Source organism: Bradyrhizobium sp. Arg237L, from assembly GCF_029990105.1.
Classification (GTDB): domain Bacteria; phylum Pseudomonadota; class Alphaproteobacteria; order Rhizobiales; family Xanthobacteraceae; genus Bradyrhizobium.
Map to the genome: position 1 here is coordinate 1 of NZ_JAQMIL010000060.1, position 57671 is coordinate 57671.

General features: G+C 59.6%; 53 protein-coding genes and 2 pseudogenes (1 of these 55 running past the window's edge). 22 read left to right on the forward strand and 33 right to left on the reverse strand.

Going from position 1 to position 57671, the window contains the following annotated elements:
- Positions 1 to 892: 892 nt before the first annotated feature.
- A complete protein-coding gene (locus OZ411_RS30240) occupies positions 893 to 1675 on the reverse strand; it encodes an SDR family oxidoreductase (RefSeq protein WP_282530885.1) in 783 nt (260 codons plus the stop codon).
- A gap of 120 nt (positions 1676 to 1795) precedes the next feature.
- Between OZ411_RS30240 and OZ411_RS30245 the strand changes: the two genes are divergently transcribed.
- From OZ411_RS30245 to OZ411_RS30265, 5 genes are all read left to right on the forward strand, one after another.
- Entirely contained in the window at positions 1796 to 2458 is a 663-nt protein-coding gene (locus tag OZ411_RS30245) for a GntR family transcriptional regulator (protein ID WP_282530886.1), read from the forward strand.
- Positions 2459 to 2473: 15 nt separating this feature from the next.
- The gene (locus OZ411_RS30250; RefSeq protein ID WP_282530887.1) at positions 2474 to 3013 is read left to right on the forward strand and encodes a TRAP transporter small permease; all 540 of its coding nucleotides are present in this window, start codon (positions 2474 to 2476) and stop codon (positions 3011 to 3013) included.
- A gap of 14 nt (positions 3014 to 3027) precedes the next feature.
- Entirely contained in the window at positions 3028 to 4299 is a 1272-nt protein-coding gene (locus tag OZ411_RS30255; protein WP_282530888.1) for a TRAP transporter large permease, read from the forward strand.
- A 74-nt stretch (positions 4300 to 4373) separates the two neighbouring features.
- Positions 4374 to 5357 (forward strand): TRAP transporter substrate-binding protein, encoded by a 984-nt coding sequence (locus OZ411_RS30260; RefSeq protein ID WP_282530889.1) that lies wholly within the window; start codon positions 4374 to 4376, stop codon positions 5355 to 5357.
- 40 nt (positions 5358 to 5397) lie between these two features.
- Complete coding sequence (locus OZ411_RS30265) at positions 5398 to 5778, forward strand: cupin domain-containing protein (protein ID WP_282530890.1); 381 nt, start codon at positions 5398 to 5400, stop codon at positions 5776 to 5778.
- Positions 5779 to 5849: 71 nt separating this feature from the next.
- On the opposite strand, the gene OZ411_RS30270 is transcribed toward OZ411_RS30265, so the two are convergent.
- The gene (locus OZ411_RS30270) at positions 5850 to 6356 is read right to left on the reverse strand and encodes a cupin domain-containing protein (protein WP_282530891.1); all 507 of its coding nucleotides are present in this window, start codon (positions 6354 to 6356) and stop codon (positions 5850 to 5852) included.
- Between the two features lie 83 nt (positions 6357 to 6439).
- A complete protein-coding gene (locus OZ411_RS30275; protein ID WP_282530892.1) occupies positions 6440 to 7012 on the reverse strand; it encodes a MarR family winged helix-turn-helix transcriptional regulator in 573 nt (190 codons plus the stop codon).
- A 236-nt stretch (positions 7013 to 7248) separates the two neighbouring features.
- Between OZ411_RS30275 and OZ411_RS30280 the strand changes: the two genes are divergently transcribed.
- The 8 genes from OZ411_RS30280 to OZ411_RS30315 all read left to right on the forward strand — a co-directional run bounded on the left by OZ411_RS30280 (position 7249) and on the right by OZ411_RS30315 (position 14650).
- Positions 7249 to 8433, forward strand: coding sequence for an ABC transporter substrate-binding protein (locus OZ411_RS30280; RefSeq protein WP_282530893.1), 1185 nt, complete (start codon positions 7249 to 7251; stop codon positions 8431 to 8433).
- Between the two features lie 54 nt (positions 8434 to 8487).
- Positions 8488 to 9318 carry a branched-chain amino acid ABC transporter permease gene (locus OZ411_RS30285; protein ID WP_282530933.1) on the forward strand — a complete coding sequence of 277 codons (831 nt, stop codon included), beginning with the start codon at positions 8488 to 8490 and terminating at the stop codon, positions 9316 to 9318.
- Complete coding sequence (locus OZ411_RS30290; protein WP_282530894.1) at positions 9315 to 10319, forward strand: branched-chain amino acid ABC transporter permease; 1005 nt, start codon at positions 9315 to 9317, stop codon at positions 10317 to 10319. Before OZ411_RS30285 ends, OZ411_RS30290 begins: the two co-directional genes overlap by 4 nt.
- Positions 10316 to 11068, forward strand: a complete 753-nt coding sequence (locus OZ411_RS30295) for an ABC transporter ATP-binding protein (protein WP_282530895.1) — start codon at positions 10316 to 10318, stop codon at positions 11066 to 11068. The genes OZ411_RS30290 and OZ411_RS30295 overlap by 4 nt, the downstream gene beginning before the upstream one ends.
- Positions 11061 to 11792 carry an ABC transporter ATP-binding protein gene (locus OZ411_RS30300; protein WP_282530934.1) on the forward strand — a complete coding sequence of 244 codons (732 nt, stop codon included), beginning with the start codon at positions 11061 to 11063 and terminating at the stop codon, positions 11790 to 11792. The genes OZ411_RS30295 and OZ411_RS30300 overlap by 8 nt, the downstream gene beginning before the upstream one ends.
- 94 nt (positions 11793 to 11886) lie before the next feature.
- Complete coding sequence (locus OZ411_RS30305; protein WP_282530896.1) at positions 11887 to 13353, forward strand: 4-hydroxyphenylacetate 3-hydroxylase N-terminal domain-containing protein; 1467 nt, start codon at positions 11887 to 11889, stop codon at positions 13351 to 13353.
- 2 nt (positions 13354 to 13355) lie between these two features.
- Positions 13356 to 14108, forward strand: a complete 753-nt coding sequence (locus OZ411_RS30310) for an alpha/beta hydrolase (RefSeq protein ID WP_282530935.1) — start codon at positions 13356 to 13358, stop codon at positions 14106 to 14108.
- 62 nt (positions 14109 to 14170) lie between these two features.
- Positions 14171 to 14650, forward strand: a complete 480-nt coding sequence (locus OZ411_RS30315) for a flavin reductase family protein (RefSeq protein ID WP_282530897.1) — start codon at positions 14171 to 14173, stop codon at positions 14648 to 14650.
- Between the two features lie 22 nt (positions 14651 to 14672).
- Here OZ411_RS30315 and OZ411_RS30320 read toward each other — a convergent pair whose 3' ends face one another.
- On the reverse strand, positions 14673 to 14948 hold the full coding sequence (locus tag OZ411_RS30320) for an aspartate dehydrogenase domain-containing protein (protein ID WP_282530898.1): 276 nt from the start codon (positions 14946 to 14948) through the stop codon (positions 14673 to 14675).
- 844 nt (positions 14949 to 15792) lie between these two features.
- Here OZ411_RS30320 and OZ411_RS30325 point away from each other — a divergent pair.
- Positions 15793 to 16542: a FadR/GntR family transcriptional regulator gene (locus OZ411_RS30325; RefSeq protein ID WP_282530899.1), complete on the forward strand. Its 750-nt coding sequence runs from the start codon at positions 15793 to 15795 to the stop codon at positions 16540 to 16542.
- 21 nt (positions 16543 to 16563) lie between these two features.
- Here the strand turns inward: OZ411_RS30325 and OZ411_RS30330 are convergent, their stop codons facing one another.
- The 7 genes and pseudogenes from OZ411_RS30330 to OZ411_RS30360 all read right to left on the reverse strand — a co-directional run.
- Complete coding sequence (locus tag OZ411_RS30330; RefSeq protein WP_282530900.1) at positions 16564 to 18192, reverse strand: GMC family oxidoreductase N-terminal domain-containing protein; 1629 nt, start codon at positions 18190 to 18192, stop codon at positions 16564 to 16566.
- Between the two features lie 90 nt (positions 18193 to 18282).
- On the reverse strand, positions 18283 to 19908 hold the full coding sequence (locus OZ411_RS30335; RefSeq protein WP_282530901.1) for an ABC transporter ATP-binding protein: 1626 nt from the start codon (positions 19906 to 19908) through the stop codon (positions 18283 to 18285).
- Complete coding sequence (locus tag OZ411_RS30340; RefSeq protein ID WP_282530902.1) at positions 19908 to 20750, reverse strand: ABC transporter permease; 843 nt, start codon at positions 20748 to 20750, stop codon at positions 19908 to 19910. Before OZ411_RS30340 ends, OZ411_RS30335 begins: the two co-directional genes overlap by 1 nt.
- Positions 20747 to 21730, reverse strand: a complete 984-nt coding sequence (locus OZ411_RS30345) for an ABC transporter permease (RefSeq protein WP_282530903.1) — start codon at positions 21728 to 21730, stop codon at positions 20747 to 20749. The genes OZ411_RS30340 and OZ411_RS30345 overlap by 4 nt, the downstream gene beginning before the upstream one ends.
- A 78-nt stretch (positions 21731 to 21808) precedes the next feature.
- A complete protein-coding gene (locus OZ411_RS30350) occupies positions 21809 to 22936 on the reverse strand; it encodes an ABC transporter substrate-binding protein (RefSeq protein ID WP_282530904.1) in 1128 nt (375 codons plus the stop codon).
- A complete protein-coding gene (locus OZ411_RS30355; protein ID WP_282530905.1) occupies positions 22927 to 23388 on the reverse strand; it encodes an ABC transporter substrate-binding protein in 462 nt (153 codons plus the stop codon). Before OZ411_RS30355 ends, OZ411_RS30350 begins: the two co-directional genes overlap by 10 nt.
- Positions 23389 to 23942: 554 nt before the next feature.
- A pseudogene (locus OZ411_RS30360) lies at positions 23943 to 24617 on the reverse strand (transposase); the annotation flags it as partial.
- Positions 24618 to 24890: 273 nt separating this feature from the next.
- On the opposite strand from OZ411_RS30360, the gene OZ411_RS30365 reads away from it, so the two are divergent.
- Complete coding sequence (locus OZ411_RS30365) at positions 24891 to 25154, forward strand: hypothetical protein (protein ID WP_282530936.1); 264 nt, start codon at positions 24891 to 24893, stop codon at positions 25152 to 25154.
- On the forward strand, positions 25151 to 25801 hold the full coding sequence (locus OZ411_RS30370) for a nucleotidyl transferase AbiEii/AbiGii toxin family protein (RefSeq protein WP_282530906.1): 651 nt from the start codon (positions 25151 to 25153) through the stop codon (positions 25799 to 25801). Before OZ411_RS30365 ends, OZ411_RS30370 begins: the two co-directional genes overlap by 4 nt.
- A gap of 51 nt (positions 25802 to 25852) precedes the next feature.
- Here the strand turns inward: OZ411_RS30370 and OZ411_RS30375 are convergent, their stop codons facing one another.
- From OZ411_RS30375 to OZ411_RS30390, 4 genes are all read right to left on the reverse strand, one after another.
- Entirely contained in the window at positions 25853 to 26317 is a 465-nt protein-coding gene (locus tag OZ411_RS30375; RefSeq protein WP_282530907.1) for a hypothetical protein, read from the reverse strand.
- Positions 26318 to 26961: 644 nt separating this feature from the next.
- The gene (locus tag OZ411_RS30380) at positions 26962 to 27822 is read right to left on the reverse strand and encodes a cupin domain-containing protein (RefSeq protein WP_282530908.1); all 861 of its coding nucleotides are present in this window, start codon (positions 27820 to 27822) and stop codon (positions 26962 to 26964) included.
- An 849-nt stretch (positions 27823 to 28671) separates the two neighbouring features.
- Positions 28672 to 29907, reverse strand: a complete 1236-nt coding sequence (locus OZ411_RS30385; protein ID WP_282530937.1) for a GTP-binding protein — start codon at positions 29905 to 29907, stop codon at positions 28672 to 28674.
- A 251-nt stretch (positions 29908 to 30158) separates the two neighbouring features.
- Positions 30159 to 30650, reverse strand: a complete 492-nt coding sequence (locus OZ411_RS30390) for an antibiotic biosynthesis monooxygenase (protein WP_282530909.1) — start codon at positions 30648 to 30650, stop codon at positions 30159 to 30161.
- 723 nt (positions 30651 to 31373) lie between these two features.
- Here OZ411_RS30390 and OZ411_RS30395 point away from each other — a divergent pair.
- Positions 31374 to 32879: a PLP-dependent aminotransferase family protein gene (locus OZ411_RS30395; RefSeq protein ID WP_282530910.1), complete on the forward strand. Its 1506-nt coding sequence runs from the start codon at positions 31374 to 31376 to the stop codon at positions 32877 to 32879.
- Between the two features lie 572 nt (positions 32880 to 33451).
- Here the strand turns inward: OZ411_RS30395 and OZ411_RS30400 are convergent.
- The 10 genes from OZ411_RS30400 to OZ411_RS30445 all read right to left on the reverse strand — a co-directional run bounded on the left by OZ411_RS30400 (position 33452) and on the right by OZ411_RS30445 (position 43616).
- The gene (locus OZ411_RS30400; protein WP_282530911.1) at positions 33452 to 34024 is read right to left on the reverse strand and encodes a gamma carbonic anhydrase family protein; all 573 of its coding nucleotides are present in this window, start codon (positions 34022 to 34024) and stop codon (positions 33452 to 33454) included.
- 7 nt (positions 34025 to 34031) lie between these two features.
- A complete protein-coding gene (locus tag OZ411_RS30405; protein WP_282530912.1) occupies positions 34032 to 34412 on the reverse strand; it encodes a nuclear transport factor 2 family protein in 381 nt (126 codons plus the stop codon).
- A 33-nt stretch (positions 34413 to 34445) separates the two neighbouring features.
- Positions 34446 to 35987, reverse strand: a complete 1542-nt coding sequence (locus OZ411_RS30410; protein WP_282530913.1) for an AMP-binding protein — start codon at positions 35985 to 35987, stop codon at positions 34446 to 34448.
- Positions 35974 to 36708, reverse strand: a complete 735-nt coding sequence (locus OZ411_RS30415; RefSeq protein ID WP_282530914.1) for a nitroreductase — start codon at positions 36706 to 36708, stop codon at positions 35974 to 35976. The genes OZ411_RS30410 and OZ411_RS30415 overlap by 14 nt, the downstream gene beginning before the upstream one ends.
- Before the next feature lie 14 nt (positions 36709 to 36722).
- The gene (locus OZ411_RS30420) at positions 36723 to 37433 is read right to left on the reverse strand and encodes an ABC transporter ATP-binding protein (protein ID WP_282530915.1); all 711 of its coding nucleotides are present in this window, start codon (positions 37431 to 37433) and stop codon (positions 36723 to 36725) included.
- The gene (locus OZ411_RS30425; RefSeq protein ID WP_282530916.1) at positions 37430 to 39232 is read right to left on the reverse strand and encodes a branched-chain amino acid ABC transporter ATP-binding protein/permease; all 1803 of its coding nucleotides are present in this window, start codon (positions 39230 to 39232) and stop codon (positions 37430 to 37432) included. Before OZ411_RS30425 ends, OZ411_RS30420 begins: the two co-directional genes overlap by 4 nt.
- Positions 39232 to 40149, reverse strand: a complete 918-nt coding sequence (locus tag OZ411_RS30430) for a branched-chain amino acid ABC transporter permease (protein ID WP_282530917.1) — start codon at positions 40147 to 40149, stop codon at positions 39232 to 39234. Before OZ411_RS30430 ends, OZ411_RS30425 begins: the two co-directional genes overlap by 1 nt.
- Positions 40150 to 40191: 42 nt before the next feature.
- Positions 40192 to 41316, reverse strand: coding sequence for an ABC transporter substrate-binding protein (locus OZ411_RS30435; protein ID WP_282530918.1), 1125 nt, complete (start codon positions 41314 to 41316; stop codon positions 40192 to 40194).
- Positions 41317 to 41534: 218 nt separating this feature from the next.
- Positions 41535 to 42464 (reverse strand): LysR family transcriptional regulator, encoded by a 930-nt coding sequence (locus OZ411_RS30440; protein WP_282530919.1) that lies wholly within the window; start codon positions 42462 to 42464, stop codon positions 41535 to 41537.
- Between the two features lie 126 nt (positions 42465 to 42590).
- A complete protein-coding gene (locus OZ411_RS30445; RefSeq protein WP_282530920.1) occupies positions 42591 to 43616 on the reverse strand; it encodes a carbon-nitrogen hydrolase family protein in 1026 nt (341 codons plus the stop codon).
- A gap of 104 nt (positions 43617 to 43720) precedes the next feature.
- Between OZ411_RS30445 and OZ411_RS30450 the strand changes: the two genes are divergently transcribed.
- On the forward strand, positions 43721 to 44638 hold the full coding sequence (locus OZ411_RS30450) for a LysR family transcriptional regulator (protein ID WP_282530921.1): 918 nt from the start codon (positions 43721 to 43723) through the stop codon (positions 44636 to 44638).
- Here the strand turns inward: OZ411_RS30450 and OZ411_RS30455 are convergent.
- The 7 genes from OZ411_RS30455 to OZ411_RS30485 all read right to left on the reverse strand — a co-directional run bounded on the left by OZ411_RS30455 (position 44632) and on the right by OZ411_RS30485 (position 51705).
- Positions 44632 to 45306: an ATP-binding cassette domain-containing protein gene (locus OZ411_RS30455; RefSeq protein WP_130578916.1), complete on the reverse strand. Its 675-nt coding sequence runs from the start codon at positions 45304 to 45306 to the stop codon at positions 44632 to 44634. The genes OZ411_RS30450 and OZ411_RS30455 overlap by 7 nt on opposite strands.
- Positions 45293 to 46078, reverse strand: coding sequence for an ABC transporter ATP-binding protein (locus tag OZ411_RS30460; RefSeq protein ID WP_282530922.1), 786 nt, complete (start codon positions 46076 to 46078; stop codon positions 45293 to 45295). Before OZ411_RS30460 ends, OZ411_RS30455 begins: the two co-directional genes overlap by 14 nt.
- On the reverse strand, positions 46075 to 47073 hold the full coding sequence (locus tag OZ411_RS30465; protein WP_282530923.1) for a branched-chain amino acid ABC transporter permease: 999 nt from the start codon (positions 47071 to 47073) through the stop codon (positions 46075 to 46077). The genes OZ411_RS30460 and OZ411_RS30465 overlap by 4 nt, the downstream gene beginning before the upstream one ends.
- Positions 47070 to 48005: a branched-chain amino acid ABC transporter permease gene (locus OZ411_RS30470; RefSeq protein WP_282530924.1), complete on the reverse strand. Its 936-nt coding sequence runs from the start codon at positions 48003 to 48005 to the stop codon at positions 47070 to 47072. Before OZ411_RS30470 ends, OZ411_RS30465 begins: the two co-directional genes overlap by 4 nt.
- 22 nt (positions 48006 to 48027) lie before the next feature.
- The gene (locus tag OZ411_RS30475) at positions 48028 to 49359 is read right to left on the reverse strand and encodes an ABC transporter substrate-binding protein (RefSeq protein WP_282530925.1); all 1332 of its coding nucleotides are present in this window, start codon (positions 49357 to 49359) and stop codon (positions 48028 to 48030) included.
- A 52-nt stretch (positions 49360 to 49411) separates the two neighbouring features.
- Positions 49412 to 50545: a phenylacetaldoxime dehydratase family protein gene (locus OZ411_RS30480; protein ID WP_282530926.1), complete on the reverse strand. Its 1134-nt coding sequence runs from the start codon at positions 50543 to 50545 to the stop codon at positions 49412 to 49414.
- A 497-nt stretch (positions 50546 to 51042) separates the two neighbouring features.
- Positions 51043 to 51705: an N-acetyltransferase gene (locus OZ411_RS30485; protein ID WP_282530927.1), complete on the reverse strand. Its 663-nt coding sequence runs from the start codon at positions 51703 to 51705 to the stop codon at positions 51043 to 51045.
- Positions 51706 to 52414: 709 nt separating this feature from the next.
- Between OZ411_RS30485 and OZ411_RS30490 the strand changes: the two genes are divergently transcribed.
- Both OZ411_RS30490 and OZ411_RS30495 read left to right on the forward strand, forming a co-directional pair.
- The gene (locus OZ411_RS30490) at positions 52415 to 52765 is read left to right on the forward strand and encodes a helix-turn-helix domain-containing protein (protein WP_282530928.1); all 351 of its coding nucleotides are present in this window, start codon (positions 52415 to 52417) and stop codon (positions 52763 to 52765) included.
- 1270 nt (positions 52766 to 54035) lie between these two features.
- Entirely contained in the window at positions 54036 to 54932 is an 897-nt protein-coding gene (locus OZ411_RS30495) for a hypothetical protein (RefSeq protein WP_282530929.1), read from the forward strand.
- Between the two features lie 600 nt (positions 54933 to 55532).
- Here the strand turns inward: OZ411_RS30495 and OZ411_RS30505 are convergent.
- Positions 55533 to 55706: pseudogene (locus OZ411_RS30505) on the reverse strand (alkanesulfonate monooxygenase); the annotation flags it as partial.
- Between the two features lie 139 nt (positions 55707 to 55845).
- Here OZ411_RS30505 and OZ411_RS30510 point away from each other — a divergent pair.
- Entirely contained in the window at positions 55846 to 56274 is a 429-nt protein-coding gene (locus OZ411_RS30510; protein ID WP_282530930.1) for a hypothetical protein, read from the forward strand.
- 32 nt (positions 56275 to 56306) lie between these two features.
- Positions 56307 to 57671, forward strand: partial view of a recombinase family protein gene (locus tag OZ411_RS30515; protein ID WP_282530931.1) — the 5' portion only. 456 nt of this gene lie beyond the right edge of the window; only the first 1365 of its 1821 coding nucleotides appear in the window; the start codon lies at positions 56307 to 56309; its stop codon lies beyond the right edge, outside the window.

Genomic DNA, 57671 nt, shown 5'->3' on the forward strand with positions numbered 1-57671 from the left:
TTGTTGGGCATACGTTCTCCGTTAGAGAACTGTCCCTAATTTCCCGTGTCTCACTTTTGGGGGGCACTCCAGGAGCCTTTCATTTCCTGTTCCTCGTTGTTCATCGTCAAGCTCCTCCATTTGCGCAGTACCGTATTGGACAAACAGGTCCATTTGATGAAACGTTTGGGCGGACTAAGCGCCTGAGGCTGGCCTTTCGCAGGTTGCCAGGATATCCGTCGCTATTGCCGTAGATCGCAGAAGAGATCGAAAGAAAATACGAGAAATAGCGTCGCGAGAGTCGACAGCGACGCAATCGAAGCATCGCCACCACGCGCTGGCATCCTTGCGAAGACTGCCGATGGCGCAGCTAATGCAATGCGTTCACTAAAATTTCCCCCCGTGGGGTCTAGATTTTAAAGGGCCAAGGCGGCGAGACGCTCCCGCCCGCCTCGGCCTCCTGTCAGCGGCGTACGAGCTCTTGTTCGACCCATTGGGTCACCGAACGGCGCTTGGGCGTCCAGCCTAGTTCGCGACGAGCCTTGTCAGCGCGAACGCGACTGTTGGAGCCGAGCGCAAAAACGGCAAGCTCACGCCCCCATTTCGCGACGGCTTCCTCGGCCGGCCATGACTGCGCTTCACCGAGACCGAGCGCCCTGCCGATCGCCCGCACGAGCATGATGAAACAGCTCGAATGTGAGGTGGTACGAGCGCGGTACGGCGACCACCCTCACCTCCTTAGCCATTCTCTCGACGATTTGGCTAACATGAAAGTTCTGTTTCCTGAGCACTTCGACGTTTTATCCAGAGCACCCGAACTTGCGCGCAAAGGCCGATATGCATTCGTCCATGCCGGAACAGACTCATCACTTGATGAACGGCTATTCGATAGCTTCGCCGGCCTTATGAACTGCTACCAAGCTATCGCTCCGCCATCGACTACGTACATCGCACCGGTGACGAAGGAAGCCTCGTCGGAAGCCAGCCACAAGATCACGTTGGCAATCTCCGCGGGCGTGCCCATCCGATTCATGGGAGATCTCGCCGATAGACCCGCTACGAAGCCGGCTGGATCGTCGTGCGCAGCGATCATGCGATCGAAGTAGGTCGATCGCGTCGGGCCAGGAGCGATGCTGTTGACCCGGATCTGCTCGGCAGCGTGATCGATCGCCATTGAACGTGTTAACGCAGCCACCGCCCCCTTCGAGGCCACATATGCCGCGCGATCTGCGAGCCCAACCGCGGCGACGTTGGAGGCCGTATTGACGATCGAACCACCACCCTGCGCTGCCATGACCGGAATGGCGTACTTGGAGCACAGATATACGCCCTTCACATTGACGGCCATCACAGCATCCCAGTCTCCCTCCGCAGTTGCGACAACGTTTCCACGAATGCCGAAACCGGCATTGTTCACGAGGATGTCGATCCGACCGAACTCTCCCGACGCGAGATCGACCATAGCCTTCACGTCCTCGGCACGGGAAACATCGGCTCGGACCGCGATCGCGGCCGGCCCGAGATCGGCGGCAACTGCCTTGGCAAGATCGCCGTCACGGTCAGCGACAACGACCTTCGCGCCTTCTCTTACGAGCAGACGCGCAGCAGCCTCACCGATCCCGGCGCCAGCGCCTGTAATAATTGCAATCTTTCCATTCACACGCATAGCGACCTCTAGATTGAATACAATATCCATACTGCCGAACTACGTCAGACGGCTCAAGTAGAATTACGCTCTATTCTTGGGCATTGAGAGGAAGTTTCAGGCTTGTGGCAGTTTTCCATATGAATATTGTATTCAATCTAGGAGATAGAGATGCAAATCGGCAGACAGTCCCTTACTGATCAAATCGTAGAAGTGCTCCGCCAGCGGATCGTATCCGGGGAGCTGCCTGAAGGGACGAAACTTCGTCAGGAGAAGTTGGCAGCCGAACTCGGCGTGTCGCGTGTCCCCCTCCGCGAAGCCATCCGGCAACTCGAGGGTGAAGGTCTCGTTGCGACCGAACTCCACAAGGGTACGGTTGTATCCTCTCTCTCGCCCGGCGAGATCGAAGAACTCTTTGAGATGAGGCAACAGCTCGAGCCGTGGCTGTTTGGTCTCGCAATTCCGGCGATGTCCGAGAGCGATTTCCTGGCCGCCGAGGCGGTGATCGCCGAAGCGGCCGCCGTGACTAATGTCCGCGAATGGGGCGCACTAAATTGGCGTTTCCATCACGCTCTTTGTGCGGCGAGCGGCAGACATCTCGCTCTTCGACTCCTGCGCACTGTTCATGACAATGCCAATCGCTACGTCAATCTAAAGCTGACCGTGGCGGTCGACCCCGATCGCGAACTCGAAGATCACCGGCGCCTGCTCGCATTCGCGCGGCTCCGGGACGTTGACGGCGGCATGGCCATGTTGCGCGAGCACATCGGTTCTGTCGCCGACAGTCTCACGGCCTGGATCGAGCGCGGGCGCACGCGCTCCGACGTCGCCTGAAGAAGGACGCGCCGCATGATGTCTTTTCTGCGCATTGTCGATTGGATGAATGTGGGCATCCGCTACACCGTCGGCGCCATTCTCGGTGTGATGGTTCTAGTGATCGCATTGCAGATCATCGTTCGATTTGTTCTGCCGGGTATGGGCTTAATCGTATCAGTGCCTTGGTCCGAGGAGACCGCTCGCTATCTGATGATCTGGTGCATTTTTCTCGGCGCGGCCGTCGCTGCACGCTCGGGCGCTTTGATTGCCGTCGACACCCTCCCCGATTCACTTCCTCAGCGGACCGGAGACTTAGTTCGCCTGGCAGCACTTCTCATCACGGTCGGCTTCTTCGGCCACCTGATCTGGCTCGGCTGGCGCTGGGTTGAATTCGGGGAGAGTGAGACCTCGACGGTGCTTAATCTGCCAATGGCGTGGGTTTATCTCGCGCTTCCGGTCGGTGCGACAGTTGCAATCATCAACATCTGCGCATTCATCGTCGAACACCGGATCAAGTCGAAAACGTCCCTGGCCGTGGCTGCTGGTGACAATCCTGAAAACACCCTGGTTTAGGTTGGGAGGCGGCCTTGGCCATTCTATTCGGCTCGATGACTATTCTGATCGTGATCGCCGTACCCATTTTCGCGGTTATGGGGATATCATCCATCGTTGCGCTTCGGGCAAAGGGAATTGATCTCATAAGCGTGCCTCAGAATGTATTTGAGGCACTCGATTCCTTCGCACTGCTGGCCGTACCCTTCTATGTGCTTGCGGGCAACATCATGAAGGTCGGAGGGATTTCCAACCGGCTGATCGGGCTGGCAACCGCCCTCCTCGGCTGGATGCGCGGCGGCGTCGGAAGCGCGGCAATCCTGACCTGCATGTTCTTCTCGACGATTTCGGGTTCGTCCTCCGCCACCACCGCCGCAGTCGGCTCGACAATGGTTCCGGCGATGCAGCGTAAGGGATATCCAAAGAACTTTGCGGCCGCCACCGTCGCCGTCGGCGGTGAACTCGGTGCCATCATCCCGCCCTCACTGCCGATGGTGATTTACGGGCTCGTAGCCAATGTCTCCATCGGCGGCCTCTTCATTGCGGGTATCGTTCCCGGCGTCCTGATCGGACTCAGTCTGATCATCACCATCTGCCTCGTCGCGAAGGTGCAAGACTTCGATCAAACGCAAGCCGTCCCGTTTCGCGAATGGGCCCGTAACGTCTTTGTCGTAGGACGCGAGGCGATCGTCGCGCTGATGATGCCCGTGATCATACTTGGCGGCATCTATTCCGGAGCCTTCACCGCAACCGAGGCCTCGGTGGTCGCTGTGATCTACGGCTTTCTCGTCAGTCGCTTCGTCTATCACGAGATGACATTCAAGGATCTCATCACGATCCTGAACGACTCGGCGGTGATGACCGGCATGGTTATGCTTATCGTCGCGTTCGCCGCTCTGTTCGGCTATGCGATGACGATCAACCAGATCCCGCAGTATTTCGGCGAGCTGGTCTCGAAAATTGCCAGCGGTCCTATCGGCTTTCTGTTGCTCGTGAACGTCCTTCTGTTCGTTGTTGGCACATTCATGGAAGCGCTGGCCACGATCCTCATTCTCGCCCCGATCCTGACACCTGTCGCCCAGACCTACGGCATCGATCCAGTCCATTTCGGAATCATCTTCATCGTCAATGTGGCAACGGGCATGGTCACACCACCGGTCGCCGTCAATCTCAACATCGCAAGCGAAATATCCGGCGTGCCGATGGACGCGATGATGAAGCCCGTGCTGATTTTCCTCGCCGTTCTGACGATCGACGTCCTGCTCATCAGCTACGTACCCGCAATCTCTCTAGTGCTGCTGCGATAAGCGCCGACACGCATCGTTAGCCCCCAATCTTTCTAACCTCTCGCGGGATTGGCCCGCACAATCAGGAGCATCCGATGAGAAAATTTCGTCTGTCGTGCTTGGCCGTTGCCGGATATCTCGTTTCAGTGCCCGCGTCGGCTCAGAGCGTTGAGCTGAATGTCGGGCACGTTCTCACGACGTCGAGCCATTATCACGCCGCCGCGGCCAAACTTGCGGAGGTCGCCGCCGCCAAGTCGAACGGTCAGATCAAGATCAACATCTTTCCGGGCGCGCAGCTCGGCGGAGAGGTGAAACAAATCCAGTCGGTCCGCACCGGCACCCAAGATATCGTCGTGACCGGCGAAGCGCCCGTCGAAAATACCGTCAAGGATTTCACGGTGTTTTCGTTCCCTTACATCTTCAAGAGCATAGATCAGGCCAACAGCGTTCTGCAGGGCCCTATCGGACGCGAGATGCTCGATCTTCTACCGCGCTACAACTTGGTGGGTCTGGGCTTCATCTCGGCTTTGGAACGCAACATCTTCACCAACGGCAAGGTGGTCAAGTCTGCAGCAGACATGAAGGGTCTCAAGATCCGCGTCATCCAAGGACCGGGTTATGTGAAGGCTTATGAGGCGCTCGGCGCCCAGCCCACGCCGATGGCCTATACCGAACTCTACGTAGCACTGCAGAATGGAGCGGTCGACGCCGCCGAGAACTCGCCTGACGTATTTCTCCAGGATCGCTTTATCGAAGTATCCAAGACCTATGTTCTCGCAAAGGTCATGTATATGCCGGGTGTCATCATCATGTCGAAGTCAAAGTTAGACTCACTGTCGCCCGAGCACCAAAAGATCATGCAGGAGGCCTCGGCCGAAGCGGTAGTGTTCGCAAACGCGCACTATAAGAAAGACTACGAAGCCAGCCTTGAGACCATGCGGAAGAGCAAGATCGAGATCATCGAGCCGGATCTTGAGAGCTTTCGCGCGACCGCTCCGCAGACACATGTCGCTCTCTTGAAGGAATTTCCCATGGCCAAGCCTTGGCTCGAGAAGATCCAGGCTGCGACCGGCAAGTAGCCTTGGACCAAGTCCGCCAGACCAATAGAAGAGAATATCAATGGAATTGATCGATCACAGCACCCAGGACTTCGAACTCTGGCGTCCTGGGGTGAAGACTTATATGCGGGTCTCCGCCCTGACGAGCTCGCACCAGCTTTGCATTTTCGAGCAGTTTTGCGATCCCGGTCTTGGTGCCCCCATCCACATACATGCCGTCGAAGAAGTTCTCGAAGTTATGGAAGGAAAGGCAGAGATCTATCTCGGCGACGAGACGCGCGTTGTTCTGCCAAATCAGTCTGTCGTAATACCGGCGGGCTGGCGCCACGGCTTCAAGAACATCGGCACCGATATCCTTAAGGTCCGGGCAACCCTCGCGGCTGCTATCTTCGAAGCGGGGTATGATGATGGCCGCGAGTCTTCTCGTCGTTACAATCCTTGAGAGGCGCTCATCGATAGTCAACCGATCAAGCGGCCAATTCGAGCCGCTTGATCGCGCTCGACCCTATCGCTCTATTTCGGAGGAGCGAACGCTGTACGGCGCTCGATCTCAAGAACGTCGTCCGGCCGCGCGAAATTCTCGGGTGTCGGCTCCCCGGCGCGACGTGGTCGTCCAACGAGACGGAAGAATTCCTCCAGCCCGTGCGGGGCGATAAACCAAAGCCAGTGCATGTCCCGCTCGCCGTCGTTGACGAACTTGTGGCGGCGATGCCGGCCGATAAAAATTGTCGTCCCCGGAACGAGCGGATGTTCTTCGCCGTCGATGACCGCCTTCCCGCTCCCGGAGATGAAATGCAGTACTTCATCATGTTCGGGATGCGCATGTTCGCGAACGAACCCGCCGGGTGGAACGGTTTGGGTTCCGAGGCTGAATCGGTTCTGCATCTCAACGAGATGAGGCGCAATGAGCACGTCGATGTGGCCGTTGGCCGGGACGGGCTGCCAATAACTTTCTCCCTTGCCGGGAGCTACTACGAGAACGGCACCGCGATCTGCGTCGAGCGCTAAGGCTTTTGTCATGGTCAGGCTTCCTGGGCTGCGATATAGGTCAAACTTATAGATAAGCTACTTACCTAAGTCCACGCCCTTACCTTTGCGACAGATCAATTTGCGCCGGTCTCTCCGTCAGTCCACCAATGTGGTGCCTCGAGTTCGTGGATGGCTCGGCCGAAATCGGTGATCAGAACCTGTATGAGGTGCTGGAAAACTTTCGCTTCGTCGTTCGTGATGGATCCGAAAATCATATCATTGGCGATAAGGCGCATTTTTGCGACCCGGCGCACGGCTTCTTCTCCTGCCGCGGTCAACGACAAAACAATACTGCGACGATCCTTAGTGTTCGTCCGCTTTTGAAGATATCCGGCGGCAATCAGCTTGTTCACTTCCGCGGTCACGAAAGGGCTGGAGACGTGCATGATTTTGGTCAGATCGCGAACTGTCGCCTCCCCGGCCTCGGCGATAGCGACGATCATGCTGTACTGCGGTGCGGTGACGCCGATATAGGCCCCGTAATATTCGCGCGCCTTCAGCATCATCGACGAGACCTGCAACAGGCCATAGATCATCTTCCGGAAGTCTTGGTCCCGTCCGTTGACCAGAAATGGCTTCAGCGACGTACTCAAGGGCGGAAACGGCTCGCTGTTCTTGGTTTTCCGCGGCTGCTTCTTCACACTCATCTTTCCATCCTGGCACCTGGCTCCAACTCGCTCGCCTGTGTCCGCAGCGGTAAGAGTTTTCACGGGAAATTTCAAGGCAATCAAACACTTTACGGGCAAGTGCTGGAAATAAAGGCCGTCCTTGCCGAGAAAATGCGCATCTAGTATACATAAGTTAGATATATAAAATTTCATCGGAAGAAACGCGTTGGCATCCGGAGACTGGAGTCTCCGGGTATTTTTTGAGGGCAGCTCTAATGAAAAGATTGGTACCCGTTATCGCTTCTCTGGCATTGGCTGCCGGAGCTTTCACTCAAGCCGCGGCAGACGAAGTGGTTAAGGTCGGCACTGTTCTTGCTCTGACAGGGCCGTTTGCGTCCATGGGCGACGCCGTAGACAAAGGCGCAAAACTCTACGTCAAGCTCCATCAGAAAGACCTGCCGAAGGGCGTTTCGGTCGAACTTATCCGCCGCGACAATGCCGGCCCCAACCCCTCCGCAGCCAAGCGACTGGCGCAGGAAATGGTCGTCCGCGACAAGATCTCCTATCTCACGGGCGCCGTCTTCACCCCGGACGCAGCTGCCATTGCTCCTCTGGCAACGGAAGCAAAGCTGCCCTTCATCCTGCCGAATGCGACGACGTCGAGCCTGACGCGGCAGTCGCCCTATATCGTGCGCGTATCGCTGACGCAGTGGCAGGTAGCCTATCCGATGGGCCAGTGGGCCGCGAAACAGGGAAACAAGACCGCCTATGTGGTGGTCGCTGACTACGCAGCGGGTTACGACACACAGGAAGCCTTCACGAAGGGATTTACCGAGAGCGGTGGCGAAGTTACGGGCGTCATTCGCATCCCGCAGAATGTCACCGACTTTGCGCCGTACATGCAGCGCATCAAGGATGGCAAACCGAGCATGGTCTTCATGTTCATCAATTCGCGCATTGCCGCCCTCAAAGCCTATCAGGCTGCGGGGTTGAAGGAGGCAGGAATCCAGTTGATGGGACCCGGCGACCTTCTCAACGACGACGACGTCTCGGCGATGGGTGATGCCGCAAACGGCGTCGTCACTGGCGGCATCTACACGTCGAACCAGGTCGATCCGATTCCTCAGAATGCCGCCTTCATGAAGGCGTGGCAGGACGAATACGGTTCGGACAAGCCCAGCTATCTCGGAGTTACCGGCTGGGACACCATGGATATGATCTATGGGTCGATCAAGACCCTGGGGCCGAAGGCAACGCCTGAAGCGATCCTGAGCTACCTGTCTAATTGGAAAACAGACAAGAGCCCTCGCGGGGATATCTCCATCGATCCGAAGACCCGCGACATCGTGCAGAACGTCGTCGTCAACAAAATGGAGATGATCGACGGCAAGATGGTCAACCGTCGCATCGACACCATCAAGGACGTCTGCGACCCCTGGAAGATTGTAAATCCCGAGTAAGTGCGCATCACGATGGGATTTCTCGATACCCTCCCGAGCATCATATTCCATGGCATGGCCTATGCCGTGGTCCTGTACCTCATATCCGTGGGCCTTTCGGTAACGATGGGCCTCCTCGGAATCGCAAACCTAGCTCATGGCGTTTTCGCCATGGCCGGGGGCTACTTGGCCATGACACTCCTATCGTCCCGCGGCTGGTCCTTCCCGGCCGCGATCGGCGCGTCGTTTCTCGTCGTCGCCCTGGTCGGAGCCTTGCTCGAGCGCACATTGTATTCCAGGCTCTACAAATCGACCGAGCTTGAGCAGGTGCTGTTCTCGATCGGCGCAATCTTCATGGGCGCCGCGATATTCCACTATCTGTACGGCCCTCTCATGCAGCGCGTTGATCTCCCCGCCGCGCTGCGCAGTGCCGTCACGATCGGATCGTTCAGCTTCCCCATTTACCGCCTGATGCTGATCGTCGTTGGACTTCTCGTTTTCGCGGTCCTGTCGCTTTGCATCGAGTTCACGCTGATCGGAGCCAGGATTCGCGCAACCGTCGATAATGCGGTGATGGCTCAAACGATCGGCGTCAACACCCCTGCGCTATACACTGCAATCTTTGCACTCGGGAGCGGCCTCGCTGCCCTTGGCGGCGGTCTCGGCGCCGAGATCATCCCTCTGTTTCCCGACTATGCCGCCACCCATCTGGCGGACTTCCTGATCGTGGTCGCCGTGGGCGGTCTCGGCACAATTCGCGGACCATTCTTCTCGGCGATCCTGCTCGGGATGGCGGACACCGCTTGCAAGATCTTGGCACCGGACTTTGCGGCTTTCTTCACCTACGCCGCCGTCTTCCTGATCCTTAGTATTCGGCCTCACGGTCTATTCGGTCTCAAATCATGACAACCCTGCCTACCGAAGGCGTGGTCCGCGCATTCCTTGCGCGCGATCGACTCCGTCCGATCGAGACCCTCCCCTGGATCGCGCTCGCCGTTACCTATTTCGCCTTTCCGGAAGGACTGCCGCTTGGCTCCCAGATCATCGTGATGATCCTGTTCGCAATGTCGATGGACATTCTGGCCGGATACACCGGGATCGTCACTCTCGGCCACGCCGCGTTCTACGGCGCCGGGGCCTATACGGTCGGCATCCTCTCGGCCACCGGACGTGTACAGGATCCCGTCGCAGGCTTGATCATCGGTGGCATCGTAAGCGCTGCACTGGGGGCCCTCGCCGGCAGTCTGATGCTCCGCACCCGCGGCCTCGCGCTTCTCATCCTGAGCCTGGCACTGCTGTTGATGCTTCAGCAGACCGCCAATCAGCTTTCGTCATGGACCGGTGGTTCCGACGGATTGCAAGGGATGACCCTAAGCGCTGTGCTCGGCTCCTTCTCATTCGGCTTCGACGGCCGTGTGATGTTCGTCTACGCTTCGGGTGTGCTGTTCGTTTGCTGGACGCTCGTCCGAATCTTGGTGATCACCCCATTCGGTCGTTCCCTGGTTGGCATCCGAGAGAACCCTACGCGCATGGCCGCGATCGGCGTAAACGTGCGCGGCCGGGAAATCGCTGCATTCACGATCTCCGCCGGTCTTGCGGGAATCGCCGGCGGCCTATCCGCTCAGGTCGATCAGTTCGTTTCACTGAACGCCTTGAGCTTCGAACTCTCGGGCGGTGTCTTGGTTATCCTGGTGCTCGGAGGTCTCGGCCGACTTTACGGCGCCTTCATCGGTGCGCCGATCTACCTGATCGCGCAGGACGCGCTTGCCAAGGACAATCCGATCTACTGGCATTTCTGGCTTGGCTTGATGCTGATCCTGGTCGTCCTCTTCGCCAAGGGCGGCATCCTTGGCTTGATTGACGCGATCCGCATGCGATGGTGCACCGCCCGAGGGGATCGCACATGACCGTGGTTCTCGAAACACGCGCGCTGCGAAAGGACTTCGGCGCCCTCACCGTAACCAACAACGTCGATTTTGCGCTGGAGCAAGGTGCCCGCCACGCCCTGATCGGCCCAAACGGCGCAGGCAAGACAACATTCATCAATCTGCTGATGGGAAACGTGGCACCGAGCAGTGGCACCGTTGTGCTCGCCGGACAAGAAATTGACGGCCTTCGAACCGACCAGCGTATCAGGCGCGGCTTGGTTCGAACTTTTCAGATCAATCAGTTGCTGACTGGTCTTACCGTTCTTGAGAACGTCCAGCTCGCCACTATCGAAAGAGACGGGCTCGGAAACCGTATCTTGCTTGCACGCCAACAACAGCGTCGCGCCGCTGAGGAAGCATATGCCCTGCTGACCTCGCTCGGTCTCGCCGACGTAGCATTGTCGAAGGTGTCGGATCTGCCATATGGGCGACAGCGGCTCGTCGAAGTCGTCATTGCTTTGGCTCTCAAGCCAAAGGTTTTGCTGCTCGATGAACCGGCAGCGGGCGTTCCGCCAGCCGACTCGCATCGCATGCTTGAGCTCATCGCGACGATGCCGACCGACCTCGCCGTGCTGATCATCGAACATGACATGGAACTGGTGTTCCGTTTTGCCCATCGCATCACCGTCCTCTCCCAAGGCGCCGTGCTTCGCCATGGTACGCCCAAGGAGATCATCGAAGATCCTGACGTTCAGGCGGTTTATCTCGGAGCGCCCAAACATGACTAATCGGAGCGCGACGATCCTTTCCTGCCGAGACGTTCGATCGGGCTGGGGAGCGACCGAAATCCTCGACGGCATTTCATTCGATCTCTCCGCTGGAGAGACGATGGCGATTCTCGGCCGCAACGGTGTCGGCAAGACTACGCTTCTGTCGACCATCATGGGGCGCGCACGGTTCCGATCTGGAGAGCTCGTATTCCAAGGTCACTCGATCCTCGGCACGTCGATCATGAAGCGGAGCCGACTCGGCATCGCCCTGGTCCCCCAGGAGCGCGAGATCTTCCGATCCCTCACCGTGCTCGAAAATATGCAGATTGCGCAGCGATCGGGCGGATGGACGCTCGAACAGGCATACGACCTGTTCCCACGGTTGTCCGAGCGCCAGAAGCACTTAGGCAATCATCTCTCCGGCGGCGAGCAGCAGATGCTTGCCATCGCCCGCAGCCTGATGGCCGGACCGAAGCTGCTGATGCTTGACGAACCCATGGAGGGGCTTGCCCCTGTCATCATCGATCAGATCATACACGCGATCAGCCGCATCCAGCGGGAGAACGAGATCGCCGTACTGCTGGTCGAACAGCACGCCTCGATTGCGCTTTCCATGTCGGAGCACGTGCTCGTGATGGAACGCGGCCGCAGCATCTACGACAACGGTTCGGGAGAGAAACCGGACAGGGCGAAAATCGAAGGCCTTCTGGCCCTTGGAAATTCCGAGATGCCGACAAAATAGATAATTTACTTATCTAGTTTTTAATGACAAATCGTTGTATGAGTTCGAAATCGATCACGTGGTCCGGACGGACCATAGGAGCTTCCCCATGATCTTGACTGGCAAGGAATACCTCGAAAGCATCCGCGACGGGCGCGCTCTGTACGTCGGCGGCGAGCGCATCAAGGATGCGACGACGCATCCGGCGTTCAAAGGCGGTGCGCGCACGTTTGCCGACCTGTACGACATGAAAGCGGCGCCCGAGAACCGCGACCTGATGACTTTCGAAGAGGACGGCGAGTGCTTCTCGGCGCACTATCTACAGCCGCGGTCCCAGGAGGATCTGCGTCGCAGGAGCCGAGCCCATCGGAAGATCGCCGACTTCACCCTCGGTTTGATGGGCCGCACCCCCGATGCTGTCGCAGGCAATATCACTGGCTTGAGCATGCAGCCGGACGTTTTCGACGTTCCTGGCGGATACAAGAGCAACATGCTCTCGATCTATCGCCACATGCGCCGCAACGACATCTTCTGCACCTATGCGATCGTTCCGCCACAAGGTGCTCGCAGCAAGGATTACTACCAGAACAACGTCACGCAGCCCGCGCTTCGCGTCACTGCCGAGGACGACAAGGGCGTTACGCTCAACGGCATGAAGATGCTGGCCACCGGAGCTGCCTACGCGCATGAAGTGCTGATCGGCAACGTCATGCCGCTTGACCCCTCCCGCAAGAAGGAAGCCGTGACCTGCGTAATTCCGCTGAACCTTCCGGGAATTTCATTATGGGCACGTCGTCCGTTCAACCGCGGCGACGAAGCGGAATTCGACCAGCCCCTTACTGCCCGATACGATGAGTCGGATTGCATGCTGGTCTTCCGCGACGTGAAGGTTCCGTGGGAGAAGATCATCGTTCACGACGACGCCGACCTGTCGCGAAACATCTACCACCACACACCTGCGCATGTGATCGCCAACCATCAATGCATGGTTCGTTTCTCGGCGAAGATGCGCACCCTGCTCGCCACCGCGAATGCCGTAACCCGCGCGACCGGTGCTCACAGTATTCCCGCCGTTCGCGATCTGCTGGGTCGTCTTGCCGCGATGGAGGGCGGTTTCAGTGCCATGGTGGCGGGTCAGATAGAAAATTGGGAGCCTGTCGGCAGCGACGGCGCCATGTTCGGTCGTCGCGAGCTTTATGGCACCGTTCATTGGGCCATGGAAAACCACAGCATGCTGATCGATACGATCCGCGAATTGATGGGGGGCGGCCACTTCCAGTTCCCGGCGGACATCGGCGTCCTCAACGATCCCGAACTGGGAGCTATCTTCACGGACCTGTGGGCCGCAGGTGACGTCTCGGCCGTCGATCGCATGCGCATCTTCAAATTTGCCTGGGATTTGATCGGTTCGGACCTTGCCAGCCGATCGACGTCCTATGAAAAATTCTTTGTCGGCCCAGCATTCGCCGTTCGCAACTACAACTTCATCTATACGCCGTGGGACGACTTGAACGGCATCGTGGAGGATGCGATGAGCAGATACGATGTACCTCACAACCTGACGCAGGAAGCAGCGCAGTGACGATGCAAATGATTGGCAATCTGGCGTGCACCGTCGAAGGCAGCGGTCCACCGCTCATTTTCGTAACGGGTCTCGGCGGCCGCGCCGATTACTGGCATCTGCAAGTGAAACACCTTGCGGACCGTTTCACCTGCATCACCTACGATCATCCGGGTATCGGCCAAAGCCCGAGCGTGCCCACTCCCTATTCCGTTGCCGGATGGGCTGCGGACGTCCTCGGGATCGCCGATGCTCTCTGTGGGGGGGGATTTAGCTTGGTCGGACATTCGACCGGCGGCGCGATCGCTCAGTACATCGCTGCCCATACGCCAGACCGGGTCTCACGGTTGTGTCTGACTGGCACCTGGGCCTACGCAGATATGCGCTTTCGGACTGTGTTCGCGCTGCGGCGGAATATGCTCGCTGCGGGGGACGCCGAAGGATACGGCGTTCTCGGCACTATCCTGACGAAGCCCCTGGTATGGCCCGAGAGCAAACCGCCGGGAGGACGTTCCGACAGCGACGCCGAGGTTACTCTGGGCCGGATCGACGCGCTACTTGCGCATGACAGTCGATCCTATCTCGACAAGATCGTGGCACCGACCCTCGTATGCAGTGCGCTCGATGATCTCCTGGTACCCGGCAATCACGGTCGGCAGCTTGCGGACGCGATCGCATCCGCCGAACTGAAACTATTCGATCGGGGCGGCCACCATTTCCCTCAGACTCAGAGCGTGGCATTCAATGCGGCGCTTTCGACCTTTCTCGACCGTTGATGCCCCTCTCCGCTAGGCCCACGACGATTGATCGGTCAGCTTAGAAGAACTGGACTTCCCTCATGAACGCTCAACCAAGATCATTTCGGGATGCTCTCGGCCAGTTTCCGACGGGCGTGGCACTTGTCACGGCCAGAACGCCCGGCGAACAGCCGCTCGGACTCACCATCAGTTCGTTCAATTCGGTGTCGCTCGATCCGCCTCTCGTGCTGTTCAGTGTGGATCGCAAGGCGCTTAGCCTCAAACGCCTTCTCGAAGCCTCCGGTTTCGTCATCAACATTCTGGCGCGCGAGCACAAGCACATCTCGTCGGCGTTCTCGCGGCCGCTTGAGAAGGACTGGTCGAGGATCAATTATCGGATGAACGAGTTCACGGCACCACTCATTAATGATGCCCTGGCGCATTTCGAATGCGAACATTACGCACAGCATGACGGAGGCGACCATGTCATCGTGGTCGGTCGGGTCGTCAACTTCTCGCACCGACCCAGCGGTTCGCCGCTGGTGTTTTTCCGTGGCCAGTATCGGGATATTCATCCCTGACGGCTCGCCAGCTCCAGACCGACTAGAGCGCGGGCACGAATTCGCGCCGGATTGCCTGTTCGATACTAAGCGCCGCCAACCAGGAAGTTTTCGGATTGTCGGGCAACGGCTCGTTAGTAAGGCGTATCTCCATCTCGCCGAATCCTCCAACCGCCCGAAGCAGATGCTGATTGCGAGCGATCGACGGATCGGCAATCAGTCGGACGAGCGTTTTGCTGAAGCCAACTCCGGCCAACGACACAGCGGCAGTAACGTTGGCGTTCTTCGGAAACAGGCGGCGCGTATGCGCCCATTGCACGTCTCTTTGGTAAGCAGCTTGGTTTCTCTCTTATGAAAAGCGAGAGCGATTTGCTCATCCGGGTGATGACCGATCTGGCAGCGAGCGGGTGCGTATGCCTGCCCCTTCATGACGCCGTTATCGTCGGGGCGTCACATGTCGAAATGGCGGCTAGAGTGATGCGTGATGCGTTCGAAGCGGGCACCACATATCCCGTCGGCGCGATCGTTTCAGTGAAATAAATCAATACAAATCAATGTCTTGCTTGTTACGCCTCCGCTAATGGAGGTGTGAGCTCTAGGGGGCGGCCTCTAAGAGGTTGGCCCTTGGAGGTCCAGCTTTGTGGTTGCCGCTAGATGCCCCCTTGAAGGCTAGACCTCTACAGTTGGGTGGGATCAAATCCTCCCCATCTCGAAGGCTAACTACACGCCCTCCCCGATGGCCAGCCCAAAGCTCACCATGGCGACACAAGGCATATAGGGGAGGTGCTCAAACTCACCGCCTTGGCACCGGTCAGTATCGAGAAGGCAGACCTAAGGAGTCAGCTCGCCGGTCTACCTTGTAGGTAGCTCCTATGGATGAGGCACGACCCTGCACACCCCCTCCTTAAAGCCTGAGCATGGTGGAGAGACCTCGTGTCAACATGTGATGCCTACCGATAAGGAGAGCCATTGAGCACAGGGATGGAGCAAGCCACCCTCATCCTCGCCCTGGAACCAAGTATCGACGCATTGCTGCAACAGGTCTTCTTGTCGCCGTCAGTCGTAGCGGTCTGAGACATCCACCTGCGGGACATCAAGGTGGCGCTTGAATCGTCGATCTGCTACGTTAATTGGCCCAGCAACTGGACATCTCGGGCAGGTCCATGGAATTATTTCGACCAGTAAACGTCAATCGTCTCTATCGCGTGATTGCCGATCAGATCATCGATAAAATCAGGCGAGGCGTTTACGTTTCCGGAAGCCGGCTTCCCGCGGAACGCGAACTTGCCGAACAGTTTGCCGTCAGCCGTACCTCCGTCCGTGAGGCGTTGATCGCGCTCGAAGTCGAGGGCTATGTCGATGTACGGGTCGGCAGCGGCGTCTTCGTTGTCCGCGACACGCCCATCACCAAATCCGTGGATACGTTGCTCGGAAAAGGCGTCGACATCCGCGCGTCCGGGTCGCATCCGAGCTATGCCGATGTCGGCGCGTTCGAACTGCTGTATGTGCAGATGCTCGTGGAACCCGAGGCCGCCGCGATGGCCGCCAGCAATGGGACGCCGGCGCAGAAGCGCGCAATCGCCGATGCCGCACATCTGATGGAAGGCTCGGACCGGCCGAGGCTGCACAATCGCATGTATCATCTGGCCATCGGCGAAGCGACGGGCAATTCCGCGATGGCGCTGACGGTGCGGAACATGTGGGACATTCACGACGAAAGCGTCATGTTCAATACGCTCGAACAGCATCTTGTCGGTCGGCCCGCCTGGATAAAGGCCGAGGATGAGCACCGCGCGATTACGTCGGCGATTCTTGCGGGCGATGCCGAGACGGCTCGGCAAGCCATGCGTATCCATACCGAACGAACCAGCCGCCGCCTCGGCAGCGATTTTGGCGGCGAACTGCCGGCCTGAGATCGGCGCACAGTCGGCCGGCTAGGCGGCTGCCGGTCGGCCGAGAATCATATCCGCCGCTTTCTCGGCAATCATCATCGTCGCCGCTGCCGTATTGGCCGATGGACCTGTCGGCATGACGGACGCATCAACGACGCGCAGGCGATCGAGCCCGTGCACGCGGAGCTCGGCATCCACGACCGCGAGCGGGTTGGCGCTCAATCCCATCCGTGCCGTGCCGCTCAGATGCTGTGCCGACATGCCGTAGCGGCCGGCAAAGGCCAGGATGTCCGCATCGGTTTCCACGCCGCCACCGGGCAACACCTCGTCGTCGAAGTAGTTTTGAAGCGCCGGATGCCGCAAGAGCGCGCGTGCCTGGCGGATGCCGGACGCCAGCACTGACTGGTCTTCCGGATGCACAAGATAGTTGGCGACGATCTCGGGGGCCTCGTTCGGGTCGATCGACCTTGCGTGGGTATGCCCGCGGCTCAATGGCCGGTGCGCCCACACGCCCGCCGTCATGCCTGGGAAACCGTCGAGCCTGCCGATCGCGCCTTCGCGATAGCTGGCGGGCGTGAACACGCCCTGCAGATCCGCCCTGTCCATGCCCGGTCGCGAGAAGCCGAACCAGTGGACGATGGACGGACTGACAGCCAGCAGATTCGGGCGTCCCGCGATCCATCGCAGCACCTCCTTCAGCAGCCGGCCACCGCGCGTCATTTCGTTGATCGTGAGACTGTTGCGGACCCGGGCCACGACCCGGACCGAATAGTGATCGCCCAGATTGCCGCCGACGCCCGGCAGATGATGAACCAATGGCGCACCGATACGCGCGAGATGCTCGGCATCACCGACGCCCGAGATTTCCAGCAGCCTCGGCGTATTGATCGCGCCGGCACTCAGGATCACTTCGCGCCGCGCGCGGATCGTAACCGGCCGGTTGCAATCGCCGTCCACAAAATAACGTACACCCTGCGCCACGCGGCCTTCGAACAGTACCGCGCTGCAGACCGCATGGGTCCGGATCGACAGATTGCCGCGGCGGCTGATCGGCCGCAGAAACGCATTTGACGTGCTGGAGCGGAAACGCGATCCGATGGTGCGCTGGAAATAGCCTGCGCCGGCCTGTTGCGCGCCGTTATAGTCGGGATTTTCCGGGATGCCGCTTTGCGCGGCCGCCGCGATGAAGGCGTCGCAGATCGGATGTCGCCAGGTGGCGGCGGACACATTCAGCGGGCCGCCGCGGCCATGGAATTGCGGTGATGACGGGCCGCTGAAATTTTCGCTGCGCCGGAAGTAAGGGAGGACGTCCTGATAGCTCCAGCCCCTGTTTCCCATCCGCGCCCAGTCGTCGAAATCCTGTGCCTGGCCGCGATTATAGATCATGCCATTGATCGCGGTCGTGCGCCCCAGCGTGCGCCCCTGCGGATAGGCAATCATGCGCCCCGCCGTCTGCGCTTGAAACTGCCAGGTCCATTTCGGATTTTTGATCACCTTGATGAAGCCTGCGGGAATATGCAGCCACGGCGACGTGTTCCTGCCGCCCGCCTCAATCAGGCAGACTGTCACCGCAGGATCTGCGCTCAGCCGGTTGGCTAGCACCGCACCCGCGGCGCCCGCGCCGACGATCACGTAATCGAAGATGTCCTCAGCGCGATACTTGCTATTCATCTTTGCCAGTCACCGGCGGACACCTTGCGTGTTTCACGCAGACCGTGTCCGCCGAAAATAATGTCATGCGACGTTTGCGGATGGTCGGTCTCAGGACGCCAGTCTGTGCCGGTTGCCCGGAATGGCATCGATCAGACGGCGGGTGTAGTCGTTGCGCGGCGACACTAGGATCTCGCCCGGCGGCCCGTATTCGACGACCTGTCCGCGATGCATCACTGCGATGTTGTGGCAGATCTGCGCGGCGACACGCAGGTCATGGGTGATGAAGATCATCGCCACGCCCATGGTCCGCTGAATATCGCCGAGCAGATCGAGCACCTGGGCCTGCACGGACACATCCAGCGCCGACACCGATTCATCGGCAACGATGATATCCGGCGACAGCGCGAGCGCGCGGGCAATGCCGATGCGCTGCCGCTGGCCGCCGGAGAACTCGCCGGGATAGCGGTCGAATGCCGTTTCGCCGAGTTGTACCAGTGCCAGAAGTTCGCGGGCGCGGGCGGCGGCCTTTGCCAGCGGCACGCCCTGGGCGACCGGCCCGTCGGTCAGGATCTGCCCGATCTTCTGACGCGGATTGAGCGAGGCAAAAGGATCCTGAAAGATCATCCGGATTTTGCCGCGCATCGGCCGGAACTGGGCCTGGCTCAGCGGGGCAATGTCTTTGCCGTTGACCAGGATCTGCCCGCCGTCGATGTCCTGCAATTTGAGCAGGCACTTTCCGATCGTGCTCTTGCCCGAACCGGATTCACCGACGATTCCAAGCGTCTCGCCGCGCGACAGCCGGAAACTGACATCATTGACCGCCTTGACGACGCGCTGCGCCCGGCCGAAGCCATTGCGCGTCGTATAGGATTTTGTGAGATTTTTGACATCCAGCAACGGCTGCACCGACGCCGGCCTGTCCTCGCGGGGGATGCCTTTGGGGACGGCGGCGATGAGCCGTTGCGTGTAGGGATGCTGCGGTCGCGTCAGCACATCATCACGCTGGCCGAGCTCGACCAGAATGCCCTCCTCCATGACGGCGATCCGGTCCGCGATATCGGCCACCACGCCGAAATCATGGGTGATAAACAGGACACCCATGTCCTTGGCCTGCTGGATGCTGCGGATCAGTTCGAGAACCTGTGCCTGGGTGGTCACGTCGAGTGCGGTGGTCGGCTCGTCGGCAATCAGCACGCTCGGCTCGAGCGCGAGCGCCATGGCGATCATCACGCGCTGACGTTGTCCTCCGGACAGGCGGAACGGATAGACGTACTGCAGCGACGCGGGATCCGGCAGGCCGACATAAGCCAGCAGATCCAGCATCCGCGCATGACGCTCGGCGCCGGTGGCCGGCGAAGCGTGGATTTCCATCACCTCCATGATCTGGCGCCCCACCTTCATCGTGGGATTGAGCGCCGACATCGGCTCCTGGAAGATCATGCCGATATCGCGCCCGCGCAGCGCGTTCATCTGCTTGTCCGACAGTTTCAGCAGGTCCTTGCCCTGAAACATGATCGTCCCTCCTTCCGGACGCATGTTTCGCGGCAGCAGACCCATGACGGCATTCGCGCTGATCGACTTTCCCGATCCGGATTCGCCGACGATGCACAGAATCTCGCCGGGATAAAGATCAAGGCTGAGATCCTTGACCGCGTGGCTGCGCTCGCCATGCGACGGCAGCGGAACGCTCAGATTCTTCAGCGAAAGGAGTGCGTCCCTGCTTGCAGCGACCATCACGCGCCCTCCCGCTTGCGCAATTGCGGATTGAGGGCGTCGTTGAGCCCCTCCCCGATCAGGTTGAAGGCGAGCACGGTGACGAGAATGGCGACGCCGGGGAGAATGCTCATCATCGGCGCCTCCCGCAGCATGGTGCGCGACGCACCGATCATGAAGCCCCAGCTCATCAGTGTCCGGTCGCCAAGCCCGAGGAAGGACAGCGATGATTCCGTGAGAATGGCCGTCGCCACCATGAGCGATCCGGTGACGATGATCGGCGACATGGCATTGGGAAGGATCTGCCTGAAGATGATCTGGCACGGTCGCAAGCCGATCACGATTGCCGCCTGGATGAATTCACGCTCGCGCAGCGACAGGAATTCGCCGCGCACCAGCCGGGCGACCGGCGGCCACGATACCAGTGCGATCGCGCCGACGATGGAATAGATAGACGGCGTGAAGATCGCGACCACGACAATGGCCATCGCGAGCTGTGGCACGGTCTGGAAGAATTCGGTGACGCGCATCAGGAGATCGTCGAGCCGGCCGCCGTAATATCCGGCCAAAGCGCCGACGCCGATCCCGATGATCACAGCGACGACTGTCGCGACCAGGCTGATGCAGATCGACACGCGCGCGCCATAAGCGAGCCCGGCGCCGATGTCGCGGCCGAGCATATCCGTGCCGAACGGATACGACGGATTGGTGAAGGCGCGGATCAGCGGGCGTCCCACCATGTTCCAGGGCGAGTGGTCATAGAACAACGGCGCCGCGATGGCGACGGCCACGACACCGGCGAGCGCCAGCGTCCCGAACAGCGAACCGCGATTGCGGAAAAATCGACGAAGCACATCGCTCATGAGCGGGCCTCGAAACCAATGCGCGGATCGACCACGGCGTAGAACAGATCAGTGAGCAGATTGAAAACGACAACCATGGTGGAGGTCACGAGGAAGACTCCGAGGAGAAGCTGATAGTCGCGCTGCAGCAGCGCGTCGAACATCAGCCGGCCGATGCCCGGCCAGCCGAACACGGTTTCGGTGAGCACGGCGCCGCCGGCCATCTGGCCGAGCTGCATGCCGGAAAACGTCACGATGGGCAGCAGCGCGTTGCGCAGGATGTGGCGGTAGATGACACGGTTCGCCAGCGCGCCTTTGGCGCGCGCGGTCTTGACGAAATCCATATTGCCGACATCCAGCATCGAGGCGCGCGTCAGGCGGACATACATGGCCATGTAGAACGAGCCGAGCGAGATGGTCGGCAGCACCAGATGCTGTGCGATATCCTTGACCCGCGCGAGGCCCGTGAAGCCAGCGCCGACGGTTTCCATGCCGAAAGCCGGCAGCCAGTCGAGCTGCACGGAAAACAGCAGAATCGCCAACAGCGAGAGCCAGAACAAGGGAGTCGCATAGAGCAGCAGCGACACGCCGACGATCAGACTGTCGAGCCAGTCTCTGGAACCGTGCTGCTTGGCGGTTGCCGCGAGTGCGCCGAACAGAATCCCGAGGATGATCGAGAACAGGAAGGCGCATCCCATCAGCAGCAAGGTAGCCGGAAGGCGGCTAGTGATCAGATCGAACACACTCACCTGCATGCGATAGGAATAGCCCCAGTCGAACTGCACGACGCCTTTCAGATAGATCAGCAACTGGTGAAGTAGCGATTGGTCGAGACCAAACTGCTTGCGGAGTGTGTCGACGAACTGCGGGTCGCTCGCTCCGGCTTCGCCCGCCATGATGGATGCGGGATCGCCTGGCGCGAAGCGGATCAGGAAGAAATTGACGACCACGACGCTGAGGATGAGACCCAGCGCCTTGGCAGCGCGTGACAGCGCAGGCATGAGAAAATTCATGGGGAGAGAGGTCCGGTGCCGTTCAGGCCGACGAAGGGGACACGTCGCCGTGTCCCCTTCACGCGATTACTTGAGATAGACGGATTCGAAGTTCGAATTGGTGCCGACGCCCGACGTGATCAGGTTGTTCACCTTGCTGCGGTAGAGCGTAACGTTCTGATTTTCGAACAGGTAGACATTGGCCGCGTCTTCGACGAGGCGCTTCTGCACTTCGCTATAGAGGCGCTGGCGCTCTTCGCCCGATGTCGAAGCGGCAGCATCCGCGAACAGTTTGTCGACCTCGGGATTGCTGTAGCCGGCATTGTTCACGAAGGGCGAGCCCTTGACGATGTTGCTGCTGACAAACAGGCGCGACACGCCGATGGCCGGATCGCCGAACTGATCGGTGAAGTGGAAGGTCGTGTCGAATTCGAAATTGGCCACCCGCTTCGCCCAGCCGCCAGCGTCGGTCGCCTCGATCTTGACGGTGAACCCGACCTGTTCGAGCGACTGCTGGACATATTCGGCCAGACGGCTCCATGCCGAGCCGTAGGGATAATCGAGAATCTTGACCGGATATTTCGACAGATCGACGCCCGACTCCTTGACCAGGGCCCGCGCCTTCTTCGGATCGTAACCGAGCGACGGCACCTTCGGGTCGTAGAACATCGTGGTCGACGAGATCGGCCCCGTGGCGACCTTGCCGATGCCGAAGAAGACGTTGTCGACAATGAACTTGCGATCGATCGCATAGGTCACGGCCTGACGCACCTTCGCATTGTCGAATGGCGGCTTCCGCTGGTTCATGATCATTGAGGTGATGGTCGAGTACATTTCCGTACCCTTGGTGGTGTTGTCCACGCCGGGCAATGCCTTCAAGCGCTGGACATCGACCGGGTCCACATCGCCGCCGCGCAGCACGTCGACGCGTCCCTGCTCGAAGGCCACCGCGCGCGAGGCGGCATCGGGCACCACGCTGAAGATCAGCTTGTCGAGGTAGGGAAGTTCGGGCTTCCAGTAGTCGGCATTGCGCACCAGAGTGATGCTCGAGCCGCGGTCCCATTTCTCGAACTTGAAGGGCCCGGTGCCGATCGGATGCTGGTTCGCCGGATTGGTGGCGAAATCGGTTCCTTCATAGATATGCGCTGGCACGACGATGATGTTGTCGGTACCGAACAACTGAATGAACGGCGCAAACGGCGCCTTCAGCGCCATCTCGACCGTATGATCATCGGTCGCCTTGATGCTGTCGAGGTAGGTGTTGAGGATCGGCTGACCCGCGGATGCACCGTGCGCAGGAACTTGTCTATGCTGAACACGACGTCAGCAGCCGAGAATGGCTTGCCATCGTGCCATTTGACGCCCTGCTGGAGCTGGAACGTATAGGTCCGGCCGTCGGCTGAAATCGACCACGACTTCGCCAGACCCGGACGGGGCTTGAGGTCCGCCCCATAGGTCAGAAGACCCTCATAGATCTTCGACCCGACATATTGCGTAGGCGCCTGACCATTCAGGCCGAGGACGAGAATGGCCGGCTCGGGCTGCACGATCAGATTGAGCGTCCCGCCCTTGGTCTGCGCGTCTGCAGATCCGAGCTGAACGAATAGCGCAGCAAGCGCCGCAGCAGTCCCGAGTGCCAAACCGCGCAAACGCACCCTGTCGTACATCAAACCCTCCATTCGCCGGCGCATGCATCGCGCATCGCCGCTGCCGTAAGCCAACAATGGCGGAATGGTGATTGCTATCGGTCAACCGGTCAAGTGGCTGGACCAATTTTTGCTGGATAAGTCGGCAATTTGCGCATCTGAGCAATTTTTGTGCAAATAAGTTACAATGATCGCCTGCATCGTCTGCGGTGTCACGAAGGCCCGCCGCGCCAAGTCGGCATTCGACAGTCCCGCGCTGAACTCGAGTCCCGCGAGAACCTAACGACCAAACTCACCCCGGCCGGGCGTTCGGCACTGCGTGCAGCCCACCAGATTGCAGCTAACGCCGAAGTGCTGGCCCGAAACGCGGTTGCACCCAGTGATCCCGAGATAATCTATTCAGCCTTGTTACGGATAGCTGAGGCCATACCGTAACCTTCTTCGGTTTTTAGCGCAGGACAGTGGCGAGACCCGCGCACGGTCGAAGGTTGACTGTCGAGCCAGGTTCGTTCGCTCTGCGCCGATAGTGTTGAAGAAGTCGGCGATTTGACTGTTGGCGTGCGCATTGGAGCAGGCACCGGGATCAGCTTCGCCAGCTTCCGAAGGTTCTGCGCAGTCGCGGCAAGCAGGAACTCGTCGTGAGCACCGCAAGGGCCTCTCAGACGAAGCCGATCGAGGCGCAGGATGCGCTTCAGATGCGCGAACAACATCTCGATCTTCTTGCGTTCACGCCGCGAGGTCACATAGGCCTCCGTCCTGGCGATCCCGCGGGCCACGTCCCGGGCGCTCTCGTAGATCGAACGCGGCACCTTGCGGGCTGGCATCTTCGGGCAGCACTGTGGCTTGAGCTCGCAGATGTCGCAGTCACGTTTGCTGGCGCGATAGAGAAGCGTCGCCTCGTCATTCACCAGCGTCCCGGTTGAAGTCAGCACCTTGCCTGCCGGGCAGCGATAGATTTCGGTCTCCGGATCGTAGGCAACGTCGTCGCGGGCGAACGTCCCGTCCTCGCGAGCCGACTTGTCGAACACAGGTATATGCGGCTCGATTGCGCGCTCGTTGACCAACCAACCCAGCATCTCGGCTGATCCGTAAGCGCTGTCGGCAGTCAGACGCTCGGGATGGATGCCGAAGCGATCCTGAGTACGTTCGATCATCGTGCGGGCCGCACCGACCTCAGCCTGTCGAATGGCGCGTGTCGCCTCGACATCGACGATGACCGCAGCCCTCAGATCAATCAGGTAATTGTCAGCGCAGCCGACAGCCCGGTCCCGGAGGGAGACGTCCCAACCTTCCGACGCCCAGGCGGCACCGGGTTTGTTCGGGTTCCCGATGATGCCGCCGACCTCGGCTTTCCCTTCGGCCAAATTATGCGCTGATAATCAATTACTTACGGTCCACAAACCAGAAGCCAGACGGTTCAGGCTTTGTTGACGGCAAGGCGCCAAGCTGTTGACTTGGTTCCGCGCTAGGCCATCTTTAGTATGTGGGCTGCGGCTTGGATGTGTTTTGAGACAGTGAAGGTCATGGGCAAGTTTCCCGCGTCAGTTCTGACGACCGTGAATGCGCCGTACAGCAAGAAGCTGGACGCGCCGACGCTTGCCCATTGTCTGACTCATCCTGAGGCCGCCAAGGCCTGGCCGGGACAGATGTCGGCGTTTTTCGGCGAAGTCGCCCCGGAGTTGCAGAAGGCTTTTGCCCGCGCATTCCACATCAGCGAAGCAGAGCTGGTCACCGCTGCAAAGACATTCGCGCAATTCTCCGGCGAATCCTATCCACTCGCCGCGTGAGCGCAGTCAGACTAGACTGGGCGCGTCTTTTTCGCATCGCCTGCTCGCTGATACGTCAGGTCAATTCCGAGCAGCTCATCATCGATTCATGGTCGTTCGGCGGCGGCACGACGATGATGCTGCAAATCGGCCACCGCGAGAGCCGCGACGTCGACATCTTCCTGCCCGATGCGCAGCTCCTGCCCTTTCTCGATCCGAAGCTGCACGATTTCGAGTTCGATATCTGGCCATCCGACTACGGCGGCGACGGCACCGGCTTCCTCAAGCTGGCTTTCGAGGGTACCCTCTCCGAGGAGCCGAAATACTTCGGACGTCCTCTCGTCCGCGATTTCGATTGCTCGGATATTCTTTGTCCTCAGCGGGATGTTGATGAGCCGGTTGCGTCTGCCCAGGTCGAGCAGTGCCTTCCGGTCCGCGAGAAGTCTATTTCTTACCGATGTCAATGGCGCCCCACCACTTCAAGCCGCAGATTGCAGGACCGCGCGATGTCCGGTCAAGTACGAGGCAATGAAGGCCCACGTCAGTCCGGACACCCCCTGCTGGCAACGGGCTATGCCGCCCAAGTTAACTTCAGCACAAGCGCATCCCAGAGTGGCCACGACACCAGCTGTGCAAAACCCGCACCTAGCCCTTATTCTTTCGATTAATATGGCGAGACCGCTCGCACTGCTTGGAGACCACCTCAGTGCCGGGTGCCGCTACTCCAGTACAGCGGCCTCCACGGGACCGACCTCGAATGCCTTACCTTCCTCCTCGAGTTGTTTCTTTCGCTTGTTCGCGGCTGTTACATATAAACGCAGCGCATCAAGATCCGCCTTGATCACATCGAATTTCGGGAGATCGGCCGGCACTCCCATCGATTGGTCGTGCCCCGAAAACTTGGAGCATCGCGTCATTCCGGCGTAGACGGCCTCATAGTCCGCCTTTTCGATACGGGCGGCCCTCAGCTTCATCCGGTTCTGGCGGTTGCGCCGTGCCCTGAAGACGCGATCGTTTCGAAACTCGCCCGATTGTCGGAAAAGGACAGAAAGTTTGTCGAGGCCTACCACACTGCGCGCCCGCTCGATCTCGACCTGATTGTCGAGAGAATCAAGGCAACGAAGTTGGAGCCGGAGCTGCAGGAAAGAGCGATAGGCTTTGTGACCCGTCTTGTGAAGCCGCAAGCGACGCCCACCGGCTTGAGCGGAGAGTCGCAGCGTCGCCCCTAAGGGACCTCTCCGGAGCCCACCGACTTCCGCACCGCGGCAGCAGGCCGCAAGCGGCGTTCGTCCCCCACTTCGGTGAGAGCGGATCAGACCAGCGAAGACATGCTGACGGACAGCCTCGCCTATCCCGAATGCGGTTGTTTGCGGTGCATTGATCGCGTCAGTCCATAACAGGATCTATCAAGGGTCGAAGAAACCGTCCCGAGGGCTTCAAGGCGAACGTCAAGCCACAGGCATGCTTCGACGCGCGCCGCCTTCCTGCAACTCGCAGATTAGGTCAGAAGATGACTCAGTCATGACACGAGTGGATGATGCCGTCGCTTTCCGATCGTCCACCAGACCAATGATGAGTGACTGGCTGAAGGCTGTTTTTGGCTCCAGCATTGCCAGAGTGACGGGCAGATTAGAATTGCCCGTCAGGTTTAGCTATTCGCGGCATTCCTTGCCGGGGTCGATCGCGGCAGGGCGAGGTCCTGAGCATAGACTTCCGACCGAGCCGATCTCGCCATCCGCCCGATCGGTCCAGACTTGGCCCCGACCGCCTATCGCGTGACGCGCCTGCCTGCTGATCACCAACAGGCGACAGGGGTCAGTAGCGGCCGCTAGGAGATTTTCTCATTCGTGGTGATCCAGAACTTTTTCACGAACGGCGCCTTCGACGTCCAAGTGACTTTCAGACCTGACGGGAGGGCAACGATGTCGCCTGCCTTGAGATGATATTCTTCGCCCGTCTCTTCATTGACCATGTGTACCTGCCCTTCGAGCAGCAGCATGGTCTCGTCTCCGAGCGGAGCAGTATATGGGACCGTCGAAGACCCGTCCGATTTGCAGCCCGCAATGCCAACCCCTGTGCGCCAGAGCCCGCATTTAAGCGTACCCGTGCTTCCCGTTGACCGGAGCGCGAAAAGCTCCCCGCAAATCTGGGGACCGTGGTCGGGCTCGACCCACTTGTAGGCCTCCCACACGTCCGGGTTATCGCTGATATTGCCGACGAAGACGTCGCTTTCGCGGGTAGCGGGATTTGGGCTGTCCCAAATAACCCAGAACTTCTTGAGAAACGGCGGGTCGATGTCCCAGCTCAATACGACACCCTTCGGATGGCTGATCATTGAGCCGGCTTCGAGCCGATATTTTTTGCCCGTGGCCGCTATGGTAACCGTTACCGATCCTTCGAGGATCACGATGGTTTCATCGCCGAGCGGGGCTGAATAGTCGACGTGACATGAGCCGTCCGCTTCGCATCCCGCGATGCCAATGCCTGTCCGCCAGAGCCCGGCTTGTAACGTTCCGCCAGTGCCCTTGCTACGAATTACGGCCACCTCGCCTTTGACTTGCGGGCCAAATTTTGGATCGTCCCATGCGAACGGCACCCACTTGTCTGGGTTGTCGTTTCGGCTACCTACTTCGATGTGCCGCTGGAGTGTCGTTTCCTCATTCGGTTTACGCAAGGCGCCGTTGCTCATGCCATTCTCCTATTGTGAAGGATACCTACCATCTGCGCTGCCCGCGGCTAAAAGCGGTGGGCCAACTAGGCCTTAGGGTATGGAGAATAAGCGCACGGCCCAGCTACGAAGTAGGCCCGGTTGCGCATTTTTTGATGGCACCAGAGCGGTGGACCACCGATACAGGGATTCCGCTCCAGCCATTCCGAGCTACGGCGAGATCGTAGAACAGCTTCATCGATTCGATCTCGGCAACAATATTGAGATCTACACGCCACTCGCTTGAAACATCATCGAATAAGAAATAGCAGGTATGGACGCGAGATGGCAGATTACCGAGTTCGACAAACCAAATTGGCCTGCCAAATCCTCGGTTCCGATCTGATTGGATCAAGAAAATAGAGCTGTGCGCTGAGAAACGAGCTAGGGCGGTGCGTGTTCTGTGCGTCGGGAATTGTAGGCTGACCGAATCAAAACGCTTCCCCGCGTGTCAGACGCTTACCTTTGCTAAGCGCTTCGAAGATCTTTGCATCGCGCCCGGGCTTGGCCCGCCTGGCCGGCTCCAAGCGCGTCACCGCCACGGCGATCGTTGTGATCATCGCGAGAGCCATGCTGACGAATACCTCGCGGCCGCTTTCCCGAACAACAACTCGCTGGGTGGTTGATTTGGCGAGCTGCCATCCTAACGCTCGCCCAGCCTTCTGACTTCAATTAGCTTCGCACTTGGCGGTTGAGGAAGCCCAGTTACAGGAAATTAAGCGCGGAGATTGTGGCGACGAGCTCCGTCTTTACGAACTGTGTTATCTTGGAAAATTGTGCCTGGTAGACCGTCGAATCTTCGTCGTTAACGGCGCTTTCTTGTTGTCCGAGTTAGGCGTCCTCTCGCATCTCGCCTTTGGCTCGCCAGATCGGAAAGCAGTCCCTCTCATCCACCAACTCGGACGGCAGATGCGAAGGCATCGAATCGGTTAGGCAGGCATCCAATCTGCGGCTTATTTCTTCTGGATCGAAATTGGTGCCAACGAAGACAAGCTCCTGTTTGCGGTCGCCATACCGCGGATCCCACGAGGCTTTGAGTGACCTCCGCCAGTCGGAATCGGTCGGCCAGTACTTTCTATCGACGGCTGACCACCACCAGCTTCTGCCGCTGGTGCGAACGAGTGCTCCGCAATGACTTAGCTCACCCACCCACCGCGGTCTGGTAGCAAGCCAGAAGAATCCCTTCGCTCGCAACACGCCGCTCCAGGAACTGGCGAGAAACTCGGAGAAGCGCCTCGGATCAAACGGCCGGCGCGCACGATAAACGAAACTCGATATTCCGTACTCGTCGGTTTCGGGAATGTGGTCCTTGAAACCTTCAAGCTCCTTCTTCCATAGAGGATGCAACTCGGCTCGCTCGGCGTCAAACCGCTTCACGCCAACGATCGACTCCAGTGGGATGCGCCCGAAATTTGCCTCTACCAGTTCGGCATCGGCATTCAATCCTCTGATGATCGAATAGGCGGCGAAACGTTGCTCCCTCGTGACGGACGAGATCTTGTTGAGAACGATCGTATCGGCGAACTCGATCTGATCGACCAAGAGCTCGACGATCGTGCGCTTATCATCAGAAGAAACCGACGATTCTCTTACCGCAAGAACGTCGCGTGACCAGAAGTTGCAGGTAATTCGTGCCGTATCGACGACGGTCACCATGCTGTCGATGTAGGCAATGTCCTGAAGGCTCGAGCCGTCCTCTTCCTGATAAGAGAATGCAGCCGCGATGGGCAGTGGCTCAGAAATGCCGGTGGCTTCGATTACGAGATTGTCGAACCTCCGCTCAGCAGCAAGCGCTCTGACTTCCTCGATCAAATCGCCGCGAAGCGTGCAACAAATGCATCCGTTGCTCAGCTCGACAAGCGTCTCTTCCGTGCGCGACAACTGAGCTCCGCCGGTTCTCAGCAATTCACCGTCGATATTAATGGCAGACATGTCGTTCACGATCACCGCGATCCTGCGCCCGCGGCGATTCAGGAGCAGTTCGTTCAACAGGGTCGTCTTTCCCGCACCTAGAAATCCGGACAACACAGTAACCGGAAGTCTTCGACCTTTTCGCTCCTGCACCATCAACACGGTACCCCATTAAGCTCCGTTGAAACGCCTGATTGTTGCCGGATTTGTTGGGGGTATCGCCGGCGCCTACCCCGTACTTCCGCGCAACGCGCATCATGGCATCGATGAACTCGGGGATACCAACTCATCCCCGAGTCGTCGTTCGCGCACCAGACTGTTATTTCCACCGGGCCATCTGGACCGTGCCACAGCGCGGACGGCGTGCCTGGTATCCGCCGGATGCTGGTGAGCGTCGGACGAAGCTCTTATTCCGCAGCGATCGCTGCCGGACTCGGTGCGACATCCTTGAAACAGGCGGTACTATTCGGCGTATCAGCCATGACCGGGAAGACGAAACCGCACTTGGGACAAGGTACGGCCAACGCCGCCTGCTCCATCGCTACGTCATAAGCGGTGTCGGTGATATGCGCGCAGGCCGGACACACACGAATGAGGCGCGCGTTTTTGTATTCAAAGTTGACGATGATGTCTTCCATGATTGCGCCGCTGCGGACGGCCCATTCCTTCGCGTTCTTGTGGTAGGTGTCCATGTGCCAATCTTTCAGAGCTTCGAAGCTCGTCCAGAAGCTGACCTCATTGTACCAATGCGGATCGTCCGGATGGACCCACCATGTCAGATGAAGAAATCCGGGAAGTTTTTTGAGCTGATGGCGCACGTTACCGAAAACGACTTGAAACTTCTTGTAGCCGTCCTCGCTCGAAAACCGCACGCGCTGCATGCTTTGATAGACTGCCATGTATTGCCCTGCTCCCTGCATTTAGCGCCCCCTGCGCCAACGGTCTCAGCTTAGAGCGATTCCGAGCGGAGGGTTGGACCAGTGACAAAATTTAGGCTTGGTCCACCTGAGCCTAGAAAAGCGGCATGTCGCCTCACTCGCATTCGCCTGCGCGAGTAGCTCAGCGCGTGGCGCGCGACGCCCTCTTCAGGTGGTCGCTTTGTCGTTTGCTGCGTCTCCGAAAAAATTCCTCACCGCTTCACGGCGACACACCTCCGGCAACTATCCGAACCGCACCATGCAAACCTCAGTAAACCATTAGACCATCGCATCGATGTTCCAAGGCTCACAAAGCGATCCAATGAACTGAAGCAGGGCTCAGCCTGCTCGAACGTCGCCGGTTAACATTTGCACTTCCGATTGCAGCGCCGAGGCTAAGCTCTTATTGCCTCGGGCGCCAATCTGCCAATTTCCATCATCGATACGCTGCCCTTAGCTAGCTTTTCGATAGCGTTAGTTTCAGAAATAGGAAAAAATGGCGGCGCCGTTCAAAGTGGCGGTCAGCATGGTCTGCTTCACGGCTCGCGGTTACATGGCCTCGGTGCACCAAGGGGGTGGAACGCAGGCTACAAAATCGCAGATGGGTCCAGCGACAAGAAAAGGTTTGATACCAGTAGGGGCATCCTCCACTCTAAGGCATTCTTTCTAGGCTGGTGGCATACGGATTGCTTGGAGGACGGCATCATGCAGCTGCCGATCGTCTTAAGTGCAGGTAAGGGCACTCCACTCCAACAGCAGCTCGTGGACCAGATCCACGGGATGATCTCGCGCGGAGTGCTCCTGCCGGGGACACAGATTCCATCAAGCCGCGAGATGGCAGACCAGCTCGGTATCTCAAGGCGCACCGTGGTGCTCGCCTATGACCGTTTGATTGACGATGGGTCCATCGAAACACGACCGGCGCGTGGCACGTTCGTTTGCAATCAACTGCCGAGCCAATGCCTTCGCATAAGCTCCGTTGCGCCGAGCCAAGATTGCAGCTCGACTATCATGGATAAGGCGAGCGAAGACGTCGGAGGCATGAAGCTTTTCCAGCCTGTCAGCGATCGACTACCCTATGATTTTCGTATCGGAAAACCCGATCCATCTCTGTTTCCACGAAACCATTGGCGCCGGCTAACGTCGGAGCTTCTCGAGGCCTTCACGCGGGTGGTCAGCGATTACAACCACCCGGCAGGTCACCCGCTGCTCAGGAGTGCGATCGCTCAGCATCTGCGCATGGCGCGCGGGATCCTGTGCCGCCCCGAACAAGTGATAGTAACGGCGGGAGCACAGGAAGGGCTCAACCTTGTCGCGCGTTTGATGAACATTCACGGCAAACCAGTCGTTGTAGAAGATCCGTGTTACCACGGCGCGGCGCAGACGTTCCTCAGTCTAGGGGGTGAGCTAACACCCGTGGCTGTCACGGACGACGGTATCGATACCGACTTGCTGCCAACGCGAGCAGGGTGTTTAGGTTATGTGACGCCTTCACATCAGTTTCCGCTCGGCGTCACCATGTCGCAAGAACGGCGGTTGGCTTTGATCGCTTGGGCACGTTCCACCGGCGCGCTGTTGGTCGAGGATGACTATGACAGCGACTTCCGGCACAACTCCTCCCCACTCGTTGCGCTTCAAGCGCTCGGCGCGGAATGCGTCGTGTATTTGGGCACGTTCTCCAAATCGATCGGTCCGGGCCTTCGGCTTGGATACGCTGTGTTCCCGGATCATCTTGTCGACTCGGCCGCCGCTCTCAAATCGATCATGAACAATGGTCATCCTTGGCTCGAGCAAGCCGTCACGGCCCAGTTCATCACGTCGGGCGCCTTCGAGCATCATCTTTCCCACATGCGAACCGCCTATCTGGAGCGTAGGAATGCCCTTGTGAACGGTCTCAAAGCAACGTTTCCCGCGACTTCGACAAGCGGCTACGAAGGGGGCATGCATCTCGTCTGGCAGCTCAGTTCCGAATTTCCGTCGGCATTGGAGGTGCGGAAGCAGTGCCGAAAGCTCGGCGTAGGGGTGTATACCCTCGACGCGAGCCCAAGTTTCCAGGTCGAATCTCGACCGGAGCATGAGCGGCGGCTTCTGCTCGGCTATGCGGGCTTGACCCGCGAGCAGATCATGACCGGGATTTCCCGTATTCAGCGGGCTTTCATAGACGACCCACCCAAGAGCCGACTGCCATTGGGCCTCCGAGCACAGGTCTAGTTCGCAGCAACCGTATGCCGCGCGCGCCCCGAATAATCCGGCAGGCCCCGCTTGGTTTCACACGGATCGGTCGCTGGTCCCATCGACTTTCGGCAGGATGCCAGTTCGGGACCGATCTCAGCCGAAGCCTTCTCGCCGACGAGGTCAAGCCCTTGGTCTCATCGTCGCAAGGATCGTTGGCGCACAAGAACGAGCGAATGGCCTTCGCTGCCGGCCTCGCTTTTGCAGCCACGTCCCCATTTCGGGAATTTTGGCGGACAGGGTCTTCTTGATCCTCGTCAGGAGGGGTCAAAAGGCAACTGGCGCGTTATGCCGAACCAAGTACTCCAACGGAGTTCCTAGGCATTCGCAAACAATCGATTTGCTGTTCGTGGCGCTCGCATCGCATTCGCGAACGCCACCTTTGCGTGAGCCGTCGTGCGAGATTCGCAGCCACAACGGAATCAATCGATCAACGTACCAGATCCGGGGCAAGGGCCGCACTCTGCACAAACCAGGTTCCCAAGCGTGAAGCAAACGCTGTACCACAAGGCGGCGTCAATCAACCTTTTCGCCTGTGGGCCAATCTCCCATCACGACCTGATGCGCGCCAATGCGCTTCGGAAGCGAGCGGCGTTTCCGACATAGTGAGAGGCATTCGTCACGAACTCTTCCCGCTCTTGCTCTGTCAATACGCGCTGCAGCTTGGCGGGGGTCCCGGTCCACAGCTCACCGGGCCCGATCTTCCGTCCGGTTGTGAGCAGGGCACCGGCTCCAAGAACGCCGCCGCGCTCGATGACGGCACCGTTCATGACGATGGCCCCCATTCCCACGAATGCCTGATCTTCGAGCCGACAGCCATGAATGATACAAGCATGACCGATGGTGACGTCGTCTCCGATGACCGTGGCGAACTCGCCCGGATCGACATGCACGACCGTGCCGTCCTGGATATTCGTCCGCTTCCCGATCTGGATGAAATTTGCATCACCACGCAACACGCAATGGAACCACACGCCCGATTCCGCGCCGATCCGCACGTCGCCAATGATCGCAGCCGTCGGCGCGATCCAGGCGGAGGGATCTAGAGCAGGCTCCGCATCCCCCAGACGGAAGATCGAAGAGCCCTGGTATGCGGGGGTCTGCCTAGGAACTACGTTCATCACGGTGCCTTCAGAGGTAGTAGCTCTTATGGATGATCTTCCATTCGCCCTTGCAGAACGCGAGATTGAAGAGATCCTGACCATCGAGGGTTCGAGGTCCCATGACGAAGCTGAAGGCCACTCTTACGCTTGCAAGATAATCGACGATGCTGATCTCGATTTCGCGCGCTTTCTCTTCGGCGTTGTCGTATTTGGAGTGCAAAGAGCCGATCGATCCGACGAATTCGTCGAGGGTGATGGTTTTGATCTCGTCGCCTTTCACGTAGTAGTGTTGGATATTGGCATTCGGATGGAAGGTCTCGCGAAATGCTTTCTCGTCCCACGTCTTCACCGCGGTCAGATATTTCGCGATCACCTCACCCACGGCCTGCTTCTGTTGTTCGATCTTCATGCTATCACTCACGACGTTTCGCTCCTGTTGGCGTTAGATGAGTCGACCCGCGGCATTCCAGTAATGCTCGCGGATATCTTTCTTGAGGACCTTTCCGACGTTGCTTCGCGGCAGAGCGTCCCATATCGCGACGCTCTTTGGCGTCCTGATGCTGCCAAGTTGATCTTTGCACAGCGCAATCAGTTCGCTCTCCGCGACACTTGCTCCCGGCTTCAGTTCGACAACGGCGGTGACCGCCTCGCCCCATTTCTCATCCGGAATTCCGATGACCGCGCAGTCCTGGATCGCCGGATGGGTCCACAGGACCTGCTCGACCTCGCCCGGATAGACGTTGAAGCCGCCGCTGATGATGATGTCCTTGCTGCGGTCGACGAGATGAACATAGCCCTGCTCATCCTTGAAGCCGACGTCCCCCGTGCGGAACCAGCCGTTGCGGAACGCTGTCTCTGTTGCTTCGGCGTTTGACTGATATCCCGTGCAGAGATTGAGCCCGCGACACACCACTTCGCCTTTCTCGCCGGGCAGCACGGGCTGTCCGTCGTCGTTCTGCACATCGATCACGACAAGTGGGCTCCCCCGGCCGATGCTGCCAAAGCGACCGGACTGCAGCGCGTCAGCGTGCTCCTCCGGCCCCATGATGGACACCGTGCTGGTGGCTTCCATCAGGCCGTAGAGCTGGGTCATCACGGGACCGAAGACCGACCACGCCTCGCGTAACTTGTCGATGGAGATGGGGGCTGCGCCATACATCAGATGGCGTAATGACCCGAAGTCATGCTTTCCGGGAACGCTCCTCGCCAGCATCATGTAGAGCAGCGTCGGCGGAACGAACAGGCTCGTGATCCTGTAACGTTCGATGGATTCGAGGATCAGGGCGGTATTTGGCTTTGGCAGAATGACGTTTACGCCGCCTTCGGCGAACACCGCGTGGGCGACTTCACCCGCGACATGCGAAAGCGGCGTCGCGACGAGATTGACCGGCCGGGTGCCTGCAAAAAGTTTCAACCGATAGTTCGCAATCAGCGTCATCCAGTTTGCGCTGGCACGCATCACGCCCTTTGGGCGGCCGGTGGATCCGCCGGTGGATATGAGCGTAACCGTATCGAGAGGACCGATATCGGCGTTGCGCGGTGCCGCGGAGAAGGGCTTGCAGAATTTGTCGAGAGATTGGTAGCCGGACATCTCGCCGTTCACAACAACGATGCCTTTGAGACTTGGCACCTGCTGGCGCAGGAATTCGACCTGCTCGCCAAACTGCCCGTCGACGAACAGCCACTCTGCACCAAATGCCTCCATGTTCGCCGCGCATTCAGATGCGATGGCACGGGGATTGAGCGGCATCCACACAAACGGCGTACGGTGAATGCCGAGCTGCACGGAGAAGAACGATGGATGGTTAGGAATCCAGCTGGCGACCTTCGCGCCGGGCGCAAGGCCGATCGCGGTCATCGCCTGGGCGATCCGCCGGCTCTCGTCCTGGATGTCGCGGTAGGTCGTGATCTTGTCTTCGCAGATGACCGCCGTCGCATCCGGCCGGAGGTCGGCTTGCTTGTCAAAGAAATCAAACAGGCGCATGTCTGTTGCTTTCGGTCACGGGCGGTTGGCACTCGGCCACGTCAATGAATGTTGCGAAGTTTTCGACCGGTTCGCGCTCGGTCGCGAGTTTGTTGGCCGGCGCGTCATGGTCGCCGTAGCCGAGCGACATTCCGCAGACGACGATCTCGTTTTCGGGAAGCTTGCAGATCGGGCGAATGACGTCGTGATAGTGGCGCCAAGCAGCCTGGGCGCAGGTATCCAGCCCGACGTCACTCGCCGCGAGCATGAGCGATTGTAGGAAGATGCCGTAGTCCAGCCAGCTGCCCTGCTGCAACGACCTGTCGATCGTGAAGATCAGGCCGACGGGTGCGCCGAAAAACTCGAAATTGCGCCCGGCGACCGTCCAGCTTGCGGCGCGGTCCCCGCGCGCCACGCCCAACAGCTGATAGAGCGCAAATCCAACGGTGCGCCTGCGGCTCAAATAAGGTTCAAACAGCGGCTCAGGATTGTAATCGTACTCGCCAAACGGCTTTGGCGGCTTCTCACGAAAGGGTTCCTGTTCCCGCTTCGCCAGCACTTCCTGAACGAGCCGATCCCTTGCTTGTCCGGTAAAAACATAGACGCGCCAGGGCTGCATGTTGGTGCCGCTTGGCGAGCGGGCGGCGGCACGCAGGAGTTCAAGGACCAGATCCCTCGGCACCGGTCTCGGGAGGAATCCGCGCACGGACCGTCGCTGATGGAGCAATTCGATAACGCCCATTTCAATCAATCTCTCTACAATCCACCAAGGAAGCTGTTGCGCACCGACGGGTTCGACCGCAGCTCCTGCGACGGTCCTTCGAGGACGATCGATCCGACCCGCAGGACATAGGCGCGGCTGGTCACCTCAAGCGCCTCGGTAAGGTTCTGCTCCGCAAGCACGACCGCGGTGCCCGATTTCGCGATCTCCGGAATCCTCCACAGGACTTCGTCAGTCAGCTTGGGCGACAGTCCCAGCGACGGTTCGTCCAACAGCAACAAGCGTGGTTGGCTCATGAGCGCGCGGCAGACAGCCAGCATCTGCTGCTGCCCGCCTGACAGGGTCCAGCCAAGTGCGCGCTCCTTCTGCTTCAGTGCGGGAAAGATGGCATACATTCGATCGATCAACCGGCACGTCTCCTGTCCGGTCGCGAAGGACGCCACCTCCAGATTCTCGCGCACAGAAAGTCCTGGAAACACGCGGCGGCCTTCCGGCGAGTAACCGATGCCGCGACGGGCGCGATGGTACGCCGGTACGGCGCGGACGTCGTGGCCATCAAAGAGAAGCTCGCCACCGCTCAACTTCAGCAGCCCGATAATGCTCTTGATGAGCGTGGTCTTCCCGGCGCCATTGGCACCGACCAGCGCCACGGCCTCCCCAGGACCGACCTGCAGCGACAGGCCCTTCAGGGCGACGATCTCGCCATACTGGACACTCAGATTCCGGGTCTCCAGCAGATACTTCATGCGCTGATTTCCGCGGCCGGCCGGCGGCCCACATAGGCCTCGACGACGCGCTCGTCCTGATAGATCGCGCTTGGCCGGCCCGAAGCAATCAGTTCTCCATAATCAAGGCAGACCATGTGCGTCGCCAGGCTCTTCAGGAACTCCATGTTATGTTCGATGATGAGCAGTGTAAGGCCGCGCGCTGCGAGTGCCTCGAGATGTCCTGCGAGTTCGGCTTGCTCGCTCTCGTTCAATCCCGCAGCCGGCTCGTCAAGCAGCAGGACCATCGGATCAAGGCATATGGCACGCGCAATCTCGACCAGCCGTTTCGTTCCGTGCGCAAGCGACGCGCATTTGGCGGTCGCTATCCCATCCAGGCCCAACTGGCGGAGCACATGCAGCGCATGGGATCGCGCCCGTTCGAGCCGCGCGTCGCGGCGGCCGGTCAGGAACGCCCTCCCAAGCGAGGCTTGTTCGGACCGGAAGCGGGCCACCGCCACATTGTCGAGCACGCTCATATCATCGACCAATCGCAGGCTCTGGAAGGTTCGACCGACGCCGCGCGCCGCGATCTCGTCCGAGCTCATGGCGACGATCTCGTTGCCTGCGAGGACGATCTCCCCGGCGTCTGCGCGGTACAGGCCTGTGATACAGTTGACCAGGGTCGTCTTGCCGCTACCGTTCGGCCCGATCACAGCAGTGATTGATCCACGCATCAGAGAGAAGCTGACGCCGTTCAGCGCGTGAACGCCGCCGAACGTCTTGGTCAAACCGCGAATCGCCAGGATGGGCGTTTCCGAGGGCATCAGCATCCCTTCGGCGGCGCGATCCTTTTGCAGCATGGGTACCGACGGAACGGCTGCCGTGGCCTGGTCGGGCGGCGCAGCCGGCAGAATGCGGTCGACAAAACCTGCGAGCCCTTCCGGCGCAAGGATCAAGATCGCGATCAAGACGCCACTGGTGATGATGACGTAGCCTTGCTCGAAGCCGCGCAGCCACTCCGGCAGATGCACGACCAAAAGGGCTCCCGCCACCGCACCCCACACATGCGTCCTTCCGCCGATCACCGCCATCGTCAGACAAGAAATCATGACTTTGAAGTCAAGCCCCTCCGGCGAGACGATACGGATCGTGTGCGCGTGCAGGGCGCCCGCAACCCCGGCCATCGCGGCGCTCAGCAGAAACATCGCAAAGCGGATCGCGTCTGGATCGATTGCCAGCGACCGCGCGGCAACGGCGTTCTGGCGAACGACGTGACAGGCCAGCCCGTAGAGACCGCGCTTTGTCTGGTAAGCCGCGGCCGCGGCCAATAAAACAAACGACCACACGAAGAGGAGCAGCGGCCAGCCACGGCCGATCTGGAATCCGAACAGGTTCGGGAGCGGAACACCAGAAAGCCCGATCGCGCCTCCTGTCAACGATTGCCAGTCAATCGCCAGCAGCAAGAGAACCTGGCCGACGCCGAGCGTCGCAAGCGCGAAATAGTGCGAGGCCAGCCGCAGCACCGGTATCGAGATCAGCACTGCCAGCAGAACGCAGGCCACAACCGACGCAAGGAAGGTCGCGGCGAAATCAAGGCCGGCCTTGGCGGCCAGAATTCCAGTTACGTAGGCCGAAAATCCGAAGAACGCGCCCTGTGACAGCGAGAGTTCACCGACATAACCGAAGATGAACTGATACCCGATGGCAAGGATCGCAAAGACACCCGCCAGCGTGAAGAGGCGCAGGTCATAGGGCGAAGCCATCACCAACGGCCATGCCGCCAGGACGCCGAGGCCGGCAAGGCCAAGAGCCGGCCTGAGTTTCGCGCAATAAGGCATTAGGCGCGCTGCTGAACGGCTTCGCCGAACAGTCCTTGCGGACGGAAGAAGAGCACAATCAGGAATGCGAGATAGAGCCAGATGGTGGATGCCGTGGGCGAGAACAACGCTCCAGCCGACGGCAGGGCGCCGACCAGTGAAGGCAGAATGATGGGCAGCGATGGGACCAACACCTCGAAGGCGGCGACCAGAAATGCGCCGACGACGGCGCCACGAAGGCTTCCCCAACCTCCCATGGTGGCCGCAACATAGGTCTTTATCATGTAGGCTTCGCCATCACCTGGCGTGATGTAGAACGTGTTCGCGAATATCAGGCCCGCGGCCCCGGCCAGCGCGGCGGCAATTCCGAACGTGATGAGGATCATGAGATTCACATTCATTCCGAGCGCGGTCGCCATCTCTCTGTCCTCGGCGACAGCGCGCAACCGCTTTCCAAGGACGGTTCGGGACAGGATCAGATATTGCGCAAGCACCAGCGTGATCGCGAGCACGATCGTCGACAGCGACTGTACGTTCAGGATCGCACTGCCGAGCTGAATTGAGCCGGCGGACAGGATCGGTGGTCCGACCCGCGGCGACGGACCGAAAACGAGCAACGCAGCCGTCTCCAATATCGCACTCATGGAAATGGTCGAAATGAACACGGAGACGGCCGGCCGATTTCGCAGCGGATAGTAGGCGATGAGCGAGAGGAGGCCCCCGATCAGCATCATGCCGGCCAGCACCGCCGGCAAGACAATCGCGCCGGGAAGCTTGAGCATCGCGCCGCAACTGGCGGCAATGAATCCGCCAACAACGACGAAACTTCCATGCGCCAGGTTGACCGCGCCGGTTGCGTTCAAGACAAGGACGAAGCCGATCGCGAGGAGCGAATAGGCCGCTCCTAGCGAAACCGTGTTGAGCAGCAATTGAGTCATCGAAGATTCTGGCCAGATGCTCGCGAATGGACCGAAGCGCGATCAGAACCCGGCGACATTGTCGTATCGCTTGACGAGCTTCGGCGTCAGCGACGAGCCGTCGTAGCAGACGATGACGGCCGAATGCGCAAGATTGCCCTTGCCATCGGATTTATAGGACATGGCTACGCCCTGATACTCGCTGGTCGCCATATAGTTCCGTACATCTTCGGGAGATTTGGCTCCGCCCTTGACGGCCGTGAACGCCATCATCAAACCGTCGTATTGCTGAATGGCATAGGCATCCGGCATCGCGCCGAACTTCGAAACATAGTCGTTGAGAAAACGATCGGTCGCAGCGCTGCCGCCCTTCTCAAGCCATGACGCGCTTTCGGCGCAGACACCCTTTAGATCCGAGGGTTGCAAGAGCGCCGCTGTTGCCGGCATGGCGATCGTGGTGTTGCCCACCACAGGGATCTGGATGCCTGCCGCTGCCAGCTGCTTAATGACCATCGCGATGGACGCGCTGTGCATCTGGATCAGAACGACATCAGGCTTTGCCGCCTTCAGCTTGGCGAGGGTGGCAGAAATTTCCTTTGCGCTGAGCTCGACGCCCTCCGAAAAGACGACCTCCCCGCCAACCTTTGATAGATATTCCGACATGTACTTGAAGCCGCTCTGGCCGTATCCCGTCGTGTTGTAGAGGATCGCAGCCTTCTTCAGCTTCAATTCCTCGACGACGTAGCGGATGTGGGCCGCCTTTGAGACAGCGTCATGCGGGTACAGACGGAACATATAGGGATTGCCCTGCTCCGTGACCGGGCCGGTGCCCGTCGGAGCGAGAATCGGCATCTTGTTTTCAAGCGCGACGGGAAGCATCGCAAGCACCTGGGTCCCGAACAGGGGCGCAACCGCAAAATCGACATTCTTATCGCCAACGACGCGCTCGAGCGCGTTCGCGCCGCCCTCTGCCGCGGTTCCCGAATCGATGGTTGTCGTCTTGATCTTCAATCCTGGCGGCGCATGCGCAATCGCCAAGTTGGCGCCGTTGAGCTGCGATGTGCCCTCGAGTGCAAGAAGCCCGGTAATCGGCACGATGATCGGCACCGTCAGGCTTGTTTCCTCGGCCGACGCGCTCCAAGACAGGAGCAGAGCAGCTGCAAATGCCGTCTTGCCGACACGTCTCATTCCCGCCTCTCCCAAGTTACCGAAGGCGCACCTTCGGAGATCTTCAGCCTGGGATGCAGCTCACACGATTTCGTTGGCGCGCACCAATATTGATTTCCGAGGGCAGCCTTAAACTTTTCCGAGGTCTCGGGCCGCACTCCTTGACGAGCGATATTCCAGATTGGTCTGAAGCGGTGCCCCTCAGCGCGACAAGCAACGGAGCGGTGCCGCGCACTCTGCTACGCGTCGGCCCGGCACCTCGGCATTTGCGTGGTTTCCGCGGCGAACTCTTCGGCAAGGCCCGAAAGAAGTTCGATCACCGCATTGATGGATTTGCACGTGGGCCTGTTGGCTCCCCTGACGATATAGCTTTGCAAGGCCAGTGATGGATTGATGATGGGTCTATAATCAACCGCCCGCTGAAACAGTGGTGGCTCGCCGATGCATGGAAATATGCTGTAAGCATTTCGGCCCGCCACGAATTCGTAGAGCAGCGTGATCGAATCGATCTCGGCCACAATGTTAAGGTCCACGCGCCTCTCATTGGCGATGCTGTCCAAGAGGAGGCGACAGGCATGTATACGCGACGTATGATGAAGCGGAATGGCACTGAGATCGGCGAAGTCAATCGGCCTGCCGAGCTCGCGCTTCGCGTCCATCGGGCCGAGCAAATAGAGCTGCTCCCGAAGGAACGGGATTGCACCATCCGCGACGTGGTTGTCGGAGAGATACAGGATGGACAGATCGAAACGGCTGCCTGCGTGCCAAGCGGTTACCTCACCGCTTAGCGCCTCAAAAATCTTTACATCGAGCTTGGGATAGAGTCGCTTCGCTCGTTCCAAAAGTAGTGGTGCCACGACATTGGCGATGGTCGTGATCATCGCAACAGTCACGCTGCCGGACACTTCACGATCAAGCTCGGCAACCGCCGCACGCGCCTGTTCGATCCGGGCCAGGATATCCCGACCATGTTCGAGGAGTATGGACCCGGCGGCCGTTAGCCGCACCCCGCGCGCGTGTCGGACCAAGAGCTCTGCATTCAATTCGGCTTCGAGCTGTGCGATTTGCGCGCTGATCGCCGGCTGGGAAATATGAAGCCGATCTGAAGCCTTGGCGAAGCTTCCGCCGTCTGCCACAGCCTTGAAGTACAAGATTTGCTTGATATCCATAACGAAAACCAAGCAAATCACGTGCCGTTTTACGGAAGGAACCATCTTCCGTGATGGCGCACCCAGCCCGTGGCACTTCGGTGCCGAAGGCTGCCCAGCCGAGTAATGCCACCTCGTGGTGGCACCTCAGCCCACCTGGCGGTCGTCCAGACGGCTGGCGATTTCAGCGCCTTCCCCTTCCATGTCAGCAAAATGGGCTGGCCGCAGACGGTGGCGTCGGACATGGAAGCCGAAGAGATCAAACCGGTTATAACCTGCTGCAACATCGTGAAATCGCTTCGGTTCAATGCACCGCCTAAGATCGAGCTCCGCAAAGACGAGGCCCTGCGCCATGGTGGATCCACCGAATACGGCCCCCGTCGGATCCACAAAGAAGCTTTCAGATGTTGGTGTCGCCTCCAACACGCTCAACGCGTCCTTGTCCCCATTCGCTATCGACTCGCAAGCTGCCTCATCCAACAAACTGCCAACGACCATCACAAAACACTTGGCTTCGAAGGCATGAGCGGCGGCCCGGATTCGATTCGCAGATCGATTGTCGTAGTTCCCCGCCTCTTCCGGCGGCCTCGTCGGCCACACTGGAGGATAGGACGCTACGTGAATTTGCTCACCCTGCGCGATCAGGGCAAAACGTGCGAGCGGATTGGTATTCTCGCCGCAAATCAGCGCTCCGATCCGACCAATGCGCGTTTGCGCCACCCGCAGGCCGTGAGCGTCTCCCGGATTCCACGCAAGCTTTTCGTAGAATGTTGGTACCAGCTTGCGATGGTGCACGAGGATACTTCCATCATCGCCGATCAGCAGATTACTGTTCCATAGACCTCCGACACTTGCGGGATCACGCTCACTGAATCCGATCGAGACAAAGATATTGTGCCTTTGCGCCGCGTCCTGAAGTCGTCTGACCTCGGGTCCGTCGGCATAGATGCTCGCAGCTGCGAACGCGGCAAACGCGTCGTGCGTCCGGATCGGCGCGTGCACAGCCGCCCAGATCGGGAATCCCGGAACAAAGCTCTCCGGAAACGCAATGAGGGACGCTCCCTCTTCCGCCGCCTGCGCAATAAATCTGATAGCCTTCTCGATTGTCGCCGTGGGCTCCAGAAAGACGGGAGCCACATGGGCGGCAGCGACTTTAATATGTTCGGTAGTCATCGTATCGCTGCTCCTGCTACTGACGTATGTAGCCAATTGACTCTCGAGAGATTTGTGCGATGAAATTCCGGAGATAGTTTTGGAATGACTGGAGATATTGGCTTGTGACGTCCCCCATCGAACGCCTCGATTGGGATGACCTGCGGATCTTTCTTGACGTGGCGCGTGTTGGCAGCCTGACTCAAGCCGCCCGCGCACTCAAAGTCGACCACTCCACCGTCAGCCGGCGGCTCACCCGGCTCGAATATGCCGTAGGAGCGACGCTGTTCGAACGAGGCCGCGGCGGCGTCACATTGACTGAGATGGGTGTGGCGGTGATGCGGCGCGCCGAAGAGCTTGCCGCGGGGATAGGTCAGCTGCGAGCGGATGTGAGTGGATCCGCAGCGACGGGTCTCGTCAGGCTTGCCACAATGGAAGGTATCGCATCGCTCTGGCTCACACCGAGGTTGCGGGCACTGCAGGAGCGGGCCCCCGACGTAAGGCTCGAACTCGTCACCTCCTCTCAGCAGGTGCGGGTCAATCGCCGCGAAGCAGACCTGTTCCTTTCGTTCTTTCGCCCGACCGGTCGAAACCTGATCAGCTCGCAGCTCGGTGCCTTCACAACGCATCTGTGGGCATCGCCAGGCTATCTCGCAAGGGCCGGCACTCCAGGGACGCTCGACGACCTCGCGCGCCATGACTTCGTCGGCTACATCGAAGAGTTTGTTTTGGTCGATGCCGTCCGTTGGCTCGAGGAGCTGGTGCCGGACCCCCGCCTGGTCTTCACAAGCAACAGCATGATTTCGCAACTTGGCGCGGCCCGTGGCGGCGTCGGCATCGTCTGCTTGCCCTCGTTCAGCGGCGCCGAGCAATTCGGCCTCGTCAAGGTTCTTGCGAACATACTCACAGGACGGCGCGATCTGTGGCTCACGGTGCACACAGATCTCGCGAGCGCACCGCGAATAAGGGCCTTTACCGATACACTGCGGGCCCTGATCGACCGCGATGATGCCTTCTCCAGCTGTGCTGAAGTGCATCAGTGAGCCTCCCCTGCGACGCCCGTTGTCGACTGCCTGATTTTCCCGCGTTCGATGCTGTACGTTAGATCAACGAGGGACCGCGTGTGCACGGCGTCGGACTCACTGATCAACACCGTGAGCGATCCGCTCGTGCGAAGCTCGGAAAGAATCTCGGCAATACGTTGAGCGAGCGCAGGCGCAACGCCCTCGAACGGCTCGTCGAGCAGAAGCAGATTGCGACCGACCATGAGGGCACGCGCAAGCGCCACGAGCTTCTGCTGACCGCCGCTCAGTTCCATCGCACGACGACGGGCAAAGGGAACAAGCTCGGGAATCACCGAATAACATTGTTCGAGTCGCGCTCCTGCATCAGGGATTCGAGTTGCCAAGGTCGGCAGCAGGATGTTCTGCTCCACTGTCCATCCTGCGATCAGTCGCCTGTCTTCGGGCATATAGCCTACGCCGTATCGGGCGTGATCGGATGGGCTGGCTTCCGTTGTTGCCCGATCTCCGATCCGGATCTCTCCGGCCCATCGCGGAATCAGGTTCATCACCGTGCGCATCAGCGTCGTCTTGCCGGCTCCGTTTCGCCCGACCAGGGCGGCAAACGAATTCGGCCGAACGTGGAGCGAAACATTTCGAAGAACTTCCGCCCCGGCGATGCGAACACAAAGGCGATCAAGCTGGAGCATGACAGCCATCCGCGCTCAACGGCGCCACGCCCGCCCCCGTGATATAACGAACAACGTCGCGGTCCGCGAACACCTCCGCCACATCTCCATCGGCAATAATCCGGCCGTCGTAGAGCGCAATCACGCGAGACGCGTATTCACGGACGATCTCCATATCATGCTCAATGAAGATGACGGACGTCGACGTTTTACGAAGTCGTTCGATCAGGCGGCTGATGAGATCGTTCTTCTCATCGACACTGACGCCGCTTGTCGGTTCATCAAGCAAGACGAGAGCGGGGCTCGCGCAAGTCGCCATTGCGATGTCCAGCAGCTTGCGTACTCCTTGGGGAATATGCGCAACGACGGCGTCGGCATGTTCGCCGATCCGATAGTCCTCAAGGAGGCGTTGGGCCTTGTCGAACAGACCTCGATCGGAGAACCGCCGCAGCAGCGCACTTCGCGGATCAACCAACAGAGACAGTGCCACCATCATGTTCTCACGGGCGGTACCGCTGGCGAACAATTGAGGCACCTGGAACGAGCGCGCAATTCCCCGCCGCGCCAACGCGCGCGGGGGCATCCCGGTCACGTCCGTTCCGCGGAACATGACCCGTCCCGCGGTTGGTTTCAGATAGCCGGATATGATGTTGAGAAGGGTGGTCTTGCCGGCACCATTCGCGCCGATGATGCCCACGATTTCTCCGTGCTTCACCGAAAGGTCTATCCCTTTGGTCGCGATAAAGTCGCCGAACCTGCACTGAATGCCGGTACAATGCAGCAAATCGGTCACGATACCGAGCCTCCGGCCAGAGAGCGTGATCGCCGGGAGACCGCTTTCCTGGTCATTGACCACAAGACTGTAACCAGCCGGTCAAGACCGGCGGGCAGAAAGAGAACGATCGCCAGCATCATCGCGCCGAATACCGACTGCCATTGATCAGGAAACAGCGCCGACGCATAGCTTCGCAGCACCTCCAACAGAAAGGCACCGAACGGCGGACTGAGGATGCTCGCCTGCCCGCTCAGGAGGACGACAAAAATGAAGTCGCCTGCCGTCGTCCAGTATGCGAATTGCGGATCGACATGACGCGCCGATAGGCCCGCGAGCGCTCCGCCGGCTCCCGCCAGCATACCGGCAATCGTATAGGCGACCCAAACGATCTGCTTGACCGAGTATCCGAGATATTCCACCCGGACCTCGTTATCGGCGACGGCGCGGATCAGCCATCCGAACCGAGAGCGAAGCAGGATGTGGGTGGCGATGCTGAATGTCGCCCAGACCCAGATGCAGAACACGAATCCGGTCCACTGCGCGTCGGCGCCGCGCGGGCGATAGCCGGCATAGGACATCAATCCGATGTTAAGGCCGTCGCTTCCACCAAACAGGCGCACCTTGGTGGCTATGCCAAACACCACCATGGAAACCGCCAAAGTCAGCATCGAGAAGAAGATGCCGCGGTATCTTGCGAGGAAACTACCGAGGATGGCGGCAACCAGGCCCGCGCTGATCGTGGCAACGAGGAGGACCACGAACGCGTCGGTTATAGCCGCAAGTTTCGTCGTCAAGGCAACCGCATAACCGCCAACAAAGTAGAAGAGGCCCTGCCCGAACGAAAGCAGGCCAGCGCGAAGCAGGATCATCACCCCGGCCGATGCAAGTGCCGTCGCAGTCGAGAGTTGCCCGAGATAGCGAATCCAGCCCGGCACTGCAGATGCGCTGAGGCTCGCAACAATGGACACGCCCAGCAACGCCGCAACGGTCCAGTCGATCTGGCGTCTGGTCATATTCGCCGCACCTGTGCCGGCGACAGCAATCCAAATGGCCTCACCGCGAGCACGCCAGCCATCACCAGATAGACGGCAAAGATCTCGAGCTCCGGAAGCAAATGGGCGGTCAGGGCACGCGCGAGCCCGATGATTGCCGCGCCAAGCAGTGCGCCCGGAATACTGCCAAGGCCTCCGACGACCACGACGGCAAAGGCGATAACGATGACTTCAACCCCCATACCCGGGCTGACGGCAATTTTCGGTGCCGTGAGTGCGCCAGCAAGGCAACCGAGGGCGGCGCCGACCATAAACGTAGCCGTCTTGATGCGGCCGACATGGATGCCCATTGCAGCACTGATCTCGCTGTCGAAGACAACCGCCGTCACACAGCGGCCGACCCGCGTCCTGTTCAGGACGAACCAGACGATAGCAGCCAGCATCATCGAGACCCCAATCAGAGCGACGTCATAAACCGGGTACTGCAGGCCGCCGATGCCGATCTGCCCAAGGCTGTCCCTGGGCTGCGCCGCGTAGAGCGACCCTCCGCCTGACACAAGCTTTGTCGCATCATCGAGAATCAGAAACAGGGCATAGGTTGCGATCAGGACCAGTGGCTCCGGGTAACCGTACAAGCGCCCCAGAATGCAGCGTTCGGTCAATAGACCGATCACAGCTCCAATTGCGACGGCAGCCGCAAGCGCCGCCACGAGTTGAATCCAGGTTGCCCAGCCAAGCGTCACCGACGCGCCGATCGCATAGACAGCTGCGTAGGCTCCCACCGAATAGAATGCTCCATGCGCGATGTTGAGTAGGCGAAGGACGCCAAAGACCAGGGTCAACCCGACCGCCACGAGGAAAAGCCAGGCGGCGAACGATGCAGCATCCACAACAACTGCACTGAGCGTACTCACGGAGTCATTCCGTGGGTAGGAGCGACCAGAGAGCGACAAATACGATCAAACCCGGCGCGCATCAGCACTTGGCTCCCTTGAATCCGGATTTGATCCAGTCAACGGCGCGAACCCCGTTCGGCGGATTCACGCACTCCGCCGGGTAGACCTTGACCTCGGTGATGATGGCCTCGTTCCTGGCCTTGTCCCATCCGGAATAGACGCCATAGGCCGTCGCCTGGATCGCCTGGTGACCATCATTATTCGCCATGGTGGCCGGAAAGCCGCTTGCAGTATCGAAGGTCAGCCCCTTCAAGGCCGCGATCACAGCTTCAGTCTTTTGCTTGCCAGCGGCTCCGGCTGCGGCCTTCTCGTACGCCGCCTTGATACCGAATATTCCTTGCGCCGCAGCGTAGGCCCCGAAAGGCGGCATCCTGTTATACGTCTTGCCGTACTCCGCCTTGAACCAGGCCGACAACGGCGTTTTGCGGGCAAAGTAGCCATGCGGCCCCCGCGCACCGAAGATCGAGCCGACAATTGCTTTCTCGCCAAGATCGTCGATGATGCCAGTACCCATCGTCAGAACGAATTTCGATTTCTGATCGAGACCGCGGGTCGACGCCTGAAGCGCGAAGGCATCGGCGTCACCGCCCCAGAAGCTGGAAAACAAGGCTTCGGAAGGCGTGCCAAGCAGAGTGCTGATCTCGGCGCCATAATCGCTTGTCCCTAGCTTCGTGAACGACGCGGCGGGATATTGAATGTCCGGCTTGAGCGCGGACATCGCTGCCTTGAACTCGGTCCAGCTGTCCTGCCCCCATGAGTAGTCCTGATTGATGCCCGACACCGTCTTGATGCCCGGCATTTTCTCGAGAAGATATTTGGCGGCTGCAACCTGATCCATCGTGCCGGTCGGAGCGGTCCGCACCGAATACAGAGGTTCGGTGACGATGTCTTCGAACAGTTGCGGATTGCCGCAATGGAAGAAGTCCGTCAGAACCCGCAGCTCCTCCGCGACCGGAGCGATCGCGTTGCAATCTCCGCTCGAATTGTAGCCGATCACCATGTCGACCTGTTCGCGTTCGACCAGGCGACGATACTCGGCCAGCTGCTTTTGCGCGCCGCCCGCTTCATCAACGAACACGGCCTGAATCGGAAGACCATTGATACCCGGTTTGTCGTAGGGAGCCGGCACTTTTCCTGCATTAAGGGCTTCGACGATCAGCTTGGTTCCATCCCGGGCATGCGATCCATATGCCGCGCCCGGTCCGGACAGGAAGAAGACGAAACCTATCTTCACTTGCTCCTGTGCCGCCGCGAAGCTCGGTAAAGCGCCGGTCATGCAGGCCAACGCGGCCGCAGACATGATCGATTGTGCGAAAGTCCTTTTCATCACGACCTCTAACTCGATGAGCAACAGGAATTTCCTCGCGGAAGCCGCGAAAGCCACGCCGGAGGATGGGACGATTTCAACGCAGCTTCTTCGCGTCAAACCAGGAGAGAAGACCAGTATCGGGATGGCAGTTCAGATATTCAAAGGTGTGCCCGCCTTCCGGCAGGACGTAAACCTCGTGCCAGGTTCGGAGTTGATTGGCCGCACCGTAGTGGCGATAGCGCCTGATCGCCGCTGAAAAGATCGCTGCGTGGCTGGCGTGGTTCTCGGACCAGTCCTCCAAATGCTGCAACGAAAGAAAGTAGGCATGTGCATATTCGTCAGGGTCGAGATGGCCGCGTATATCGCTACTGCGTTGCCAGCGCATGCAGGCGCAGCCGCTTGGCAGCGCATTCCTCTCCAAATAGTCCATGCCGGCGCTCACCGGGCCCCGCAATTGCTCTTCGTAGTTGGCGTGCTGCTCCTGGTCCATAAAGCCCCAGCTTGATCCACCGCGGATAATGGCAATGTTCTTCGGCGGCTGAACCGCCCAATGCTCGCCAAAGCCAATGCGCCCGGATTGTCGCCGCAGCGCCGTTCCAAACGTAGATTCGAGCTTGTCCTTTGCGGCCGCCAACAGCCGGTCGCGCATGGCACCGTAGTAGCCGCAGTACGGGGTTGGATAGAGCGCGACCTCCGCGCTCGCGGAAACGCCGATCGGGAAGTCCAGCCAGAACAGGCTTTCCTGGCGATCGCGCGGAACACGCAAGATTTCACGCCAGGTGCCAAATGGACCAGTAAGCCGCGCAGGGTCCTGCCACCAGCTTTCTGCCGCTTCATCGCGCATCCATCGTGCGAACCGCTCCTCGTTCACCCAATAAGCAGAGACGAGATGGGTAGCCGTGCCGTAGAGCGTGCGAGAGCGCGCGTGCTGGAGACAATTCGGACCATCCGGATGGCTTGAAAGGAACCGCTCGATCCAGGAAAGCAAGGGATGATCATTCACGGCAGCATCGCTCGGCGCTTCAGCGCCGAATAGTGCCATTCGAAACTGCGATTGCCCCGGAGGCACTTGGAATGACCACCGCTGCACCGCAGGCTTGAAGTTTGGCGGCTTGCGGAGCGGCGTCACGCGCTCTGCAGGACTGAAGACCTCGGTCGGAGCCTCGGCAAGCACCCGCGCAACGGGGGTACGTGGTCGCCAATGATCGACAATGTCGGAAGCCACCATTCCTGGGCTCTCCTTCTGATTTGGTCACCGGCGAGAAAAGTCTCGCATAGCGATACGTGCATGTCTGCACCAAATACCGCACAGTCTTGTGCAGATTTTCGGCAACAGCAGGAGCCGGAGCATCTCGTGCGACTTAGCCACAACCGCCACGTTCATACCGGGCACCACGATTTGGGCAAAAGCGAAGGAAGGGCAAAAACGAGGTTGCCTCAAACACTTGTCATGGTCGCGCGACTTCGAACGGTCACAGAGTTACGATGCCCGAGGATCGATGGTCTATTGCAGGTTATCCGAGTTCGGAAATTGTCGCCGATCGCGACCACTGCCCGACTTTCGCATCAGGACAACGGTCATCGGTACCGCCAACAGGAGGAGACGGCGCATTAGCTGCTAAACTACGTTATCAAGGACAGCAGAGCCCACACGATTGCAGCAGAAACCGCGTCGGTACGAGCTAAGGCCATCTATCGATCGGCCGCCTACCAACGACGAACGGCTCAGCGCAGGGCCATTCGCACCAGGCGCTGACCGGGAACATATTTGAGAATGTCTGAGGGCCCGGGAGAGCGAACCAGGTCGGAGCCGTTGAGCACATAAAGATCGTCGGTATGCTTGCATCGCCATTCGCCATGGCCCGTCAGAGGGAGGTCGATGTTTTCACCGAATGCGCTCACCCAGCCGACTTGGCGCGCCGGCGTTCCCACCATTTTTGACCAATCCTTGGTGCTCTTGGTCAGAGTCGCACCTGCGGCAAGAAAAGTGCCGGCACCGCAGGTGATGTCAGGAACCACAGTCGAATTGGCGCCGAGGGTCGTTCCAGTCCTTACCAGCGTCTTCCTGAATACCGCGTGGCGATTGACGGCGGCTCGAGGGAAGGCGATGTGAGTAAACACCATGTAGGGAGCACAGAAAACGAAGTCCTCAAGCTCCACATGCGAGTAGATTGAAACCGAATTTCCCAGACGGCAGGCATTGCCCACAATGGCATTTCGTTCGACATAGGTGTTTTGACCGAGGCTACAGTTCTCGCCGATCACCGCACCCGGCGCGACATGCGAGAAATACCATACGTTGGAGAAGTCTCCGACCTTAGCACCATCCTCAACGACCGCGGTCTGATGGACGAATGGCGCAGAACCATCTTTGGATGATGTCGTCATGAAGATCCCTACCCCTTTTCGGCCTTTGCCTACCCAGCCGTACGATTACAGTGCCGGCAACGTGTCCGCCTGGTGAAGCCCTATATTAATAAATGCTCCCCAGAATCAAGGCGGAACAAAACCAATAGACTCTGCGGCCTCGCGCGTGGGCTGCGATCCAGTCTCTGGTTTTCATCTCCGCTCGCGACTGCGCGAACTTCGGTCCTGACCAAGAAGCTTTGTCCTTCAGCCGTGATCGGGCGATTGCTACGTCGATCGCCAGTGGACTGACAGCCTGTACCTGAGGAAACGAGACACCTTAGCCCTGGCCGCTCTTTTGAAACAGACGGCTGAGGGGCTGCTCTTAGTGTTCTGAATTCGTGAGACCTCCTCCGGATTGGATCACCCCGAGTTAGCCTCCGACCTCTAACGAGAAAACGTTCGCTTCCCGGAAGTTCGATAAGAAACATAGAACGGTTTTCGTACACTTTTGGACGCGTCACGGAGAAACAAGCGAACAGCGATCATCCCGTTCGATGATGTGAATGAAGTTGCCCGACGCTCTGACTTACTTGTCCGATTTCTACTCCAGTCTAACCGAATACCCCAGGGACACCTCGTTACTCTTTTATGCGCGGCTTTCTTTGGTTATCCATAACGACGTTTCAGCTCGAGCAGAGCGCGGCCTAAAGTGACAATCAGGCCTGCGAACTTTGCTAGAGGGGTCGCCATGAACGAAAGCTATAGTTCGTCACAAGTCGCAAGCATGCTGGGTATCTCGCTCGACACATTTTATCGCACTCGGGAGTGGCGGCATGAGCACGAACGCTTGCCAAGACCGATCAGCGAGCGCCGCAAGCTTCGCTTCGAAAGGACTGGCATCGACGCATGGTTCAAACGTCATCATCCCCTCCATCCCGGCGCTCTGGCTGATGACCTCATTGCACCGCCGGATCCTGTGACCGACGATGAGCATCGCGCGCGCCTTGCCTCCGCATACGGTAACCCCGCGAGGCCGGCACTCGTGAGCGAAGAGAGACCCGACATGAGCGCGGAGGCATTTCCGCTGCCCAGGCCCTGAGGACGGGCCGCGAACGCTCGAATGGGAGCAACGTTCGGATCGTCGCTTCGGCGGCAAAGCACATCGCCTGACGAAAGGCTGCACGCGCGATCAGCTGGTTGACGACTTATCGCGCCGAGGCGCCAAGAGCGTGGTCATCTCAACGAATCTCTTTTCGGCAGGATGGTCTGCCACGCCGACCAGAAGGCGATCGCCGAGCTTGGCGCGGCCGTTTATTCCGCACTGAAGGACAGGCTACCGGTGATGGCTCGCGATCGCGTCAGAACTGTTGCCGGCAACCCCCGGTCCCTAACCCTGGCCCTTGAGGCCATGCGACATCTCGAGCGACGTGGCGGCAGCAAAATGATGGAGCGCGCTCTTCAAGGCTTTGCGCCTTCGCCGCACTGGGCTGAAGGAGGCCATGGCGCGCGAGGTGTTCGGCACCAGCCCGATTGGAGCGGTGACATCACGGCACTGTACCGAGAGAGAGCTCGCGATCGCCACCCCGACGCCGGCGCAAGCGACACGGTAGTAGCCGGGCTCAACGTCGCCTATGCCGAGGCTCGGCGAGAGCTTGGCTCTGGCTCTAGGCGGTGCTCGGTACGGGTTGACATCGGCGGCCGGGCGGATTCCAATAAATCAGCAACTTCCGGGGATCCCATGGCCGACCCTCGATTTCCGTACGTCGACTGGCGCAGCGGTCGACCGCGCGCAAAGCATGGACCGCGTCAGCGCGCCCTTGGTTTTGTCGACGCGGACCTCCGCCATCCGCCTCTCGATGAGAAAGGCCGCCCTATTGGCCCATGGTTCACGCTCGAGGAAGCAAGGACCTTCTCGGACAAAAGAGTGGCTGAGATCGCCGCCGCGCGGATCTCGGGCCGGATCAAGCCGCAGCCGCAGCGCAAGCGCGCCACCGTCGATCACCTGCTTGAGGACTGGATGCAGTCCGACGAGTTCAAGGCGAACGCCAAGAAGACGCGAGACTCCTATCGCAAGGCGGTGCAGGCGATCCTCTACAGGCCGATGACGCCGGCGGCAGCGGCGGAATTCCGCAAGAGGGAGCGCGCCGCGCAACTGCTCGGCATGACGCCGCCGGCGCGCGAGCGGGAGATCATCGCCGACGTCACGCCATCGTCGCTCGGCCGGCCGGAGCTGCGCGCCTTCTACAACTACATCAAGACCGAGCGCGGCCATCACACGGCAATCGGCGTGATCGCCGCGCTGTCGGCGGCGCTGACGTGGGGACAGGAGAGCGTGCATTGGCCGCCTCGGCCCCAACCCGCGGATCGGCATGGAGTTCGAGCGGCCGGACGGCCGCGTGGTGCTGGTGGCGATGCCGGAGTTTTCGGCGTGGGTCGCGGCGTCGGATGCGATCGAGCGCTGCTCGATCGGCGACAGTTTTTATCTGGCGCTGTTCACCGGCCAGCGGCAGACCGACCGGCTGGCGATGCGCGACGAGAGCGAGGTCGAGGGACGCCACGCCTTCCGCCAGAGCAAGACCGGCGAGCTCGTCGACATCAAGGAGGCGCCGCAGCTCACGGCCAGGCTCAACGCCGCGCGCTCCCGCGCCAAGTCGATCAAGCTGCGCCTGCAGCTCGAGGCCGTGCCGCGGGAGTTCGTCATTGATGAGGACGCCGGCCAAGCCTATGACGAGAACGCCTATCGCCACTGGGTGACGACGACGCGAACGCTGGCCGCGTTCGGCTTCGTTGAGCGCGACACGCCGACGGCCGCGATCAATCGCGCCTTGCGGCTCGCCGAGCAGCTCGCGGCCGCACTGCCGACTCTGTTCAAGCCGTTCCCGGTCGACGATGACGAGGACAAGGCGCTGCGCGTCCGCATGATCGACAGCCGCAGCCGCGCACTCGCCGACTGGATGAACGCCCAGGCTGTGCGCGACGGCAACGGCGATGCCCGCGCCTGGCGGCTGCAACCCTGCCCGTCGCTCTACTTCATCAACGGCGCCGGCGAGCTCGACCGCAAGCACGACCAAGATCTCCGCGACACCTGCGTCATGCTGCTCGACCGCGGTGGCTGCGACCTGCTCACGATCTGCGACATCACCGGCCACAGCTACAAGAGCGCGCAGACAATCGTGAAGCACTACCGCGCCCGCAACCCCGGCCGCGCCGACGCCGGCATCGACCGCCTAGTGCTGCAGGTGAGGAAAGAAGGCATGGCGGGCTGATCGTGCGACCGGTCGCACGCCGTGCGGTCAAAATCGGTCGCACAGACGTGTTTTGTTCTCGGGGATCCGCCCGAGAAATCAGCAGTAAATCAATGAGTTGAGGGTGGTGGGCGCACCAGGGCTCGAACCTGGGACCCGCTGATTAAGAGACATCCGATTCGCATTGATATTTTAAGAGAATTTCTCCAACTGAGCCAATATCCGATCGTTACAGATCAATGGCTTACAGCGAAAAATCCAACCGCGAGAGCGCGTCATGGTTGGCGGATGGGCGCATCCGACGCGCAGGGCGTTCGAGTCGCTGGAGCGACTCGAACCTCAGACATCATTTTTTGCCTGCGCATTTTCACCGCCTGAGGCACGAAGGAAACACCCGCCTTTTTGAGGCTGGGCTTACCATCGAAAGAGCCGCCTTGGTTACTGGCCCCAACGATTGGCGGAGGCTGCGGCGGTACACTAAGCTATAGCCTGAAACAGAGATAACGCTGAAGGCACCCTTAACCAAGGGATCGCCGAGTCCGCCTCCTGTCATCACGCGACGCTTTTCCAAGCGTCGTCGCGCGCCTTCGTCCACGCCGACGTGATACCCCCCTCAGCTGAGCGGTTGACGGGCAGGTGCGGCAGAACGAGTTCGCCGAAGCGATAGGCTTCCTCAAGCAAGGGCATGCCGGAGACGATGAACACATCGACACCCGCACTGCGATAGTCGTCGATACGGGCAAGAACCTGCTTTGGACTTCCGACGAGCGCAGTCCCCGGACCGTGGTCAACGAGCTCCCGGACCCGCTGCCGGTGACGACGGCCGAGATCGAGGCGCTCGAAAGATACTTTGGCGAGGTTCTGGATGAAGTCTTCGACCCGAACGACGCAAAGTCGGCTGAAATCAAATCAAAACCGTGAAAGGAGACCAAGAATGACCATTCCCCCCTTCTACAAGCCCGTCGTGCTCGAGATGCCGATTGAGGCCTACGCTAAAATCGCCGTCGATGGCGGCATCTGGCTTGCGGGCGAGATCGTTGCGCACGAGCCCGGCGCCTCGTTCGTGCCCGACCCGGCCTACGTGTACAAGACGCGGCATCGGACAGGTGTTATCGGCGGCTTGGGTGAGCTCGATGAGGCGCGGCGTCACCATGTGTTCATCGAAGGCTTTCTTGCGCTACCCGAGAATGGCGCGAAGGCGACGTTCCGGCGGCTGCTCGTGACGCACACCGAAATGCTCCACGCAGCGTTGCGGGCCGAGTGGTCGCGCCGCTGGCACAAGATCCAGATTGGCGAAGATGCGCGTCCTCGCGCGCTTGCTGTCGCAAGGCAGCTGCTTCCCAAGCCGCGCAATGTTCATTAGACTCGAACTCGTTCTACAAGAGAGCAACAGGCATGGCCCGCAAGAACCTTCAAACCGAACAGCCGAAGAGAACGTCGCGCAACGTTCTCGTCTACGTCCGGACGTCAACTGAAAAACAAGCAGCGAATTTTCTGAGCTTGTATGACCAGGAGAAGCAAATTCTGGCCAAATGCGAGCGCGAAGGAGAAAATGTTCTTGCGGTTTATCGCGAAGAGGGCGAGAGCGCCACTAATATGAAGCGGCCAGCTTTCGAGCAGATGATTGCGCGCGCGACGGACGGCACGCGCTCTGTCGATGCCATCATGGTCTATTCGTTCTCGCGTGCGTTCCGCAACCAATTCGAGCAGGAGCTGACGGTCCGGGCCTTGCGCAAGCACAAGGTCGAGTTGATCTCCTTTGCTGAACCTCTGACGAATGATGCCAGTGGTGACCTGTTCAGAAAGTTCATCGGTATCGTCAACGAATTTCAGTCCGCTGAAACGGCCCGCGCGACCACCAGAACCATGAAGGAAAATGCGCGTCGCGGCTACTCCAATGGTGGCGTGATCCCGTTCGGCTATAAAACGGTCGATGCTGAGCTCATTGGACACAAACAAAAGAAAAAGCTCGCAGTTGAGCCGGTCGAAGCGGAGATCGTGATTCGTGCCTTCGACCTGGCGAGAAATGGTGACGGCGAATCCGGCCCGCTGCGAACGAAGAAGATCGCGATCTGGTTGAACGAAAGAGGTTTCCGCTCGAGAAATGGCAAGCTGTTCGGCACAGGCACGGTCCACGAGATCCCGACCCGGGACGCTTATTGTGGCCTAAGGCGCTTCAACGAATACAACCGGAAGGGCGACGGCGAGCGGAAGGATGCCTCCGAGATCGTCGAATACGAGATTCCCGCAATCATCGATCGCGCGACCTTCGATCAGGTCCAGGCTTTGCTCGCCTCGCGTCAGCCGAGAGCCAAGGGGCCGCGGCTGACTGCGGCGCCGTCATTGCTCGGAGGCCTGGTGCGTTGTGACTGCGCAGAGTCCTGTGCCTTGACGACGGCGACCGGCACGTCTCGTACGGGCAAGGTGTACGCTTATTACAAATGTATCCAGGCGACCAAGCAGGCGCGTCACAAGGAAGGCGGAACAGAGTGCGTCAATCGAAAGATTCCGCGCCCGGTGATCGAAAAGCTGGTCGTGGAAGCCATTGTTGATCAATTGCTCCAGCCGGAGCGCGTGACATCCATTCTGCTCGCCCTCAAGGCCCGCCGCGACGATCGGCAGGCGTCGGCCGACCGCCGCATAGTCGACCTTGCCAGGCAGGCCGCTGAGGCTGAGGAACGGCTCAGCCGGCTCTACGCCGCCATTGAAGCCGGGACGATCGATGGCACCGACCCCACCCTCAAAGAGCGGGTGGCTGCC

What these genes read in the sequence shown, in the direction of transcription:
- OZ411_RS30310 (WP_282530935.1), top strand. Translation starts at nt 13,356, where the DNA reads ATGCAAATGATTGGCAATCTGGCGTGCACCGTCGAAGGCAGCGGTCCA.
- OZ411_RS30250 (WP_282530887.1), top strand. Translation starts at nt 2,474, where the DNA reads ATGATGTCTTTTCTGCGCATTGTCGATTGGATGAATGTGGGCATCCGC.
- OZ411_RS30290 (WP_282530894.1), top strand. Translation starts at nt 9,315, where the DNA reads ATGACAACCCTGCCTACCGAAGGCGTGGTCCGCGCATTCCTTGCGCGC.
- OZ411_RS30260 (WP_282530889.1), top strand. Translation starts at nt 4,374, where the DNA reads ATGAGAAAATTTCGTCTGTCGTGCTTGGCCGTTGCCGGATATCTCGTT.
- OZ411_RS30480 (WP_282530926.1), bottom strand. Translation starts at nt 50,545, where the DNA reads ATGGTGGCTTCCGACATTGTCGATCATTGGCGACCACGTACCCCCGTT.
- OZ411_RS30295 (WP_282530895.1), top strand. Translation starts at nt 10,316, where the DNA reads ATGACCGTGGTTCTCGAAACACGCGCGCTGCGAAAGGACTTCGGCGCC.
- OZ411_RS30435 (WP_282530918.1), bottom strand. Translation starts at nt 41,316, where the DNA reads ATGAGACGTGTCGGCAAGACGGCATTTGCAGCTGCTCTGCTCCTGTCT.
- OZ411_RS30270 (WP_282530891.1), bottom strand. Translation starts at nt 6,356, where the DNA reads ATGACAAAAGCCTTAGCGCTCGACGCAGATCGCGGTGCCGTTCTCGTA.
- OZ411_RS30355 (WP_282530905.1), bottom strand. Translation starts at nt 23,388, where the DNA reads ATGTACGACAGGGTGCGTTTGCGCGGTTTGGCACTCGGGACTGCTGCG.
- OZ411_RS30430 (WP_282530917.1), bottom strand. Translation starts at nt 40,149, where the DNA reads ATGACTCAATTGCTGCTCAACACGGTTTCGCTAGGAGCGGCCTATTCG.
- OZ411_RS30490 (WP_282530928.1), top strand. Translation starts at nt 52,415, where the DNA reads ATGAACGAAAGCTATAGTTCGTCACAAGTCGCAAGCATGCTGGGTATC.
- OZ411_RS30405 (WP_282530912.1), bottom strand. Translation starts at nt 34,412, where the DNA reads ATGAAGATCGAACAACAGAAGCAGGCCGTGGGTGAGGTGATCGCGAAA.
- OZ411_RS30485 (WP_282530927.1), bottom strand. Translation starts at nt 51,705, where the DNA reads ATGACGACATCATCCAAAGATGGTTCTGCGCCATTCGTCCATCAGACC.
- OZ411_RS30345 (WP_282530903.1), bottom strand. Translation starts at nt 21,730, where the DNA reads ATGCCTGCGCTGTCACGCGCTGCCAAGGCGCTGGGTCTCATCCTCAGC.
- OZ411_RS30445 (WP_282530920.1), bottom strand. Translation starts at nt 43,616, where the DNA reads ATGACTACCGAACATATTAAAGTCGCTGCCGCCCATGTGGCTCCCGTC.
- OZ411_RS30495 (WP_282530929.1), top strand. Translation starts at nt 54,036, where the DNA reads ATGGAGTTCGAGCGGCCGGACGGCCGCGTGGTGCTGGTGGCGATGCCG.
- OZ411_RS30280 (WP_282530893.1), top strand. Translation starts at nt 7,249, where the DNA reads ATGAAAAGATTGGTACCCGTTATCGCTTCTCTGGCATTGGCTGCCGGA.
- OZ411_RS30340 (WP_282530902.1), bottom strand. Translation starts at nt 20,750, where the DNA reads ATGAGCGATGTGCTTCGTCGATTTTTCCGCAATCGCGGTTCGCTGTTC.
- OZ411_RS30415 (WP_282530914.1), bottom strand. Translation starts at nt 36,708, where the DNA reads ATGGGCGTTATCGAATTGCTCCATCAGCGACGGTCCGTGCGCGGATTC.
- OZ411_RS30385 (WP_282530937.1), bottom strand. Translation starts at nt 29,907, where the DNA reads ATGGTGCAGGAGCGAAAAGGTCGAAGACTTCCGGTTACTGTGTTGTCC.
- OZ411_RS30510 (WP_282530930.1), top strand. Translation starts at nt 55,846, where the DNA reads ATGACCATTCCCCCCTTCTACAAGCCCGTCGTGCTCGAGATGCCGATT.
- OZ411_RS30465 (WP_282530923.1), bottom strand. Translation starts at nt 47,073, where the DNA reads ATGACCAGACGCCAGATCGACTGGACCGTTGCGGCGTTGCTGGGCGTG.
- OZ411_RS30300 (WP_282530934.1), top strand. Translation starts at nt 11,061, where the DNA reads ATGACTAATCGGAGCGCGACGATCCTTTCCTGCCGAGACGTTCGATCG.
- OZ411_RS30390 (WP_282530909.1), bottom strand. Translation starts at nt 30,650, where the DNA reads ATGGCAGTCTATCAAAGCATGCAGCGCGTGCGGTTTTCGAGCGAGGAC.
- OZ411_RS30420 (WP_282530915.1), bottom strand. Translation starts at nt 37,433, where the DNA reads ATGAAGTATCTGCTGGAGACCCGGAATCTGAGTGTCCAGTATGGCGAG.
- OZ411_RS30350 (WP_282530904.1), bottom strand. Translation starts at nt 22,936, where the DNA reads ATGGCGCTGAAGGCGCCGTTTGCGCCGTTCATTCAGTTGTTCGGTACC.
- OZ411_RS30265 (WP_282530890.1), top strand. Translation starts at nt 5,398, where the DNA reads ATGGAATTGATCGATCACAGCACCCAGGACTTCGAACTCTGGCGTCCT.
- OZ411_RS30335 (WP_282530901.1), bottom strand. Translation starts at nt 19,908, where the DNA reads ATGGTCGCTGCAAGCAGGGACGCACTCCTTTCGCTGAAGAATCTGAGC.
- OZ411_RS30425 (WP_282530916.1), bottom strand. Translation starts at nt 39,232, where the DNA reads ATGCCTTATTGCGCGAAACTCAGGCCGGCTCTTGGCCTTGCCGGCCTC.
- OZ411_RS30315 (WP_282530897.1), top strand. Translation starts at nt 14,171, where the DNA reads ATGAACGCTCAACCAAGATCATTTCGGGATGCTCTCGGCCAGTTTCCG.
- OZ411_RS30410 (WP_282530913.1), bottom strand. Translation starts at nt 35,987, where the DNA reads ATGCGCCTGTTTGATTTCTTTGACAAGCAAGCCGACCTCCGGCCGGAT.
- OZ411_RS30245 (WP_282530886.1), top strand. Translation starts at nt 1,796, where the DNA reads ATGCAAATCGGCAGACAGTCCCTTACTGATCAAATCGTAGAAGTGCTC.
- OZ411_RS30395 (WP_282530910.1), top strand. Translation starts at nt 31,374, where the DNA reads ATGCAGCTGCCGATCGTCTTAAGTGCAGGTAAGGGCACTCCACTCCAA.
- OZ411_RS30325 (WP_282530899.1), top strand. Translation starts at nt 15,793, where the DNA reads ATGGAATTATTTCGACCAGTAAACGTCAATCGTCTCTATCGCGTGATT.
- OZ411_RS30285 (WP_282530933.1), top strand. Translation starts at nt 8,488, where the DNA reads ATGGCCTATGCCGTGGTCCTGTACCTCATATCCGTGGGCCTTTCGGTA.
- OZ411_RS30365 (WP_282530936.1), top strand. Translation starts at nt 24,891, where the DNA reads ATGGGCAAGTTTCCCGCGTCAGTTCTGACGACCGTGAATGCGCCGTAC.
- OZ411_RS30380 (WP_282530908.1), bottom strand. Translation starts at nt 27,822, where the DNA reads ATGAGCAACGGCGCCTTGCGTAAACCGAATGAGGAAACGACACTCCAG.
- OZ411_RS30240 (WP_282530885.1), bottom strand. Translation starts at nt 1,675, where the DNA reads ATGGATATTGTATTCAATCTAGAGGTCGCTATGCGTGTGAATGGAAAG.
- OZ411_RS30275 (WP_282530892.1), bottom strand. Translation starts at nt 7,012, where the DNA reads ATGAGTGTGAAGAAGCAGCCGCGGAAAACCAAGAACAGCGAGCCGTTT.
- OZ411_RS30330 (WP_282530900.1), bottom strand. Translation starts at nt 18,192, where the DNA reads ATGAATAGCAAGTATCGCGCTGAGGACATCTTCGATTACGTGATCGTC.
- OZ411_RS30455 (WP_130578916.1), bottom strand. Translation starts at nt 45,306, where the DNA reads ATGCTCCAGCTTGATCGCCTTTGTGTTCGCATCGCCGGGGCGGAAGTT.
- OZ411_RS30440 (WP_282530919.1), bottom strand. Translation starts at nt 42,464, where the DNA reads ATGGATATCAAGCAAATCTTGTACTTCAAGGCTGTGGCAGACGGCGGA.